We start from the raw sequence: 54,965 nt of genomic DNA on the forward strand, positions 1-54,965 counted from the left end.
AACTGGCTGCCCGGCGGCGTCGCTCAGCGCCGCAGCGAGCACCTGCTGCGCTGAGGTGGAATTCAAATGGCGCTGAGTGGAGCGCAGATGCAGACAAACGCCCTGTTCTGTGCTCTCTTTCCAGGCATTCAGCGCCAGCTGCTGCACCAGCTTGGGCAGCGGCAGCGCGGCGATTTCCGCCGCCCAGGCGTCGCGCTGCTGCGCTTCTTCCATCAGGCGCGCCGCCAGCTCAGGGGTTTTCTCATGCTCAAGCGCCGAACGCAAGGCTTTTGGCGTCGCTACCGGTTCGGGCGCCGCTTCGACCTGGGTTTGCGCTTTCCAGCGGTACGCCTCTTTTTTCGCCGGCGCCGTCTCGCGCGGACGCGCCTGCGCGCGTTCGGTGACGGATGCCAGGCGCTCCAGCGCGGAGTTGGCCGGCCGCGTCAGGGACGCTGCCGGCTCACTCTTTTTTGGTTTGCTGGCCCCCTGGCGCAGCAGCTGTGTGCGCGCCTGCAGGAGCTGGCTGGTGGTATCGGAGAACGAGCCGTCCGGCGCGGCGGCCGGCGGTGCGGAAACCGGCGGCGCAATGGGTTCCGGCGGTGGCGCGGGCGGCGCCATCTGCGGCTGTGCGGCGGCGGCCTGCGGCGACGGCGCGGCGACTGGCTGCGGCTCCGCCTGCGGCGTCATTGCCGGGCGCGCGACCGGCTCGGCAATCGCCGTTTGCGGATGAAAAGCCAGCGCGCGCAGCAGCGTCATCTCGACGCCCATGCGGCGATCGGGCGCCAGCGGCAGATCTTTGCGCCCCATCAGCAGCGTCTGATAATAGAGCTGAACGTCGGCGGGCGGCACGACGCGCGCCAGTTCGCGCAGCCGCGGCGCGTGGCTCTCTTCTTCATCATTGATCGAGCTGGGCAGCAGCTGCACCATGGCGATACGGTGCAGCAGACGCAGCATCTCCACCAGCAGCGCTTCCCACTCCACGCCGCGCGACGCGGCCTGGTTGAGCAGCGTCATAACCTGTTCGCCGCTGCCTTCTACCAGCGCCTCAATCAGACCCAGCGGCTGCTCGTCGTCCAGCGTGCCGAGCATCTGGCTGACAATAGCGCCGCTGACGACGCCCTGCCCCATCGCGATCGCCTGATCGGTCAGGCTGAGCGCGTCGCGCATGCTGCCGTCGGCGGCGCGCGCCAGCAGCTGCAGCGCGCGCGGTTCGCTCTCGATCTGCTCCTGCTGCAGCACGTAATCGAGCTGTTTGCGGATCAGTTCGACATCCAGCGCCTTGAGATGAAACTGCAGGCAGCGGGAGAGGATGGTTACCGGCAGCTTTTGCGGATCGGTGGTGGCAAGCAGAAATTTAACGTGTGAAGGCGGCTCTTCGAGCGTTTTTAGCAGCGCGTTGAAACTGTGGCGCGACAACATATGCACTTCGTCGATCAGATAGACCTTAAAGCGGCCGCGCGCGGGCGCATACTGCACGTTGTCCAGCAGATCGCGCGTATCTTCGACTTTCGTGCGCGACGCGGCATCGATCTCAATCAGATCGACGAAGCGGCCCTGTTCAATCTCGCGACAGTTGTCGCACTGGCCGCATGGCGTGGCGGTGATGCCGGTTTCGCAGTTAAGTCCCTTCGCCAGCAGGCGCGCAATGGTGGTTTTACCTACGCCGCGCGTACCGGAAAAGAGATAAGCATGATGGAGACGTCCCAGTGACAGTCCATTCGCCAGCGCGGTCAGGACATGTTCCTGACCGACAACGTCAGCAAATGCCTGGGGACGCCATTTTCGCGCAAGTACCTGATAGCTCATGTGGATTCGATCACTGGATGTGGTTGGAAAGATGAGCGCAGACGCGCTGCAACCCCTGTATATCGTTGCAGTAGTTTAACAGCGACGGCGGGCATTGCCTATCACTTGCTGGCCTCGCACACGGCGAGGCCATCGTCACTTAGTGACCCGGGAAGTTGACCAGGCTGTAGCAGTTGATGCCCAGCGCTTTCAGGCGGGATTCGCCGGTCAGATCGAAGAGGTTGATCACAAAGGCAGCGTCTTTAACTTCACCGCCCGCGCGGCGGATCAGCTTGACCGTGGCTTCGATGGTACCGCCGGTCGCCAGCAGATCGTCCACCACCAGCACCACGTCGCCAGGCTTAATGGCGTCTTTGTGCAGTTCGAGGGCATCGGTGCCATATTCCAGCTCATAGGATTCGCTGAACGTTTCGCGCGGCAGTTTGCCAGGCTTACGCACCGGCACGAAGCCGACGCCTAACGCCAGGGCGACAGGTGCGCCAAACAAGAAGCCGCGCGCTTCGGTTCCGACGACTTTAGTAATGCCCTGATCGCGGTAGCGCTCAACAAACAGCGCAATAGTTGCGGCGTAGGCTTTAGGATCTTCCAGCAGGCTGGTGACGTCGCGGAAAAGGATCCCCGGTTTCGGGTAATCCGGAATGCTTTTGATGCTCTCTTTAATGAATTCAAGCTGCTGCGCAGTTGCGGTCATAATGTTACGCCTGGTAAAAACTTTATATCGCGCAGCTTCCATAGCGTCAGATTCCAAAATGAATCAGACGCAGAGAGTAAAAAAAGGGAAGCCACGCACGAAGATGCCCAAATCTAAGCAAATGGTCGGCTAAATGCAACCTTATCGCGGTGGCGCGCGATCGTCGGGCGATTCCGCCGTCACAGGAATACGCCACATCATCAGCAGCAAAATGCAGAGCATTACGCCAAGAAAAACGCGCACTCACAGAATTTTCACTATCCAGAGCGACACGCCGAAGGTCACCAGCATTAGTGCAACGGCGCGCCCTTTCGCACCCGGTGGCATAGCGCGGTGCCGCTGCCAGTGGCGCAGATAGCGGCCGAACGGCGAACGCCACAGCAGCCAGTGATGAAAACGCGGCGAGGAGCGAGCGAAACACCAGGCGGCCAGCAGCACAAATGGCGTGGTCGGTAATAATGGTAATACAATGCCCAGCGCGCCGAGTATGATGGCCAGCCAGCCGAGAGTCAGAAGTAAAATACGTTGCATAGCGTTGCCTGGATCTTTTGCCTCCGCGCTACGTTAGCACAGATAAGGAAAAGATGATGACGGACGCCACCACACAACAGCGTCTCACCGCCTGCCTGGCGGCGCTTAAGGCGCAGATCGCCCGTCACCCCGACGGACGCTGCCGCACGCCGCGCTTCGACAGGCAGCTGTTTATCACCACCGGCACGCGGCTGGCTGATTATCTGCAGGAGATCGAACGTAATCTGCAGCTGCTCTGCGCCTCCGCGAATGCGCAAGAGCGCGCCTGGCTGGCGGAAAAGCTGGTGAATCAAATCGCCGCCCTGCAGCGCGAAGCCAGCACGCAGCAGCTGCGCCCGCGCCGTGAAAGGCCCGTCGCGTCGCTGCGCCAGCAGAAGCTGGAAGAGTACCGCGAATATGAAAGGCGACTACAGGCGATGATCGACCAGCGCGAACAGCGACTGGCGCTGGCGGAGAGCCTGGCGACGCAGCAGCAGCTCAAACAGGATCTTGAGGTGCTGGAAGGCCGTATGGCGCGCTGTCGTCAGGCGATTCATGCGGTGAGCTGGGCGCTTTCGCTGCGCGGCGACGCCATCTGACGCCTATACTTAGCGCCACCTGTTCAGGAGCCTGAAATGGGAATCGTAGCCTGGATTATCACTGGCGTGGTCGCGGGCTGGCTAAAGCGGCGGTTTTTCCCCGGTCGGCCCGGCGGTCTCGCCGCCACGCTGGTGCTGGCGGTTATCGGCGCGCTGGTCGGCGGCTATATCGCCAGCTACTTTGGTCTTGGCTCGCTGGCGACGCTTCACCCTGCCGCGCTCGGTATCGCGCTGGCCGGCGCGTTAGCGATGATGCTGGTCGCAGCGAAATTGCGCATATGAGGAGCCACAATGTCACTGGAAAACGCCCCTGACGAAATAAAACTGGCGGTAGATTTGATTCAACTGCTGGAAGAGAACCAGCTGCCAGCCGACACCGTGCTGGCGGCACTGGCGATTGTACAGCGCGACTTTGAGAAGAAGCGCGCCGCAGAGCAGCAGGCCTAATGCGAAGCCGTTAACGTTGGGCTCAGGCGCAGCATATCGATAAACGACTCGACAATTTGCGGCGCGGTCGCAGCCAGGTCGAAACTCTCTGGCGTAAACAGCCAGCTCTCCATCATGCCGTTGACGTAGCCCCGCAGCAGCAGCGCCGCCTGGCGGGTATTGAGTGTGACGGGTAGTTGTCCTGCCTCAATACACTCTTTCAAAACGTCTTCTATTTTGTCATAACATTCCGACAGCAAACTTTGCTGCATGATTTGCAGCGCAGCCATTTCGCCGACGAATTCGCACTTATGGAAAATGATCTCCATCAGCGCGCGGCGTTGCGGATCCTTTGCTGTCGCTTCAAAGATATAGATCAGCATTGCGCGTAAGACGGAAAGTGGATCGCCGGGGTATTTTGTCTGATACTCAAGTTCCACATCATCAAGCCCAGCGTCGGTGCGCAGCCAGATCTCGTGTAACACATCGGCTTTATTTTTAAAGTGCCAGTAGATTGCGCCCCGCGTCACGCCAGCCGCTGCCGCAATATCCGCAAGAGAAGTGGCGGAAACGCCCTGGCAGGAGAAGAGTGCAAGGGCGGCATCAAGAATTTGGTGACGCGTTTCAAGCGCTTGGGCTTTGGTTTTTCGTGCCATAGGGAGCTTTTTTTACAAACTGGCAAGTTTACATACATTTATGAATGTATGTACCATAGCACGACCCGGGTTTTAGCGCAGCAATGGGTTTATCGGTTTGTGATCCATTGATCAATTGATATCGGACACTAGAGGTTTATTTATGAATAAAAACAGAGGATTAGCGCCTCTGGCGGCCGTCCTGATGCTTTCAGGCAGCTTTGTGTTAACAGGATGTGATGATAATAAATCCCAGCAAGCCGCCCAGCAACATCCGCCGGAAGTGGGCGTTGTCACCCTTAAAAGCGAACCCCTGAAGATCACCACCGAGCTGCCGGGTCGTACCTCCGCCTATCGCGTGGCTGAAGTGCGCCCTCAGGTTTCCGGTATCATTCTGAAACGTAACTTTGTGGAAGGCAGCGACATCAAAGCGGGCGAATCGCTTTATCAGATCGATCCTGCAACCTATCAGGCGAGCTACGACAGCGCAAAAGGCGATCTGGCGCAGGCAGAAGCCAACGCGCGCATCGCGCAGTTAACGGTTAACCGTTACAAGCCCCTGCTTGGCACCAAATATATCAGCCAGCAGGATTACGATAACGCCGTTGCTACCGCCGCGCAGAACGCCGCCGCAGTGCAGGTCGCCAAGGCGAATGTCGAAACCGCCCGCATTAACCTTGCCTACACTAAAGTAACCTCGCCTATTAGCGGCCGTATCGGCAAATCGTCCGTGACCGAAGGCGCGCTGGTGCAGAGTGCGCAGACCACCGCGCTGGCCACTGTGCAGCAGCTCGACCCGATGTATGTCGATGTAACCCAGTCCAGCGACGAGTTTATGCGTCTGCGTGCAGAACTGGAGTCTGGCCAGCTGAAGCAGGTAGACGGCAAGGCCAGCGTAACCCTGCTGATGCAGGACGGCAGCGAATCGCCGCAGAAAGGCACGCTGGAGTTCTCTGACGTAACGGTTGACGAGACCACCGGCTCTATCACTCTGCGCGCCATCGTGCCGAACCCGGATCACTGTCTGCTGCCGGGCATGTTCGTCCGCGCGCGTCTGGAAGAAGGCACCAACCCGAATGCGCTGCTGGTTCCACAGCAGGCTGTAGCGCGCACCCCGACCGGTCAGGCGACCGTGATGGTGGTTGGCGCGGACAACAAGGTTGAGGTACGCAATGTCAACGCCGCGCAGGCGATCGGTGACAAATGGCTGGTGACCTCTGGCTTGAAAGAGGGTGAACGCGTCATCAGCGTCGGCACTCAGCGCGCGAAGCCAGGCGCCCAGGTGACGCCGCAGGAAGTCTCTGCCGAGCAAAAATCTGACGCGAATGCGCAATCTCAGACCCAGTCTGAAAAATCTTCGTCTTAACAGGAGCCGTTGATACATGGCTAAGTTCTTTATCGATCGCCCCATCTTTGCGTGGGTAATCGCCATCATCGTGATGCTGGCGGGTGCGCTATCGATTCTCAAACTGCCGATCGAGCAATATCCCAACGTTGCTCCGCCGGCCGTACAGATTCGTGCCGCTTATCCAGGCGCGGATGCGAAAACGCTTCAGGATTCCGTGACGCAGGTTATCGAACAGAATATGAACGGTATTGATGGGCTGATGTACTTCTCATCAAACAGTGATTCTTCCGGTAACCTGCAGCTGACCCTGAGCTTCGAATCCGGCACCGATCCCGATATTGCGCAGGTCCAGGTGCAGAACAAACTGCAGCTGGCGATGCCGCTGCTGCCGCAGGAAGTGCAGCAGCAGGGTATTCAGGTGCAGAAATCCTCCAGCAGCTTCCTGATGGTGGCGGGTTTCGTCAGCGATAACGGCTCCATGACGCAGAACGATATCGCAGACTTCGTCGCATCGAATATCAAGGACCCCATTAGCCGTACCTCCGGCGTGGGCGATACCCAGATCTTCGGTGCGCAGTATGCGATGCGTATCTGGATGGACCCGGCCAAGCTGAATAACTACCAGCTGACGCCAGTTGACGTCATTAGCGCCATCAACACGCAGAACGCCCAGGTAGCGGCGGGTCAGCTGGGCGGCGCGCCTGCCGCGCCAAATCAGCAGCTTAACGCCTCGATCATCGCACAGACGCGTCTGACCTCTACCGACGAATTCGGCAAAATTCTGCTGAAGGTTAATACCGACGGTTCGCAGGTGCGCCTGCGCGACGTGGCGAAAATCGAGCTGGGCGGCGAGAACTACGAGGTCGTTGCGCGCTTTAACGGCAAACCGGCTTCCGGTATCGGTATCAAACTGGCGACCGGCGCCAACGCGCTGGATACCGCTAACGCGGTGAAGGCGGAGCTGGGCAAGCTGCAGTCCACCTTCCCGGCCGGCCTGAAAGTCGTTTACCCTTATGACACCACGCCGTTCGTTAAGATCTCGATCTTCGAAGTCGTTAAGACCCTGTTTGAAGCGATCGTGCTGGTATTCCTGGTCATGTATCTCTTCCTGCAGAACTTCCGCGCGACGCTGATTCCAACTATCGCGGTGCCGGTGGTGCTGCTCGGCACCTTTGCCATCATCAATGCCTTCGGCTACTCGATAAACACGCTGACGATGTTCGGTATGGTGCTCGCCATCGGCCTGCTGGTGGATGACGCCATCGTGGTGGTAGAGAACGTCGAGCGCGTAATGGGCGAAGAGGGCCTGCCGCCGAAAGAGGCGACGCGCCGCTCGATGGAGCAGATTCAGGGCGCGCTGGTCGGTATCGCGCTGGTGCTGTCAGCGGTATTTATCCCGATGGCCTTCTTCGGCGGGTCAACCGGCGTTATCTATCGTCAGTTCTCCATCACCATCGTCTCCGCTATGGCGCTTTCGGTGCTGGTGGCGTTGATCCTGACGCCCGCGCTCTGCGCCACCCTGCTGAAGCCGATCCAGAAAGGCGAGCATGGCAAGACCAAAGGTTTCTTCGGCTGGTTTAACCGCCTGTTCGACAAGAGCACCAACCACTACGTCGACAGCGTAGGTCATATCGTGCGCAGCACCGGCCGTTATCTGGTGATCTATCTGGTGATCGTTGTGGGTATGGCCTATCTGTTCCTGCGCCTCCCCTCTTCGTTCCTGCCGGAAGAAGATCAGGGTCTGCTGCTTGCTCAGGCGCAGCTGCCTGCGGGCGCGACGCAAGAGCGTACGCAGAAAGTGCTGGATCAGGTGACGGATTACTTCCTGAATAAAGAGAAGGACAGCGTGCAGTCGGTGTTTACCGTTAACGGCTTCGGCTTCTCCGGCCGCGGTCAGAACACCGGTATCGCCTTCGTCAGTCTGAAACCCTGGGATGAACGCAGCAGCAGCAATCTGAAGGTACCGGCTATCGCCGGCCGCGCCATGGCGGCGCTGGGCCAGATTAAAGATGCAATGGTGTTCCCGTTCAACCTGCCGGCGATTATCGAACTGGGTAACGCCACCGGCTTCGACTTTGAACTGATCGACCAGAACAACCTCGGCCATGAAAAACTGACCGAAGCGCGTAATCAGCTGCTGGGTATGGTGGCACAGCACGCCGATACGCTGGTCGGCGTGCGTCCTAACGGTCTGGAAGATACGCCGCAGTACAAGCTGACTGTCGATCAGGAAAAAGCGCAGGCGCTGGGCGTGTCGCTCTCTGATATCAATACTACGCTGGGTGCGGCCTGGGGCGGCTCTTACGTTAATGACTTTATCGATCGCGGTCGCGTGAAGAAGGTCTACGTGATGGGTCAGGCCAAAGACCGTATGCTGCCTGACGACATCAGCAAGTGGTACGTGCGCAACAGCAGCGGCAACATGGTTCCCTTCTCCGCCTTCTCGTCGGCGAAGTGGCAGTATGGTTCACCGCGTCTGGAACGCTATAACGGCCTGCCGTCAATGGAGATTCTGGGCCAGGCTGCGCCAGGCAAAAGCTCCGGCGACGCCATGAACCTGATGGAACAGCTGGCGGCGAAACTGCCTGCGGGTATCGGGTATGACTGGACCGGCATGTCCTATCAGGAACGCCTCTCCGGCAACCAGGCACCTGCGCTCTATGCCATCTCGCTGATTGTGGTCTTCCTCTGTCTGGCAGCGCTTTATGAGAGCTGGTCAATTCCGTTCTCGGTAATGCTGGTCGTGCCGCTCGGTGTTATCGGCGCGCTGATCTTTACCACGCTGCGCGGGCTGAGCAACGACGTGTACTTTGTGGTGGGTCTGCTGACTACCGTCGGCCTGTCGGCGAAGAACGCCATTCTTATCGTCGAATTCGCGAAGGATTTGATGGAGAAAGAGGGCAAAGGTCTGGTAGAAGCGACGCTGGAGGCGTGTCGTATGCGTCTGCGTCCTATCCTGATGACCTCGCTGGCCTTTATTCTCGGCGTGTTGCCGCTGGCGATCAGTACCGGCGCGGGTTCCGGCGCACAGAACGCCGTTGGTACCGGCGTAATGGGCGGCATGGTCACAGCGACCGCGCTGGCGATCTTCTTCGTTCCGGTGTTCTTCGTGGTGGTTCGTCGCCGCTTCAGCAAGAATAAATCGGAGCTGGAAAAAGGCCATCCGACCGAACAAAGCCATCAGCACTAATCTTTTGCTGAATCACAAAAGGCCGCGCAAGCGGCCTTTTTTATTGGCTGCCTGCCCGCTTTCCTTTCACTCTTCCCGTTCAGGCATTAATCAGAGTTGCATTCAGGATGGATGAGCGCCATAATAATGTTACTTTATAACATAACATTTGGGGGCGTTATGAAACCGAATATCCATCCTGCTTACCGTCCGGTCGTGTTCCATGACACTACCGTCGATCAATATTTCAAAATCGGCTCCACCATTAAAACGGAGCGCACCATCGAGTTTGAAGGCGAGACCCTGCCCTATGTGACGCTGGATGTCTCTTCCGCTTCCCATGTCTATTACACCGGCAAGCAGAAAGAATTTACAAAAGAAGGCAGCGCTGCGCGCTTCAACCAGCGCTTCGGTCGCTTTCTTAAAAAATAAGGGCGTAACAGATGCAGGTACTAAGCTCGCTGGCGTCGGCAAAGAAGCGCCACAAGGATTGTAAGATCGTTCGTCGTCACGGACGTGTGTTTGTGATTTGCAAATCGAACCCGCGCTTTAAGGCGGTGCAGGGAAGAAAGAAAAAACGTTAGGATGTGTCGTGATAGCTGGCCGGGGTTCTCCCCGGCCTTTTTTTATTTCATGCTGCGGATCATAGCATCTACGTTATGCCGGAACGCCGCGACATAGGTCGGCGCCGGGCCGGAAGGCTGCGAAAGCGCCTCTGGATAGAGTTCGCCGCCCGGCTGCGCCCCCGTTGCGCTGGCGATCTGCTTCACCAGGCGCGGGTCGGTCTGATTCTCAATAAAGTAGCTGTGGATATGCTCGGCCTGTAGCTGCTTTATCAGGCCCCCCACCTCGCTGGCGCTGGCCTCCGCTTCGGTAGAAAAGCCCACCGGCGCAAGAAAGGTTACGCCGTAGCGCTGGCCGAAGTAGCCAAAGGCATCGTGGCTGGTCAGCACCTTGCGCTTCGCCGCAGGTACCGTCGCGAAGGATGTTTTCGCCCAGCTGTCCAGCGCCTGCAGCTTCTGAATATAGTTTTCGCCGCTGCGTCGAATAGCATCAGCATCCTGCGGGTCAGCTTTAATCAAGGCGTTCATTACGTTGGTGGCGTAGATAACGCCGTTATACATGCTGTTCCATGCATGCGGGTCGGTAACGGTTTTGCCCTCTTCCTCCATGCTGCGCGTTGAAACGCCGCGCGAGGCGACCACCGGTTCGCCTTTATAGCCAGAGGCGCTGACCAGACGATCCATCCAGCCTTCAAGGCCAAGGCCGCTGACGAATACGATATCTGCTTTAGCCAGCGCCTGGCTGTCCTGCGGCGTAGGCTCAAAGGTGTGTGGATCGCCATTTGGCCCCACCAGCGATTTCACACTGACATGCTCGCCGCCGACCTGCTTCACAATGTCTGCCAGTACGGTAAAGCTCGCGACGGCATTAACGGTTTTCGCCATGGATAACGGGCTAATCAGCAGCGCGCCAATCGCCAGACTTAATGGTAACTTTTTCATAAATACCCCTGTTTAATGGCGGCGCAAAATGCCGCCGCATGGCCCTGCCAGAATGGAAAGGAAAAAGATCAGCGCGGCGCTCAGCACCACCGCCGGCCCCGCCGGCAGCGAATAGCGCCAGGAGAGAATCAGCCCGATAACGGCTGCGGCTATCGCCAGCGCCATAGCGACGGCCAGCATCCATGCCAGATGCCGGCTCCAGAACCGCGCGCTGGCAGCGGGCAGCATCATCAGCCCGACCGACATCAGCGTGCCGAGTACCTGAAAGCCCGCCACCAGATTCAGCACCACCAGCATCAGAAAAAGCCCGTGAACTAGCGGCGCACTCCATTTGCCCTGAGCGCGCAGAAAATCGGGATCGAAAGCGTCAATCACCAGCGGTCGGTAAATAACCGCAAGCATCAGCAGGGTAAAGGCGGCGATGCCCCCTACCAGCAGCAGCGCCGAGTTATCCACCGCCAGCAGCGAACCGAACAAGACGTGCAGCAGATCGACGCTGGAGCCGCGCAGCGACACCAGCGTGACGCCAAGCGCCAGCGAGCCCAGGTAGAATCCGGCGAAGCTGGCGTCCTCTTTCAGCGGCGTAAAGCGACTGACCGCGCCAGAGAGCAGCGCGACCGCCAGACCGGCGATCAGCCCGCCTACGCCCATCGCCACCAGCGATAAACCGGAAATCAGGTAACCGATAGCCGCGCCGGGCAAAACCGCGTGAGACAGCGCATCGCCAATCAGGCTCATGCGACGCAGCGACAAAAAGACGCCGAGCGGCGTAGCGCTGACGGCCAGCGCCACGCAGGCGATCAGCGCGCGGCGCATAAAGCCGAATTCAATAAAAGGCTGAATCAGCGTCATGACGCCAGGCTCCGTAACGCGACTGACGCCTTAGCGACCGATCGACTTGAATCAACGTCCATTGACAGCACGTCACTAAAATAGCGCTCGACCAGCGGACGATCGTGCAATACCACCAGCAGCGTTGTGCCCGCCTGCTGCTGCCGTTGCAGGATCGACATCAGCAGCGTCACCGTTTTGTTATCAATACCGTTAAAAGGTTCGTCCAGCAGCCACAGCGGACTGCGCTGCATCAGCAGCCGGGCAAAGAGTACGCGCTGCAGCTGGCCGCCTGACAGCGTGGCGGGCTGTGCCTCGGCAAACTCGCGCATCTGCACCGCCTCCAGCGCCTCATCGATCTCGCGCCGCATGGCGCGATTGATGCCGCCGAACCAGCCACAGCGCGGCCAGCAGCCCATCGACACCAGTTCGAAAACCGTTACGGGAAAGCGCGTTTCCAGCTCGCTGCGCTGCGGCATCCAGCCGATGGCTTTTCGGGGAAGCTGCAGTTCGCACCTTCCGGCCACCGGTTTAATGAGTCCGGCAATGGTTTTCAGCAGCGTAGATTTACCGCTGCCGTTGGCGCCGATCAGCGCCGTCATACTTCCAGACGTTAATTCAGCATTAACGATCGGCGTCACCGCTCTGTCCTGATAACCCGCCTGAAGTTGAATAAAACGCATCACGAAGCGATTCCCCACACGATTGCCAGCGCCAGCAGAGCGATAGTCATCAACGCGACGGCTAACCTTTCTCCCAGCGAAAGCAGCATTCCACTCTGATTCATCACATAGCCTATATGTTATAACATAACAATACTCTATCGTATCTCTGTGCCGCTGCGCGTGAGGAATATGTTTCAAAAGGTATCAACGATCTCAGACGTGCTGACGATATGCCCCGCCATTTATCTGATTCAATGAGGAAAAAAGGTTTGCGAATAATAACAATAGGTTTTGTCATTAACAGATGAGTTGCAAAGAGGTTGCACAAGCCTAATGATCGGTTTATCACTCTACTGAACCGGTAAACGTTATGTCACTGCAGCTTGAAAGCAATATCAACCCGGATAACCCAGACGTCCCAGAATTAAAGGCGTTTATCCAACGGAATATTCCCAAAATAGCGCAACCCCTGGCAGGCGATCTGCAATGGTATTCACCACACGCTCAGTTAGTTCCTGAGAGTTTTAAAATAAAGTCTGTTGAAAAGTTAGCCAGCAATCGTTTTAAAATGCTTTATCAATTCGATGGACATATATTTAGTCCTTGTCTGGATTTAAATGAGACATTTACCAGGGAAGAACAGGTTATGTTTCATGTTTTTCCCGGCAGACTTGAGTTTGAGCTGATTGACAACCAGCAACCCTCGCCCGCTGACGAATTGTAATATTTGGTAATTGAGGTGAGCAAAACTAATGATTGTGACTTATATTTAATGTAACCCTAGCTTTGACCGCTATTCATAATCGCTTCCTGGCCGCTTAACCTTAACTCGCCGCATTGCGGTATCCGTGCAAGCTATGGAGGGGAAAAAGATGGACGAGTACTCACCGAAACGGCATGATATTGCCCAGCTTAAATTCCTGTGTGAGAACCTGTTTGATGAAAGTATGGCGACGCTGACCGACAGTCATCACGGCTGGGTTAACGACCCAACTTCCGAGAACAATTTACAGCTTAATGATTTGATTGAGCACATTGCTTCTTTCACGATGAATTACAAAATAAAGCATGCTGAAGATGAAGATCTGATAACGCAAATCGACGACTATCTTGACGATACCTTTATGCTATTCACTAATTACGGTATCAATGCGCAAGATTTGAATCGGTGGCAGCGTTCTGCCCGGCGCTTATTTAATCTTTTTAGCGAAGAGTGCGCTTACCTTCAGCAACCCAGTCACTCCATTTAGGTAAACATGAGACCGGTTTATTTATGAACGATAAAACTCTGACTAAAACTGATTATTTGATGCGGCTGAGACGCTGCCGCTCGATCGATACGCTTGAACGCGTAATTGAAAAGAATAAGTATGAATTATCCGATGACGAACTGGCGGTATTCTACTCTGCCGCCGATCATCGTCTGGCTGAACTTACGATGAATAAACTTTACGACAAAGTGCCTGGCTCAGTATGGAAGTTCGTGCGTTAACACACTGTTTTTCCTTTCCCTTTGCTACAACCAACCCGTTTTGTTCTGAATAAATCTTTAACTGGCCATGGAGTGGCGGTTATAAGAGACGTATGAGGATTTTCCGAGGGGAGAAAGTGGTGGAGGCTCTGCCAGCCACATCCCGGCACACGCGTCGCCTGCTGCGGCTGCTTCCTTCCGGACCTGACCGAGTTCACAAGTTAGCATTGCGGGAGGACCAACAGAGCCTCCATTGATAAGCCCTCTTTCGAAGGCGGGGGCATTATCAGGGAAGCCCCCGGCAATTGCAAGCGCCGTCCGGGTGACCGTTGTTTTCTTGAACAATGGGCGCCGCCTGCGCGCGCGCCGCTATGCTAAAGTAGCGTTTTACGCCTATCGGAACGAGGTTATGGATCCGCAAGAGAGTTTTCAGCAGCGTATATGGCATATTGTCGCCGCTATTCCGCAAGGAAAAGTCGCTACCTATGGCGATATTGCGCGTCTGGCGGGTTCGCCGCGCGCTGCGCGCCAGGTTGGCGGCGTATTGCGTCGTTTGCCGCAAGGCACGCAGCTGCCGTGGCATCGCGTAATTAATCGCCACGGCGCTATTTCACTACAGGGCGACGATCTGCTTCGGCAGCGCGATGCGCTGGCGGCCGAAGGCATTGAGATAAGCGACGATGGGCATATCGCGCTGGAACAGTATCGCTGGCAACCCTGACAGCGGGGCTATACGCCCCGCTCTCATCAGATTACAGGCTGGTCGGTGCAGGTACGGAAGAAGACGGCGTCACCTGCGTGGGAGAGGTTGACGGCACCGTAGTGGCCGCGCCCGGTTGTGTCGGCAGCGCCGTTTGCGGTACCGGCACCAGCAGCAGTTCCGCTTTGGTTCCGCCCTGGTTAATTACCGGCTTAACGGAATCGGTAATAAATGCCAGCTTGCCGTCAATAGTGATGGCCGCACTCAGCAAAATACGCGCGTTGGGCTGGATATCAGCAGGATTAAACGGCAGCACGAAGTTAAACGGCGCCTGCTTGCCCCGCGTGTGTACCGCGCGCTGCGAAAGCACTTTCGACGGCGCATTCGCCATCGTGGCATCAGAGAGCGTAACCGTCAGCACCGCGTCAGGCGGTAGCGCGACGCGCTGACGAATATAGACTGACCCGCTCACATTTGGCTGCGCAATCGCCGCCTGCTGTCCTGCTGCGCTTGCGCCCAGCGTCGGCACCGGTACAGATTTGCTGTGATCGGCACAACCTGCGGCGGCTGCAATTAACGTAATACCACTTACCACTTGCCAGAGTTTCATTGATGTCGTCTCCATCTGATCACTATGATTATCGGCTGCGAATTTATCGACTGGGATTTCATTCGCCTTATAGGGTTAATCCTGGCATAAAATCCAGATATTTCCTGTCGGTGCCTGATGCACTCTTTGATTGACGTTAACTGGTCGGATCTTTCACACTGAGCCGGTTAACTTTGTGAGGATTGCACTATGAGCCAGGCGCTGGAAAATCTGCTGAATTTATTAAATCTGGAAAAGCTGGAAGAGGGCCTCTTTCGCGGCCAGAGCGAAGACTTAGGACTGCGTCAGGTCTTTGGCGGTCAGGTGGTCGGCCAAGCGCTCTACGCGGCGAAACAGACGGTGCCGGAAGAGCGTATTATCCACTCTTTCCATAGTTACTTCTTACGGCCGGGCGACAGCAAGAAAAGCATTATTTACGACGTAGAAACGCTGCGCGATGGCAAAAGCTTCAGCGCGCGGCGCGTCAGTGCGATTCAGAACGGTCAGCCTATTTTCTATATGACCGCCTCTTTTCAGGCGCCGGAGAGCGGTTTCGAGCATCAGAATGAGATGCCCGCGGTACCCGGCCCGGAAACGCTGGTGTCGGAGCAGGATCTGGCGCAAAAGATGGCGCATCTGCTGCCAGAAAAGGTGCGTGAAAAATTTATTGCCGAGCGCCCGCTGGAGATTCGGCCGGTGCAAATCCACAATCCGCTTAAAGGCCGCGTCGATGAGCCGGTGCGTCAGGTCTGGATCCGCGCCAACGGCGGCTTGCCTGCTGATCTGCGCATCCATCAGTATCTGCTGGGCTACGCCTCCGATCTAAACTTCCTGCCGGTGGCGCTTCAGCCGCATGGCAAGGGCTTTCTTGAGCCAGATATGCAGGTCGCCACTATCGATCACTCGATGTGGTTTCATCGCCCGTTTAACTTCAGCGACTGGCTGCTTTATAGCGTGGTAAGCACCTCCGCCTCCGGCGCGCGCGGTTTTGTGCGCGGCGAGTTCTATAACCAACAGGGGGTGCTGGTCGCCTCGACGGTGCAGGAAGGGGTGATGCGCCAGCGCAGCGAATAACTTATTCGGGCGCTGAAAAACGCAGCGGGCTGGCCCGGCGACGGGCAAAAAATAAGGGGCGAATAGTCGCCCCTTGTCGTTTTATAGTATGTTGCGCACTGCTCTTCTTTGCCCCGGCTTACTGGTTGTAAGCGTTTTCGCCGTGGCTGTTCACATCGAGACCTTCGCGCTCCTGCTCTTCCGGCACGCGCAGACCCACGATCATATCCGCCAGCTTAAAGCCGATAAAGGCGACCACCGCAGACCAGACGATAGTAATGGCGACGCTGTAGATCTGCACCCATACCTGATGTCCCATGGTGACCCCTTCCGCATACCCAACGCCGCCCAGCGAAGAGGAGGCGAATACGCCGGTCAGAATACAGCCAATGATGCCACACACGCCGTGTACGCCGAAGACGTCACAGGGATCGTCCACGCGCAGCATTTTCTTCAGCGAGGTTACGCCCCACAGCCCTGCCAGACCGCCCACCAGGCCGATAATCAACGCCCCGCCGACGCCTACATAGCCACAGGCTGGGGTAATGGCGACCAGACCGGCGATAAAGCCTGAACAGGCGCCCAGCAGTGAGGGTTTGCCGCGCACCGCCCATTCGCCGAAGGTCCAGGAGAGCACCGCGCCTGCGGTCGCTACTACGGTGTTCAGGAAAGCCAGCGCGGCGATCTCGTTAGCGGCAGAGGCCGAACCGGCGTTAAAGCCAAACCAGCCCACGTAAAGGATCGCCGTACCGGTAAAGACCATCGGCAGGTTATGCGGTTTAAATGCCTCTTTGCCGAAGCCTGCGCGCTTGCCTACCAGATAGGCGCCCACCAGACCGGCGATAGCGGCGTTAATATGCACGACCGTACCGCCCGCGAAGTCCAGCGCGCCATCCTGCGCCAGGAAGCCACCCGCCCAGACCATATGTGCAATAGGCAGATAAGCCAGAGTGACCCAGACGCCGACAAAAATCAGTACGGCGGAGAAGCGAATACGCTCGGCGATAGCGCCAACGATCAGTCCCACGGTAATGCAGGCGAACGACGCCTGAAATGCGACGTGGATATACTGATAGAAGGTACCCATAACCGCCTTCAGCTCGATGTTTTTTAACATCGCCCACTGGAAGCTGCCGAAAAAGGCGTTGCCTTCGCTGAACGCCAGCGAATAGCCATATACAATCCACAGCACGCAGACTAACGCAAAGGTCACGGCGACCTGCGTCAGCATAGAGAGGACGTTTTTGCCGCGGATCAGGCCGCCGTAAAAGAGTGCGATCCCTGGAACCGTCATAAACAGCACCAGCGCGGTGCAAATCATCATAAACGCGTTGTCGGCCTTATCTGCAACCGCCGGCGCGGGCGCAGCCATCGCCAGCGAGGGCAACAGGGCCAGGCTGATGAGGCCCAACAAGGTGAGTGCTTTATTCATTTTTTTTCCATCCCATCAGATTACGTAGCCGAAATCAGAGCGCAGCTTCGTCGGTTTCACCGGTGCGAATACGAATAACGCGCTGAAGCTCAGCGACAAAAATTTTGCCATCACCGATCTTGCCGGTGTAGGCCGCTTTGCTGATCACATCCACCACTTCGTCGAGCTGGTCGTCGGCAATGGCGACATCAATCTTGACCTTGGGCAGAAAGTTCACGCTGTATTCAGCGCCGCGATAAAGCTCTGCATGGCCCTTCTGACGACCAAATCCTTTAACCTCAGATACGGTCAGCCCCTGAATGCCGATAGAGGAGAGTGCTTCGCGCACATCCTCCAGTTTGAATGGTTTGATGACTACGGTAACCAGCTTCATTACATCCCCTCCGGGTAGTAGACAAGTGAGTCGCCTCAGACGTGCAGAGACAGAAGCAAAGGCTGTGCCAGGAATGAAAAAGCGCGCGCAGTGCGCCCTGAATGCAGCGCAGCATGGCTTAACGCGGCAGGAAAAAAGAACCGGAGAAGAAAAGCGAAGCGGGATAGCGACAGGGTTGCACTTCTTTGGTGCTTCGGGCCTCAAAGAAGTGCAGCGATACGGAACATTCTGATAAATGCGCGCAAAAAAGTTGCAATTTACTCGACGGAGGCGACGGCTGTGCCCGACACCAGTTCATCGCCCGCCTGCTGTAGCTGGTACATTTGCCAGTATCGCCCCTGACGCGCCAGCAGCCCGGCGTGATCGCCCTGCTCCACCACCTGACCGCGATGCAGCACCAGAATGGTATCGGCCTCGGTAATGGTCGACAGACGATGGGCGATGACCACCAGCGTGGTGTGCTGGCGCAGCGCGCTCAGGGTCTGCTGAATCGCCTGCTCGGTGCCGGAGTCGATATTGGCGGTCGCCTCGTCGAGAATAAGGATCTGCGGCATCTCTACCAGCACGCGCGCCAGCGCCAGCAGTTGCTTCTGCCCCACCGACAGATTATTGCCCTGCTCGCCTAAACGCGTATGAATGCCGTCAGGCATATCGCGTGCCAGCGAGGCGAGCTGCACCTGCTCCAGCGCCTGCCAGACCGCCTCTTCGCTGATATCGCGGCCGAGGCGCACGTTAGCCAGCAAGCTGTCTGCCAGCACCACAGGATCCTGCTGCACCATAGCAATGCCGCGACGCAGGGTCCGGTGGCTGAGCTGGCTGACGGGACGATCGTCCAGTCTTATTTCACCGCGTGTCGCCGGGTAATAACCCATTAAAAGGCTGGCGAGAGTGCTTTTTCCGCTGCCGGTATGTCCTACCAGCGCGACGAAGCTGCGCGCCGGCACTTCCAGGTTGATATCGCTCAGCACGTCGCGATCGGCGCGATAGGCGAAGCTCAGATGACGCAGCGAGATACGGCCTGAGCTCAGCAGACGATCGTCATCGCCGTAATGCTGCTGAGTCGCGTCCATCAGCTCGAAAATGCGCTCGCCCGACACCACCGCCTGCTGCAGCATTGACTGCTGCGTCGTCAGTTCGATCAGCGGTTCGTTGAGACGGCCAAGGTAGGTAATAAAGGCATAGAGCACGCCGACCTCAAATATGCCCGGCGAGGAGAAGCTGAACAGTATCAGCAGACCGCAGAGGATCAGCGCGGAAAAGAGGCTAAGCAGCGGGCGCAGCAAAAAACCGTCCAGCCGCAGCGTCTGCATACGCGCCAGATAGTGCGAACGACTGGCTTCGTTCATGCGCTCGCCGAAGCGCGCCTGCTGGCGAAACTGCTGGATCACGCTCATGCCGTTGATCACTTCGTTAAAACCGTTATTGATATCCGCCAGATAGCTGCGTACGCGGCGCGCAATCGGCGTGCTGTAGCGCTGGTAAATTAACATCACCGTCAGCACCAGCGGGAAGATCACCATTGCCACCAGCGCCATGCGCCAGTCAAGGCTGAACATCGCCACCATCATCGCGCCGATCAGCGCTGCGCTGCGCAGTACCGTCGCCACCACGGTAACGTAGAGATCTTTAATCACCTCGGTGTCGTTGGTAACGCGTGAAATAATCTGCCCGACCGGCTGGGTATCGAAGGCGCTGAGCGGCTGACGCAGCGCCGCGTCCATAACGTCGCTGCGCAGCCGCTGTACCACGCCGATCGCCGCGCGGTTGAACAGCAAAGCCTGAAAATAGTGCAGTCCTGCCGCCAGCAGCTGCAGCAGAATAAAACTTACCACCAGCCCGGCAACGATGCCCCAGGGCATTCGGTGTTTCGCCACCAGGTTGTCGATAAAATAGCTGACCAGCACAGGGCCGGTCACCTCGGCCGCGGCGGCGATCCAGAGCATGCCGACCGCGAGGCCCAGCGACCGGCGCCACGGTTTGCCATAGGCGAGCAGCCGCTTCAGCGTCGGCCATAAGCGTTTAGACTTCGCCATCGGGCGCTCCTTTTGCTGATTCATCCTCATCCAGCGCCGCCTCAAGCTGCTGATAGCGATACATATCGCGATACCATCCTGGCTGCGCCGCCAGCGCATCGTGATCCCCGCGCTGGGCAACCGCGCCCTGTTGCAGCACCAGAATTTCACTCGCCTCCGCCAGCGCCGACAGACGATGTGCGCTGATGATCAGGGTGCGGCCCTGCCCCCAGCGGCGCAGGTTATGCAGGATGTCATGTTCGGTACGGCCATCGACCGCCGACAGGGCATCGTCGAGGATGAGGATCTCTGCGTCGAGCAACAGCGCTCGCGCGATAGAGATACGCTGCTTCTGGCCGCCGGAAAGCATTACGCCGCGCTCGCCCACTTCGGTATCGTACCCCTGCGGCAGTCGCAAAATATCCTCGTGCACGCAGGCCAGCTTCGCCGCGCGCTCTATCTCTTCCTGACTGGCTTCGGGCCTGCCCAGCGCGATATTGCTCGCCACGCTGTCGGAGAAGAGGAACGGCGTCTGGCTGACCACCGCCAGGCGGCTGCGCCAGCTGTCGATGCGCAGCTGCGTCAGCGGAATGTTGTGATAGCGGATCTCACCCTGTTCAATATCGAAATGGCGCTGCAACAGGCTGAGCAGCGTGCTTTTGCCGCTGCCGGTCGGGCCGCACAGGCCGAGCATCTGGCCAGGTTTCAGCTCAAAGCTGAGGTTGCGTAGCACCGGCGCGACGCTGGCCGGATAGCGAAACTCGCGGATCGCCGCCTTGAGTACGCCAGGGTTCGCAGGCGGAACCTGCTCGCCATCTTCCACGGCGGGCGCTTCCGCCAGCAGCGCGCCGATGCGGCTCCAGGCGGCGCTGCCGCGCTCGACAATATTAAACATCCACGCCAGCGCCAGCATCGGCCAGATCATCAGGCCAAGATACATAACAAAGCTGGTAAGCTGGCCAAGCGTCAGCCGATCGTGCCATACCATCCAGCTGCCGCCGCCGATCGCCAGCAGGTTCGAGAAGCCGATTGCGATATAGATCGTGGGGTCGAAGCGGGCGTCGACGCGTGCCACGCGCAGGTTTTTCTCGCCGGTATCGCGGGCAATCGCGGAAAACTGCTCGGACTGGTGCGACTCCAGGCCAAAAGCTTTAATCATGCGGATGCTGGTCAGGCTCTCCTGGGTCTGATCGTTAAGGCTGGAAAAAGCCGCCTGCGCCAGCTTAAAGCGGTCGTGCAGCTGGTTGCCGTAGCGATGGATAAACAGCGCCATAATCGGCATCGGCACCAGCGACAGCAGCGTCAGCTGCCAGCTAATCTGCAGGCTCATCACCAGCAGCACTACGCAGCCCATGACCAGCGAATCCACCAGCGTCAGCACCCCTTCTCCGGCGGCAAAAACCACGCGATCCACATCATTAGTGGCGCGCGCGATAAGATCGCCGGTGCGATGGCGCAGATAAAAAGCCGGGTGCTGGCGGCTGAGCTGACGGTAAAAATCTTCGCGCAGTTCCACGGCAAGCTGATAGGAGGCGCCGAACAACAGCACGCGCCAGACATAGCGCAGCAGATAGGTCGCCACGGCGGTAACCAGCATCACGCCGATCCACATCATAATGGTGCGCGCGCTCATGCTGCTATGCGTGACGCCATCGACGATAACGCCTACCAGATGCGGCGGCAGCAGCTGCAGGATAGCGATGATAATCAGAAGAGTGACCGCGCCCAGATAGCGTCGCCACTCGCGAATAAAATACCAACTTAACTGGCTGAATAATCGCACTACGCTCTTCTCTTTCTTTTGCCTCAGGGGGCAACGGGTAACGCCGTGGTGTATTTAATCTCCTCCATGGCGAAGCTGGAGGTGACATCAATCAGGCCCGGCACGCTGTTAACCAGACGCTTGTAGAATTCATCGTAACGTTTCATATCCGCCACCTGAATACGCAGCAGGTAGTCGTATTCGCCCGCCGTACGGTAGAACGCCAGCACCTCAGGCATCTCCTGCACCGCCGTGACGAAGCGCTGATACCATTCGCGACTGTGCTGCTGCGTTTTTACAAACATAAAGGCCGTAAGCGACAGGCCGAGCTTCTCCGCATCCAGCAGCGCGACGCGCGCGCGGATAATACCGTCATCCTCCAGCTTTTTCAGTCGCTTCCAGCACGGCGTGGTGGTGAGGTTAACGGCATCCGCCAGCGCCTGTAGCGACAGCGTGCAGTCCCGCTGTAGCAGATCCAGTAAATGACGGTCAGTTTTATCTAACATTTGTCTCTCCGGGAGAAAATTTTTCTCCATTGACGCCATTATAGCCGGAATAAAGCCAACTCTTTTCCTGCCAGTGCCTTACAATCAGCGCATCTTTTTTGCCGGACTAGCATCATGAGTAACTGGACTCGCCACGCCATTAATGAGATCAACGCGGACTTTCAACGCTCTGCTGAAACTCACCTGATTCGCTTCCGCCTGGCGGATTATCCCGGCATCGCCTTCTATCTGAAAGATGAGAGCACCCATCCCAGCGGCAGCCTGAAACATCGCCTGGCGCGCTCGCTGTTTCTCTACGGGCTGGCGAACGGCTGGATTAAAGAGAACAGGCCGGTGATTGAGGCTTCATCCGGCAGCACGGCGGTGTCGGAAGCCTATTTCGCCCAGCTGCTCGGCCTGCCTTTTATTGCCGTGATGCCGGCGAGCACCGCGAAGCGCAAAATTGAACAGATCGCGTTCTACGGCGGTCAGTGTCATTTTGTCACCGATCCCTGCGAGCTTTACAGCGCGTCGACACAGCTGGCGCGCGAGCTGAACGGCCATTTTATGGATCAGTTCACCTACGCCGAACGCGCCACCGACTGGCGCGGCAATAATAACATCGCCGAGAGTATTTTCCGTCAGATGGCGCTCGAACCCTTTCCGGTGCCGCACACGCTTATTATGGGCGCAGGAACCGGCGGCACCTCGGCGACTTTGGGACGCTATATCCGCTATCAGGGCTTTGCCACTCAACTGCTGGTGGTCGATCCTGAGCATTCGGTATTCTTTGATTACTGGCACAGCCGCGATGCTGCGCTGCGCTGCGCGCGCGGCAGCCAGATTGAAGGCATCGGCCGCCCGCGCGTCGAGCCCTCTTTTATGCCGGACGTGATTGACGAAATGATGAAGGTTCCCGACGGCGCGACGCTGGCGGCAATGCTGAAGCTGGCGCAGATTGTCGGCCGCAAGCCTGGCGCCTCAACCGGCACCAACTTCTGGGGCATGATGCAGGTGGCGAAACGGATGCGCGCCAAAGGCGAACAGGGCGCGCTGGTAACGCTGATGTGTGACAGCGGCGAACGCTATCCCGACAGCTATTACGATGAAAGCTGGGTGGCGCGGCAGTTTGGTGATATCAGTGGCTGGCAGCGCGAGCTGGAATAAAATAGCGGACTCCCTGTCCGCTTCACTGTAATCCTCAGCATTCGGGGGAATACGCGAGGTGCGGCGTGGCCATCCAGTGATTTAAATAGTGAGACACCGCCTGTGTCTCGCAATGGCCGATAACCGGCAAATGGGGCAGCGCGGACTTGAGCTGACTCATGGCGTTGCCCATAACAAAACCTTTGCCCACCAGCGACAGCATTTCGCGGTCGTTCATGGCGTCGCCGAAGGCCATGCACTCCGCCAGCGTCAGCGAGAGATGCTGGCATAACATCGCCAGCGCGCTGCCTTTGTTGCAGTTGAGCGGCAAAACCTCCAGGCAATCCAGCGCCGAAAAACAGATATGCGCGCGGTCGCCGATCGCCGCATCCAGCTGCGTTTTCAGCTGGCAAAGCGCGTCATGATTATCGACAAAGCAAATCTTGGTGACTTCATGGGCGGGAAAGCTTTTCAGGTCGCGCAGCTGATAGCCAAAGCCGCTCATTGAGTGCGCCTGCAGCAGCTGCGGCACAGGCACGTCGGTAAACCAGCCTTCATCATTGAAAACGTGTACCGTCGCAGCGCTCTCCCAGCGGCTGTGCAGCACCTCTTCCGCTACCGAAGGCGAGAGATCGCTGGCAAACAGCACCTTACCCTCCAGATCGTGAACGCGCGTGCCGTTGCCGGTAATCAGCCATGCGGGCAGCGTGATGCGCTGGCGCAGGATCTGCATCTCCAGCAGGTGACGTCCGGTGGCGAACGCCAGATGCACGTCACGCTGATGCAGCGCAAGCAGGCTGGCGAGCGTCTGCTGACCTAGCTGGTGGCTGGGCAGCAGCAGCGTGCCGTCCATATCGAATGCGGCTAGTCGCGCCATGGCTCTCTCCCGTTAATAAGTCAGAAGAGACTATCACCTGGTAATCCCGGAACTAATAGTGAATACTTTTCGAAAACTGTTCCGGGTTTCCTATGCGCCAGCTTAATCGCCTTAACCAGTTCCAGCGCCTGTGGCAGCACAGCCAGGGCTCGCCCCAGCAAACCTGCGTGGCCGAGATGGCCAGCCGCTGCTTTTGCAGCGATCGCCATCTGCGCACCCTGCTGTCGCAGTGGCAGCATGCGGGCTGGCTGTGCTGGCAGGGCGAATCAGGGCGCGGCAAGCTTGGCTTACTGACCTTTCTGCGCACGCCGGAGCAGCTGCGACAGCAGCTGTTGCAGACGCAATTGCAGGCGGGCAACGCCGCAGAAGCGCTGCAGGTGCTGGATATGGCGCCGGAGCGGCTGATGAGCTTGCTGAGTCCGCTGATGGGCGGTCAGTGGCAAAACGACGCGCCGGTGCTGCGCATCCCCTACTACCGCCCGCTGGAGTCGGTCGCGCCGCTGCAAATCAGCGGGCGCGCCGAGCAGCATCTGGCGCGCCAGCTCTTTTCCGGCGTGACGCGTTTTGAAGCGGATGAGCCGGTAGGCGATCTGGCCCACCACTGGCAGCACGCCGATGAGGGACGCGTCTGGCTTTTCTGGCTGCGTCCTCGGCTGTTCTGGCATAACGACGAGCCGCTCCAGGCCGCGCAGCTGGTCGAGCAGTTTCAGTGCATCCTGCATGACGAGCGCGCGCGGCGCCTGCTGGCGGACGTTGAAAGCGTAGACGCGCCGCACCCGCTGGCGCTGCGTTTTCAGCTGAGCAGCAGCGATTACTGGCTGCCCTACCGGCTGGCGCATCAGCTCTGCCTGCTACCGCATCCGCAGCAGCCGCGCCTTGGCAGCGGCCCCTGGAAGCTGGCGCACTTTACGCCGGAACTGGTACGTATTGAGAGTCACGCGCGCTGGCACCTGCAGTTGCCGCTGATGCAGGCGGTGGAGTACTGGATTACGCCAACGCTGTTCGATCGCGCGCTAGGCACCAGCTGTCGTCATCCGGTGCAGATCGCCATCGGCGACGCGGCGGATCTGGCGTCGCTGCGTCCGGTCAGTCGCAGCATTAGCCTGGGCTTTTGTTATCTTGCCTGTCGTCCGCGCGCGGGCTTCAGCCCGGCGCAGGCGCGTCGTCTGTTCCGTCTGCTGCAGCAAAGCGGCATCGTTGCGCAGCTGCCGCTGGAAGAGGGATTGATTACGCCAAGCAAAGAGCTGCTGCCGGGCTGGCCGGTGCCGCCTGTTGAAGATGAAGCGCCGGATCTGCCGCCGCGTCTGACCCTGCACTACCAGCTGCCGGTGGAGCTGCATGAGATGGCGCAGGCGCTGCGTCAGCTGTTGCTGGCGGAAGGCTGTGAGCTGACCATTATCTTTCACGACGTCAAAAGCTGGCGACGCTTTGAGGATCTGGAGCAGGCCGATCTGGTTATGGGCGATCGGCTGATTGGCGACGCGCCGATCTTTACCCTGGCGAGCTGGCTGGAGCTTGACCGATTGTGGCCCGCCGATATCAGCAGCCGCCTTCGTCAGGAACTTTTGTCGATACAGCAGTTGGCCGACGGCGATGCGCGCAGCGACGCGCTGCACCAGCTTTACCATCATCTGATGTGCGACGGCCTGTTGCTGCCGCTGTTCAACTACCGCTATCAAATCTTCGCGCCGCCTGGCGTAGAGGGCATTCAGCTTAATACTCTGGGCTGGTTCGATTTCAGCCGCGCCTGGGTTCCCCCGCCGCTGGCGATGTGAAGTATCGTTTCAGGCTGTTCAGCGGCCCGGAGAGTTATTACCATAGGCGCAAAATTTTCGACCAGGACAATATAATGAAACGAGCCGTAGTCGTGTTTAGCGGTGGACAAGACTCCACTACCTGCCTGATTCAGGCGCTGCAGCAGTATGACGAAGTGCACTGCGTCACGTTCGACTATGGTCAGCGTCACCGCGAAGAGATTGACGTTGCCCGCGCGCTGGCACTGAAGCTGGGCGCGCGCGCCCATAAAGTGCTCGACGTCACTCTGCTGAACGAGCTGGCGGTGAGCAGCCTGACCCGCGACAATATTCCAGTCCCCTCTTACGATCCCGCCGCCAGCGGCCTGCCGAGCACCTTTGTGCCGGGACGCAATATTCTGTTCCTGACCCTCGCCTCGGTTTACGCGTATCAGGTAGAGGCGGAGGCCGTCATTACCGGCGTGTGCGAAACCGATTTCTCCGGCTATCCCGACTGCCGCGATGAGTTCGTCAAAGCGCTGAACCATGCGGTCGCGCTGGGCATGGCGCGCGACGTGCGTTTTGAAACCCCGCTGATGTGGCTTAACAAAGCCGAGACCTGGGCGCTGGCCGATTACTGGCAGAGCCTGACGCTGGTGCGTGAAGAGACGCTGACCTGCTATAACGGCGTGAAGGGCGACGGTTGCGGCGAATGTGCCGCCTGCCATCTGCGCGCTCGCGGTCTGAACGACTATCTCGCCGACCGCGACGGCGTGATGGCGGCGATGAAAAGCAAAAGCGGTTTAGCCTGAGGCTGCGCGCCGCGCGGTTAATCAGGCTGAGAAAGCCTCCAGCCGCGCGCGCAGTTCGCTCTCCAGCGCCACCGCTTTCTGCGTGCGCAGATCGATGCAGACAAAGGTAAGCGCTGCATCCGCCACCAGGGTCTCGCTGCCCTCCAGCATCACGCGCTGGGTGATAATGCCGCTTTTGCCGTTCAGCTGCGTGATTTCACTGTGAATAGCCAGAACGTCGCCCAGCACAGCCGGGCGACGGTAGTTGATATTAATGTTCACCACTACGAACGCCAGCTGCTGCTCTTGCAGCCAGTTAAACGCCCCGGCCTCCTCGAGCCACTGCCAGCGCGCCTCTTCGAGAAACTCCAGATAGCGCGCGTTGTTGACGTGCTGATACACATCAAGGTGGTAGCCGCGAACTTTAATAGTGGTCTGCATGCCTGACATCTCCTGTCGCAAAAGGGCTAAACTGGTATGACCTCTTTAGCGTAGCAAAACTCCTTTTGCAGTGCGGCAAAAGCGTCAGGGTTGCGCCTCAGCTCACAGTTTCAGCCGTTCAGCGTTCCGTTCAAGCAGCGCATTGCCAATGCCCGGCACCTCTTTTAACTGTTCAATAGCGGTAAAGGGGCCGTACTGCTCGCGGTAGCTGACGATCGCCTGCGCCTTTTTCAGCCCCACGCCGTTCATCGCCGCCGACAGCTGTTCGGCTGTCGCCTCATTAATGCTGATTTGCTCGATATGCGGTCCGGCCGCCTGCGCGACCGGCGTTTCGGTTGCGGTTTCCGCCGCCATCAGGCCGGGATGATAAAGGGCGCCGCCGAGCGCTAAGGTTAAGTAAAGTGCTGACAACGTTGATTTAGACATGCTCTGTTTCTCCTTGTGTTTAACAGCAGGGAGAGCGTGACAGAGAGGACGGGAAGCGGCAAAAGGCAAAATCAACCTATGGAAAAGGCCGCACAAGCGGCCTTTTTGATTTTCACTGCAAAACAAATTTTTGCGAGCGTTACTGCATTTGCGCAGCGGCGCCGTATTTGATTTTGGCCTCTTTACGCAGGTTAGCGAGCAGCGCTTCGAATGCCAGCTGCGCGTTGTTCTGCGTCACGCCCCTGACCATTTCGTCAACCTGCTCCTGCGGCAGCGTGCCGCTGCTGACCTTATCCAGCGCCACCAGCACGATATTGCCCTGCATATCTTCGCTGACGCCCCAGGAGGTTTTACCACTAACGGGCTGCGGCAGATTAAAGGCGGTCTGCGCTACCGGATCCTGACTGTTGCGATCGACGGTTTTGCTGGCGCTCAGCGTCAGCCCGGCCGCGCTCAGCGCGTCCTGTTTGCCCGCCTTGAGATCGGCCAGCAGCTTATCCGCCTGGGCTTTCGCCTGCTGTTCGGCTTTATCGTGCTTCAACGTGTCGGCGATCTGCGCTTTGACCTCTTCCAGCGGTTTGATCGCCTCAGGCTTGTGCTCGCTAATGCGCAGCACAAATGCACGATCGCCATCCACGGTGATAACGTCGGAGTTATTGCCGGGCGCGCCATTCTGGCCGAGCAGGCCGCCGTTAAACACGGCGTTTTTCACCGCGTCGAAGTTCAGCTCCTGCGGCACGCTGTCGTGGCTGAACCAGCCGGTTTCAACCACTTTCAAGCCTGAAGCCTGCGCAGCGCCAGCAAGAGACTCATTGTCGTTGCTCGCCGCTTCGCTCACCTTCTGCTGCTGCTGGTAGAAGGCGTCGACCGCTTTCTCCTGCTTCGCTTTACTGGCCACGGCGTCGCGCACTTCAGCCAGCGGCTTGATCTGCTCCGGCTGGATATCGTCCAGGCGCACCACCAGGAAGCCGACCGACGATTTAATCACGCCGGAAAGCTGCCCTTTTTGCGTCAGACCGGCATTTTTCAGCTCATCCGGGGTCGTGGCAGGCTCCAGCCAGCCCATATCGCCGCCTTTGCGCGCGGAGATAGGATCGATCGATTTGCTTTTCGCCAGCGCGGCAAAATCCGCACCGCCCTTCAGCTGTTCCAGCACAGCGCTGGCGTCCGCTTCGGTTTTGGTCTGGATGACGCTGTAGCGATTGCGCTGCGGCTGGGTGTAGTCCGCTTTATGCTGATCGTACCAGCTCTGAATCTCCGCATCGCTGACGTTCGTCTGCATGCTGGCGGCATCCATTTTGATATAGCTGACGCGAAACTGCTCCGGCGCCATAAAGTTGTTTTTATGCTGCTGGTAGTACTGCGAAACTTCGTCGTCGGTCGCGGTTTGCTTTGCCGCCAGCGCATTGACGTCGATTGTCGCCTGACGAATGTCGCGCTTCTGCGATACCAGATCGACCAGCTTGCTGGTTTCATCTTTCAGCATAAAGTCGGTATTCGCGACGGCATTGATCAGCTGCTGGGTCGCCAGCTGCTTGCGCAGCGCTTCCGCATAGCGATCGGCGGTAAAGCCCATGCTGCTGAGCAGGCCATTATATTTGGCGTTATCGAATTTACCGTTGGTCTGAAACGCCTGCTGCGCGAAGATCGCCTGCTTCACCTGATCGTCGCTGATATTGATATGGAGATCGTTGATGTACTGATCGAGCAGCGCCTGGTCTACCAGCTGCGACAGCGCCTGCTGACGCATCTGCTGCATGAAACCGTCGTTGCCAGCAAGCTGAGAGAACTGATCGCCCAGCATTTGCTGCTGGCGGCTGCGCTCGCTTTTGAACGCCTGATCTAACTGCGCGCGGCTGATTTCCTGTCCGTTGACTTTAGCGGCGTAATCGCTGCCGCCGCCGATAAGGTAGTTGCCAACGCCGGTCAGCACGAAGGAGAGAATAATCAACCCCAAAATAACCTTGAGCACGACATGATTCGACGCCGCGCGTAAATTGTCCATCATGGTATGACAACGCTCCGCTGTAGTGTGGATGTAAATCTCGGGCGCAACGCCTGTCGGATAAAGGCCGTTACGCAACTGCCGTTTAGCCTGGCAGCTTTACTCCTGTAGAGACAAGTCTTACAGCGATTTATCCCCGGATCCGAATAAAAAAGGCACATCAAATTTGATGTGCCCGTATGTTACATGAGAACGCATGAACCGTCCTCTAGTCCACGGAAGAAAATGCTTCTGTGGACGGGTGCGTTGTCATGCGTTGACAGCGTCTTTCAGCGCTTTACCGGCGCGGAAGCCCGGCACTTTACCTGCGGCAATGGTGATCTCTTTGCCGGTCTGCGGGTTACGGCCGGTACGTGCGGCACGCTCGCGTACGGAGAAAGTGCCAAAGCCTACCAGAGCTACTTCGTCGCCGCCTTTCAGCGCGTCGGAAACAGAACTGGTGAATGCTTCCAAAACACGTCCCGCTGCTGCTTTAGAAATGTCAGCGTCTGCAGCAATTTTGTCGATCAACTGTGACTTATTCACTCTCTTCATCCCCTCTTTTATTATTTCACTTCACATCCGCGCGTCCTGCCGGATACGAATGCGCAGCACGTTATATCAAGCCTGTTGAGCCGAAACAACGGAATTCATCTTAATCGCTGTTTCCGCAGCCCCCTAAATTAACGGCACTAAAAAAAGCTGGCAAGCGCTCATTGGCCTGCCAGCTTCGCTTTTTAATGCTTTATGTCGCTAATCACTATTTTGCGGTAGCAACCTGCATGCCGTAAGGGGCGTTTTCCAGTGCAAGACCTAATACTTCTTCGATACGCTTCACCGGATGGATCTCCAGATCGGCAATAACGTTGGCCGGAATTTCTTCCAGATCGCGTTTATTATCGTCCGGGATCAGCACCACTTTAATGCCACCGCGATGGGCCGCCAGCAGCTTCTCTTTCAGACCGCCGATCGGCAGCACCTGACCGCGCAGCGTGATCTCGCCGGTCATCGCCACGTCGAAACGCACCGGGTTGCCGGTCAGACAGGAAACCAGCGCGGTACACATCGCGATACCGGCGCTCGGGCCATCCTTCGGCGTCGCGCCTTCCGGCACGTGAACGTGGATGTCGCGCTTCTCGTAAAAGTCGCCGTTGATGCCCAGCTTTTCAGCGCGCGCACGTACTACGGTCAGCGCCGCCTGAATCGACTCCTGCATGACTTCGCCGAGCGAGCCGGTATAGGTCAGCTTGCCTTTACCCGGTACGCAGGCGGTTTCGATGGTCAGCAGATCGCCGCCCACTTCCGTCCAGGCCAGGCCAGTCACCTGACCAACACGGTTTTCGCTGTCGGCGCGGCCATAGTCGAAACGCTGGACGCCCAGGTAATCCTTCAGGTTGTCGCCGTTGATGGTGATGTGCTTCTGCTCTTTATTCAGCAGCAGCGCTTTTACCGCTTTACGGCACAGCTTCGACAGTTCGCGTTCCAGGCTACGCACGCCCGCTTCGCGGGTGTAGTAGCGAATAATGCCGATAATGGCGCTGTCTTCGACCGTGATTTCGCTCTCTTTCAGGGCGTTACGCTCAATCTGCTTCGGCAGCAGATGCTGCTTAGCGATATTGAGCTTCTCATCCTCGGTATAGCCAGAGAGGCGGATCACCTCCATACGATCCAGCAGCGGCGCCGGAATGTTCATGGAGTTAGAGGTCGCGACGAACATCACGTCGGAGAGATCGTAATCCACTTCGAGGTAGTGATCGTTAAACGCGATGTTCTGCTCAGGATCGAGCACTTCCAGCAGCGCAGAAGCGGGATCGCCGCGCATGTCGGATGACATTTTGTCGATCTCATCCAGCAGGAACAGCGGGTTTTTCACGCCGACCTTCGCCATTTTCTGGATCAGTTTGCCCGGCATAGAGCCGATGTAAGTCCGACGGTGTCCGCGAATTTCCGCTTCGTCACGCACGCCGCCCAGCGCCATACGCACATACTTACGGCCGGTCGCCTTAGCGATAGACTGACCCAGTGAGGTTTTACCCACGCCCGGCGGTCCCACCAGACAAAGGATCGGGCCTTTGATTTTGCTGACGCGACTCTGTACGGCGAGATATTCAAGGATGCGGTCTTTAACGCGCTCCAGACCGTAGTGGTCGGTATCCAGCGTCTCCTGGGCTTTGCGCAGGTCTTTCTTGACCTTGCTGCGCGCGTTCCACGGTACCTGAACCATCCAGTCGATATAACCGCGTACCACCGTCGCTTCGGCGGACATCGGCGACATCATTTTTAATTTCTGCAGCTCGGCTTCAGCTTTTTCACGCGCTTCGGCCGGCATTTTCGCCGCGTCGATTTTGCGCTTCAGGGCTTCGTACTCATCCGGCACGTCGTCCATTTCGCCCAGCTCTTTCTGAATCGCCTTCATCTGCTCATTCAGATAATATTCGCGCTGGCTCTTCTCCATCTGCTTTTTCACGCGGTTGCGAATGCGTTTCTCAACCTGCAGCAGATCGATTTCCGACTCCATCATCGCCATCAGATATTCCAGACGCTCGTTCACGTCCGACATCTCAAGCACTGACTGCTTATCGGCTAATTTCAGCGGCATATGCGCAGCAACGGTGTCGGCCAGACGCGCCGCATCGTCGATATTGTTCAGCGAGGTCAGCACTTCCGGCGGGATCTTCTTATTCAGCTTGATATAGCCTTCAAACTGATTGATCGCCGTACGTACCAGCACTTCCTGTTCGCGCTCTTCAATTTCCGGCGAGATCAGGTATTCCGCCTGCGCGGTAAAATGGTCGCCATTATCCGCCAGGGTAGTGATATGCGCGCGCTGCAGGCCTTCTACTAAAACTTTGACGGTGCCGTCAGGCAGTTTCAGCATCTGCAATACAGAGGCTACGGTCCCTACAGAGAAGAGATCGTTAATGCCAGGTTCATCCGTTGACGCCTCTTTCTGGGCAACCAGCATGATCTTCTTGTCATGATCCATCGCCGCTTCGAGGCAACGAATCGATTTTTCCCGACCAACAAACAACGGAATTACCATGTGCGGATAAACCACCACGTCGCGCAATGGCAACACGGGGATTTCAATGCGTTCAGAACGCTCAGGATTCATAGAGCTCTCTCTTAGTTAGTGTCCGCCAGGTGATGGGCACCGCATAATGCAGGGAATGTGCAGTTAAACCCACAGGATTATGAGTATATGGGGATGATCGTTCGACATTCAACGTCATGAGAGCGAGAAAAACAAAAGGGGAAAGAATTTTCCCCTTTTTTAATAATATCAATGCTCTTGCGGTGGCGAATTATTCGCCAGAAGCCTGAGCTTCATGCTTACCGTAGATCAGCATTGGCTCTGACTGACCTTCGATCACCGACTCGTCAATCACCACTTTCTCCACGTCTTCCATGGAAGGCAGGTCATACATGGTTTCCAGCAGCGCGCCTTCAACGATAGAGCGCAGGCCGCGCGCGCCGGTCTTACGCGACATCGCTTTTTTAGCGATGGCGGTCAGCGCTTCGTCGCGGAACTCCAGCTCGACGCCTTCCAGGTTGAACAACGCCTGGTACTGTTTGGTCAGGGCGTTCTTCGGTTCGCGCAGGATCTGAATCAGCGCTTCTTCGCTCAGCTCGTTGAGCGTCGCGACTACCGGCAGACGGCCGATAAACTCTGGGATCAGGCCGAATTTGATCAAATCTTCAGGCTCTACCTGGGAGAGCAGCTCGCCTTCGGTCGCTTTTTGCGACTTGCCTTTAACCGTCGCGCCAAAGCCGATGCCAGAGCCGGTTTCTACGCGCTGGGAAATCACTTTGTCCAGGCCAGCGAATGCGCCGCCGCAGATAAACAGAATTTTCGAGGTATCAACCTGTAAAAACTCCTGCTGCGGATGCTTACGGCCGCCCTGCGGCGGAACCGCTGCCACGGTGCCTTCGATCAGCTTCAGCAGCGCCTGCTGCACACCTTCACCGGAGACGTCGCGCGTAATGGACGGGTTGTCCGATTTACGCGAGATTTTATCGATCTCATCAATATAGACGATGCCGCGCTGCGCTTTCTGCACGTCGTAGTCGCACTTCTGCAGCAGCTTCTGGATGATGTTCTCCACGTCTTCGCCTACATAGCCCGCTTCGGTCAGCGTGGTGGCGTCGGCCATGGTGAAAGGCACATCCAGCAGGCGCGCCAGCGTCTCCGCCAGAAGCGTTTTACCGCTACCGGTAGGACCAATCAGCAGAATGTTGCTTTTGCCCAGCTCAATACCGTTGCTGGTATCGCCGTTGCGCAGGCGTTTGTAGTGGTTGTACACCGCAACCGCCAGCACTTTTTTCGCCTTTTCCTGGCCGATAACATAATCATCGAGGTGATGGCGGATTTCGTGCGGCGTAGGCAGCGCGCTACGTTCGCGATGCGGGGCAACTTCTTTAATCTCTTCGCGAATGATGTCATTGCACAGATCGACACATTCGTCGCAGATATACACTGACGGCCCGGCAATCAGCTTACGCACTTCATGCTGGCTTTTGCCGCAAAAAGAGCAGTACAGCAACTTCCCTGAACCGTCTTTGCGCTTATCTGTCATCAGTTAACCTCTTCTTGTTCTCAGGCCATACTGGCGTACGGCGCAGGCCGTGTGAACACGGCCAATATTCATTCAACTCAAACCCGTTTCCCAGTAACTATAGCGTAAGGAAACGGGCAGATGAGTCTTATTCGCGATGTGTCAGGACGGAGTCGACTAAACCATACTCTACCGCTTCACTCGCCGAGAGGAAACGGTCGCGCTCGGTATCGCGCTCAATTTCTTCCAGCGACTTGCCGGTGTGCTCCGCCATCAGCTCGTTCATGCGCTGTTTCACTTTCAGGATCTCTTTCGCATGAATCTCAATGTCGGTCGCCTGGCCCTGATAGCCGCCCAGCGGCTGGTGGATCATCACGCGCGAGTTCGGCAGGCAGAAGCGTTTGCCTTTCGTGCCCGCGGTCAGCAGGAACGCGCCCATTGAGCAGGCCTGGCCCATACAAATCGTGCTGACGTCAGGCTTGATAAACTTCATGGTGTCGTAGATCGACATGCCCGCGGTGATGACGCCGCCGGGGGAGTTAATATAGAGATAGATATCTTTCTCTGGGTTTTCCGCTTCCAGAAACAGCATTTGCGCCACGATCAGATTGGCCATGTGATCTTCAACCTGACCGGTCAGGAAGATGACGCGCTCTTTCAGCAGGCGGGAATAGATGTCGTAGGAACGCTCGCCGCGCGAAGTCTGTTCAACCACCATGGGCACCAGCGCATTGCGCGGCGCAGTAAATTCACGATCGCCACTGTATGACATTACCGTCTCCTGGATATAGTTCATTGGCAACATTCTGTACCGATTTTATCTGAAGCGAGCCTGCTCTGCGCAGCTCAGCTTCGTTTCCGACACCTTCAAGGACGGTTAATCAGCCAGTCTAACTCTCTTCTGCATACTCCCTCAATCTGGGGATACTGCCCTGCTGTTTCAAGCATAACAACCTTTTCTCTATTCGCTAACCTGGAAAAAGCGCAACGTGAATAATTTGCCGGTTTATTAAGCGACTAGCGGCCGAAGAGAGAAGATAGTGCCGGAAAAACAAAAAAGCCCGCGACTTCACAGCCGCGGGCTCAGCACTTCTGGTTAAATCAGCGATCAGGCAGCAGTAGTCTGATTCATCAGTTCCTGGAAGCTGGTCGCTTTCTCAGTTACTTTCGCTTTTTCCAGAACGGCTTCAACCGCCTGCTCTTCCAGCGCAACGTTGCGCATGTTGTTCATCAGCTCGTTGTTCTTGCTGTAGAACTCGATCACTTCCTGCGGATCTTCGTAAGCAGAAGCCATCTCTTCGATCAGAGCGTTAACGCGTGCTTCGTCAGCTTTCAGCTCGTGGGTGCGGATCACTTCGCCCAGCAGCAGACCAACGATAACGCGGCGTTTCGCCTGCTCTTCGAACAGCTCGCGCGGCAGTTCCAGCGCTTGCTTCTCGTTGCCGCCGAAACGCTGTGCAGCCTGGCGACGCAGTACGTCGATTTCGCTGTCGATCAGCGCAGCCGGCACGTCGATTTCGTTGGCTTTCACCAGACCGTCGATCGCCTGCGTCTTCACGCGGTTGCGGATAGCGCCTTTCAGCTCGCGATCCATGTTCTTACGCACTTCCGCACGCAGACCTTCAACCGAACCATCTTCCACGCCGAAACGCTTGATGAAATCTTCAGTCAGTTCCGGCAGTTCGCGCGTTTCAACTTTCTTCAGCACGATGTCGAACTTCGCGTCTTTACCTTTCAGGTTTTCCGCGTGGTAATCTTCCGGGAATTTCACGTCGATAGTGAAGGTTTCGCCAGCTTTATGACCTACGATGCCCTCTTCGAAGCCCGGGATCATGCGACCCTGACCCATCGCCAGCACGAAGTCAGAGGCTTTGCCGCCTTCGAACTCTTCGCCGTCGACTGAACCGGTGAAGTCGATGGTAGCGCGATCTTCAGCCGTAGCCGCCGCATCGCTCTCTTTCCAGTTAGCCTGCTGCTTGCGCAGCGTGTCCAGCATGGCGTCAACGTCAGCTTCGGTCACTTCCACCAGCGGTTTTTCTACTTCGATGCTGTCCAGACCCTGCAGTTCAACTTCCGGGTAGACTTCGAACTCGACCGCGTAGGTGAAGTCTTCGCCTTCTTTATACTCGCCCGGCACGTAGTTCGGCGCGCCAGCCGGGTTGATTTTTTCTTTGATGATGGCGTCAACGAAGTTGCGCGTCATCAGCTCGCCCAGCACGTCCTGACGAACAGAAGCGCCGTAGCGCTGTGCGATGATATTGGCCGGCACTTTGCCTTTACGGAAACCATCGATACGGACTTTTTTCGCCACTTCCACCAGTTCTTTCTTCACTGCGCTTTCGATGCTGTCAGCGGGGACAGTAATCGTAATGCGACGGCCCAGACCCTGCGTGGTTTCTACTGAAACTGTCATCTTGTTACCTCAAAAAATCGCGTGCTCGGTCAACTTCAGACACCACACATTATGCAATGCGCCGTATCCAACAACCGGGACGGCTTCCATTAAGAGAACCTGATCCCTGTCACCAGAAGCGTCCCGAAGACATTCCGGAAAAATAGACGCAGCATTATAGCGGCATCGCCCTGGTGAGTCGAGGCTGTAAACTCACCACTTTTTAGCGGCTTTGCTGCTTTTTTGCGCCGGAGATCGCGTTTATCGCTTAATAATGAAAAAAAACGGCCCGCAGGCCGTTTTTTCAGACAGAGAAGATTTCAGGCGAGCGTGCCGGCGCCGCGGCAGTTTGGCGAGGCGAGCACAGTATCCTGCAGCCCTTCCCATTCCTTTAAGGTGTAAGTGTGCAGCGCCAGCGCGTGCACGCTGCCTGCCAGCTCGGCGGCAAGCTCGCCATAGATAGCCCGGTGGCGCGCGAGAAAGCGCTGGCCAGCAAAAAGATCGCTGACGATAACGACCTTAAAATGGCTTTCCGAACCCGCCGGCACGTTATGACGATAGCTTTCGTCATGTACTTCCAGATGTGCCGGCTGGAAAGCCAGGCGCAGCTTCTCTTCGATTTGTTCGCGGATCATTGTCTCTTTCCTCAATGGCGAGCGCTGTGCCCCATCTGGTTAAATATTAGTAGCTTTTCAGACGCATCCGCACAGATGTGTGAAAATATTTCTGCCGTCCTCTAAGCCGACCGGCATGATAACGCAGCGAGAGCGGCGGTCAACGGTGCGTTTTCCTGAGCGTATAAAAAAGGCGCTTGCCCTTAATTTCCCTCTTTCGAGGGCTTTTTTCACTGCCGCGCAATGCTATGATGGCCGCAGTTTTTGCAAACCAACCCACAACATTAATGAGAATAAGTATGTTGAAAAAACTGTTATTTCCCCTGCTGGCCGCGTTCATTTTGGCCGGCTGTGCCAGCAACAGCAATACGCTGACCATTCAGCCTAAAATCGAGCTGCCACAGCAGGATCCAAGTCTGATGGGCGTGACTGTCAGCATCACCGGCGCCGACCAGCGCAGCGATCAGGCGCTGGCGAAAGTGAATCGCGACGGCCAGCTGGTCACCCTCACCCCATCGCGTGATTTACGCTTCCTGCTACAGGAAGTGCTGGAGAAACAGATGACGGCGCGTGGCTATATGATCGGCCCGGATGGCGCTGTCGATCTGCAAATCGTGGTGAATAACCTTTATGCGGACGTTACCCAGGGCAATGTACGCTACAGCATCACCACCAAAGCGGACATCTCGATTATCGCTACCGCGAAGAACGGCAATAAACAGGTGAAAAACTATCGCCAGACCTACAGCGTAGAAGGCGCGTTCAGCGCGACTAACGACAAGATCACCAAGGCGGTGAACTCGACGCTGGGTGATGTCATCTCCGATATGGCACAGGACACCAGCATCAACAACTTTATCAAGCAAAACGCGCACTAATCCGCCGTACTCTATGCCCGGCGCGCTGCCGGGCATCGCTTCAGGGTCATAATGAATCACTACCTCCGCATCTTCACCCAACGAAACGCCGCTGTTTTACTCCTGCTTGGCTTTGCTTCCGGCCTGCCGCTGGCGCTGACCGCCGGCACGCTGCAGGCGTGGATGACGGTGGAAAATGTCGATTTAAAGACCATCGGTTTTTTTTCGCTGGTCGGCCAGGCATACGTATTTAAATTTCTCTGGTCGCCGGTGATGGATCGCTTTACGCCGCCGTTTCTCGGACGCCGCCGCGGCTGGCTGATCGTGACGCAGCTGGCGCTGATCGCCGGTATCGTCGCCATGGGCTTTATGCAGCCCGGCCGCGACCTGACGCTGCTCGCCGCGCTGGCGGTACTGGTCGCCTTCTGCTCCGCCTCGCAGGATATTGTTTTCGACGCCTGGAAAACGGACGTGCTGCCGCCGGAAGAGCGCGGCAGCGGCGCTGCTATTACCGTGTTGGGCTACCGGCTGGCGATGCTGGTCTCCGGCGGGCTTGCGCTCTGGCTGGCGGATCGCTATCTCGGCTGGCAGGCAACTTACTGGCTAATGGCATTGCTGATGATTCCCGCGCTAATCGCCACGCTGATGGCGAAAGAGCCCGATACGCGCGCCACGACGCCGCACTCGCTGCGTGAGGCGGTATCGCTGCCGCTGCGGGATTTTTTCCAGCGCAACAACGCCTGGCTGCTGATCACCTTAATCGTTCTTTATAAGCTCGGCGACGCCTTTGCCGCCTCACTGACCACTACCTTTTTGATTCGCGGCGTCGGGTTCAACGCTGGCGACGTGGGGCTGGTAAACAAAACGCTCGGCCTGCTGGCGACTATTATCGGCGCGCTCTACGGCGGCGCGCTGATGCAGCGCCTGAGCCTGTTCCGCGCCCTGATGATTTTCGGCATCTTACAGGCGGTTTCTAACTTCGCGTACTGGCTGCTGGCGGTGACGCCCCACCATTTATGGAGTATGGCCAGCGCGGTCTTTGTAGAGAATCTGTGCGGCGGTATGGGGACGGCGGCGTTTGTCGCCCTGCTGATGACCTTATGTAATAAGTCGTTCTCCGCGACGCAGTTCGCCCTGCTTTCGGCGCTCTCTGCGGTAGGCCGCGTTTATGTCGGCCCTGCTGCCGGCTGGCTGGTCGAACTCTGGGGATGGCCCACTTTTTACGCCTTTACCGTTGTGGCAGCGCTGCCGGGTCTGCTGCTGCTGCTGCTCTGTCGCGACACGCTGAATGTCGCGCAGCGTAGCGAGCAATTTTTACCGCGTACGCGTTTTGCCGCTGGCTACCGCTGGACGACGCGCTTGTTCTGCGCCGGATGCGCTGTTATTGCGCTCTGGCTGGCGGCGCTGGCGTTTCAGGCACTGGGTTTCTGGCGGCTGGAAAACCTGCCCGGCGGCCTGTTCGAACTCGGCATGGCGCTGCTGGTACTGGCGGTGTGCGGTGGCGTGACGCTTGATTATATGGCGCAGCGGAAAAGCGCTGCGGCGATCGCGCCTGTTGATTAATAACGGGTATTATTTCAGTATGAAACTGAAATGGCCGACCTTCGCGGATAACGAAAGTTAAACTTTGCCAACGCGAGTTATTTTCCAGAAAATATTAAGATTAAAATTCTTCGCTTAACAAATATATTAAAAACCGGTGCGTAATTATGTTGTATAAATTTCATCACACAAATGATGCAGATTTGTTAACGAATTGAGCACCAAAAGTAAGGTTTATTCTTTCCCTGATTTCTTTAGGGATACTTTCATCGGTTTTTGTTATAATTAGTGCCAACTGCTTGTCGCAGTTAATAATTTGTCACCCCAGGCAACATCTGTGACACCCTTAGCAAAAGGTGTCAACACGCTGCTGACATATCCTTATGCTGGTTTACACTGCATAAACCTTCCCGTAAAATGCGCGCACACTTAAACGACAATAAGCCCTTTGTCATTGAGGTCGTTAAATGAGACTCAGGAAATACAATAAAAGTTTGGGGATTTTGTCATTAATTGCAGGCACTTTGTTAATGAGTGGCTGCGATAATGCGTTGTTAAATCCCAAGGGACAGATTGCACTTGAGCAACGTTCGTTGATTCTGACAGCCTTCGGCTTGATGTTGATCGTCGTTATTCCCGCAATCTTGATGGCGGTGGTGTTTGCATGGAAATATCGTGCATCCAACACTGAAGCGAAGTACAGCCCTAACTGGTCACACTCTAATAAAGTGGAAGCCGTGGTCTGGACCATTCCGATCCTGATCATTCTCTTCCTCGGCGTGCTGACATGGAAATCAACTCACGCGCTGGAGCCGAGCAAACCGCTGGCCTCCGACGTTAAACCGGTTGAGATCCAGGTTGTGGCGCTGGACTGGAAATGGTTGTTTATCTACCCGCAACAGGGTATTGCTACCGTTAACCAGATCGCTTTCCCGGCTAATACGCCGGTGAGCTTCAAAATTACCTCCAACTCCGTCATGAACTCTTTCTTCATTCCGACGCTCGGCAGCCAGATCTACGCCATGGCGGGCATGCAGACTCAGCTGCACCTGATCGCCAATGAGCCAGGAACGTTCGACGGTATTTCCTCGAACTTCAGTGGTCGAGGTTTCTCTGGTATGAAGTTCAAAGCCATTGCAACCAAGGACGATGCGGAATTCCAGCAGTGGGTCGCCAAAGTTAAAGCGGCGCCTAACACGCTGACCACGATGGAAGATTTCGAGAAAGTGGCTGTGCCAAGCGAAAATCATCCGGTGGAATATTTCTCTTCAGCGAATCCTGAACTGTTCAAGCAAGTCATTGCTAAGTTCATGACGAGCCACGGGAAGATGGACATGCCGCAGCACGAAGGCATGGACATGAGTCACACCGCTTCCGCGGGAGCCGAGGAATAATACGATGTTCGGAAAATTAACACTGGATGCAGTGCCGTACCATGAGCCCATTATCATGGTTACGGTTGCCGGGATCATCATTGGTGGTCTGGCAGTCATCGCTGCCCTAACCTACTTTGGTAAATGGCAGTACCTGTGGTCAGAATGGCTCACCTCCGTCGACCACAAAAAACTGGGTATCATGTACATCATCATGGCGTTCGTCATGCTGCTGCGCGGCTTTGCCGATGCGATTATGATGCGTACCCAACAGGTGATGGCTTCCGCTGGGGAAGCTGGCATACTCCCGCCGCACCACTACGACCAGATCTTTACCGCGCATGGCGTGATTATGATCTTCTTCGTGGCGATGCCTTTCGTTGTTGGTCTGATGAACATCGCGGTTCCGCTGCAAATCGGCGCGCGCGACGTTGCATTCCCGTTCCTGAACAACCTGAGCTTCTGGTTTACCGCGATCGGTGTGATCCTGGTTAACCTGTCGCTGGGTGTGGGCGAGTTTGCACAGACTGGCTGGCTGGCCTATCCGCCGCTGTCAGGCGCGGAGTACAATCCTGGCGTCGGGGTCGATTACTGGATCTGGAGTCTCCAGCTTTCCGGTATCGGGACCACGCTGACCGGTATCAACTTCTTCGTTACCATTCTGAAGATGCGTGCGCCGGGCATGGACCTGTTCAAAATGCCGGTGTTTACCTGGGCTTCCCTGTGCACCAACGTCCTGATCATCGCTGCGTTCCCGGTTCTGACCGTGACCCTGGCGCTGTTGACGCTCGATCGTTACCTTGGCTTCCATTTCTTTACCAATGATATGGGCGGTAACATGATGATGTACGTCAACCTGATCTGGGTCTGGGGTCACCCGGAGGTGTACATCCTGGTTCTGCCGGTGTTTGGCGTCTTCTCTGAAGTCACTGCGACCTTCTCGAAAAAGCGTCTGTTTGGCTACACCTCACTGGTGTGGGCGACCATCGCCATTACCGTACTGTCGTTTATCGTTTGGCTGCACCACTTCTTCACCATGGGTGCGGGCGCGAACGTTAACGCCTTCTTCGGCATCATGACGATGATCATCGCGATTCCGACCGGCGTGAAAATCTTTAACTGGCTGTTCACCATGTACCAGGGCCGCATCGTGATGCACTCTGCCATGCTGTGGACCGTTGGCTTCCTGGTCACCTTCTCTGTAGGTGGTATGACCGGTGTTCTGCTGGCGGTGCCGGGTGCGGACTTCGTGCTGCACAACAGTCTGTTCCTGATTGCGCACTTCCATAACGTCATCATCGGCGGCGTGGTATTCGGTTGTATGGCTGGCGTGACCTACTGGTTCCCGAAAGCCTTCGGCTTCACCCTGAACGAAACCTGGGGCAAACGCGCTTTCTGGTTCTGGATTATCGGCTTCTTTGTCGCCTTTATGCCGCTGTATATTCTGGGCTTCATGGGTATGACCCGTCGTCTGAGCCAGGATATCGATCCGCAGTTCCACTCTCTGCTGGTGGTTGCGGCTGTCGGTGTGGCGCTGATTGCCTGTGGTATTCTTTGCCAGCTGATCATGTTCTACGTTTCGGTCCGCGACCGTCACCAGAACCGCGATCTGACCGGTGACCCGTGGGGCGGACGTACCCTGGAGTGGGCAACCTCTTCACCACCGCCGTTCTACAACTTTGCCACTATCCCGCATATCCACGAGCGCGATCCGTTCTGGGAAATGAAAGAGAAAGGCGAAGCGCACAAGCAACCGGCTCACTATGAAGAGATTCATATGCCGAAAAACAGCGGCGCGGCTATCGTTATCGCTGCATTCGCTACGGTGTTCGGCTTTGCCATGATCTGGCATATCTGGTGGCTGGCTGGCCTCACCTTCCTGGGCATGATTGTGACCTGGATTGTGAAGAGCTTCGATCAAGACGTGGACTACTACGTTCCGGTTGCCGAGATTGAGAAGATCGAAAAGCAGCACTTTGACGATATCAGCAAAGCGAGTCTCAAATAATGTCAACTGAAACTCTGACAAAACACCACCACGACGCCCATGCGGAGCATGGGCATCACGATGCGGGAGCCAATAAAGTCTTTGGCTTCTGGATCTACCTGATGAGCGACTGCATTATCTTCGCAACGCTGTTTGCGACCTATGCAGTAATGGTCAACAGCACTGCTGGCGGCCCGGCAGGTAAAGACATCTTCGAACTGCCGTTCGTTCTGGTTGAAACAGCGCTTCTGCTGTTGAGCTCCATTACCTACGGCATGGCGGTTATCGCCATGAACAAGGAAAACAAAGGCGCCGTTATCGGCTGGCTGGCGTTAACCTTCCTGTTCGGTGCTGGCTTTATCGGCATGGAGCTTTATGAGTTCCATCACCTGATCGAAGAGGGCTTTGGTCCGAACCGCAGCGGTTTCCTGTCTGGCTTCTTTACGCTGGTCGGTACCCATGGTCTGCACGTGACCTCTGGCCTGATCTGGATGGCGGTACTGATGTTCCAGATCGCGAAGAACGGTCTGTCGGCAACTAACCGTACCCGTATCATGTGCCTGAGCCTGTTCTGGCACTTCCTGGACGTAGTGTGGATCTGCGTGTTTACCGTTGTTTATCTGATGGGAGCCATGTAATGAGTCATTCTGTAACTGAACATGGTGCATCGCACGGTAGCGTTAAGTCCTACATGATCGGCTTTATCCTCTCTATCATCCTGACGGCAATCCCGTTCTGGATGGTAATGGATGGAAGTGCGTCGCACGCTACCATTCTGGGCGTAGTGCTTGTCTGTGCAGTGGTGCAGGTGCTGGTTCACCTGGTTTACTTCCTGCATCTCGACAGCAAGTCCGAAGGCGGCTGGAACATGGTGGCCATCGTCTTCTCGGCGGTCATTATCCTGATCGTCGTGGTTGGCTCGCTGTGGATTATGTGGAACCTCAACTACAACATGATGGTTCGCTAAAGAGTCGCTCGTAATGATTAAGCAATACCTGCAAGTAACAAAACCAGGAATTATTTTCGGGAATTTAATTTCTGTGATTGGCGGATTTCTGCTGGCTTCTAAAGGCAGCATTGATTACGCCCTGTTTCTCACCTCTCTGGTCGGCGTATCGCTGGTTGTTGCATCGGGTTGTGTTTTTAACAACGTGATCGACCGTGATATTGACGTGAAGATGGAGAGAACCAGGAATCGGGTGCTGGTAAAAGGCCTCATCTCCGCGAAAGTAAGCCTGATTTATGCTACCGCGCTAGGTATTGCTGGCTTTGCGTTGCTCTACTTTGGTGCCAATCCGCTGGCCATGTGGCTGGCGGTCATGGGCTTCGTGGTTTACGTCGGTATTTACAGCCTCTACATGAAGCGTCACTCGGTATACGGGACGCTGATTGGCAGCCTGTCTGGCGCGGCGCCGCCGGTGATCGGCTACTGCGCCGTCACCAACGAGTTTGATGCGGGCGCGCTGATCCTGCTGGCGATCTTTAGCCTGTGGCAGATGCCGCACTCCTATGCGATTGCCATCTTCCGCTTTAAAGATTACCAGGCGGCAAACATTCCGGTTCTGCCGGTGGTGAAAGGCATCTCCGTCGCGAAGAATCATATTACGCTCTACATTCTGGCGTTTATGATTGCCACGCTGATGCTGTCGCTGGGCGGTTACGCGGGTTATAAATATCTGGTGGTCGCGGCGGCCGTTAGCGTGTGGTGGCTGGGAATGGCGTTATCAGGTTACAAGACCTCAAACGATCGCGTCTGGGCACGTAAGCTGTTCGTCTTCTCTATCGTGGCTATCACCGCGTTGAGCGTGATGATGTCGGTGGACTTTATGGGGCCGGCGTCAAAAGATCTGCTGACCTATGTGTGGTAAACCCACACTGCTATAGCATGCTAAGGGCGCGATTTCGCGCCCTTTCTTTTTGTTACCACTTCTTAAACACTATCATTTTACCCGCCCTGCCCTGCTCCCTAAAATAGATACGGCAAACTTACAGAGGTTGGAATGAACGATAATAAAATGACGCCGGTGGAGCTTCGCGCCACATGGGGTTTGGGCACAGTTTTTTCCCTGCGAATGCTGGGCATGTTTATGGTCCTGCCGGTATTAACTACCTACGGCATGGCCCTTCAGGGTGCAAGTGAAACGCTTATTGGCCTGGCGATCGGTATCTACGGTCTGGCGCAGGCGATCTTTCAGATTCCTTTCGGCCTGATGTCTGACCGCATCGGCCGTAAGCCGCTGATCGTCGGCGGCCTGCTGCTGTTTGTGTTGGGCAGCCTTATCGCGGCGACCACCACCTCTATCTGGGGCATTATTCTCGGCCGCGCCTTACAGGGTTCCGGCGCGATTGCCGCGGCCGTCATGGCGCTGCTGTCTGATTTGACCCGTGAACAGAACCGCACCAAGGCGATGGCCTTTATCGGCATTAGTTTTGGCGTCACCTTCGCCATTGCGATGGTGATCGGCCCGATTGTCACCCACGCGCTTGGGCTGCACGCGCTGTTCTGGATGATCGCTATCCTCGCCTCGCTGGGCATTGTGATCACCCTGCTGGTGGTGCCCAACGCGCCGGGGCATGTGCTGAACCGCGAATCGGGCATGGTGAAAGGCAGCTTCCGTAAGGTGCTCGGCAATTCGCGTCTCATCAAGCTCAACGTCGGCATTCTCTGCCTGCATATCTTGCTGATGTCCAGCTTCGTCGCCCTGCCCGGTCAGTTCGAGCAGGCTGGTCTGCCTGCCGCCGAGCACTGGAAAATTTACCTGGTGACGATGCTGATCGCCTTTGTCGGCGTGGTGCCTTTTATTATCTATGCGGAAGTGAAGCGCCGCATGAAGCGCGTATTTGTCGGCTGCGTAGGATTGATTGTTATCGCGGAGATCGTGCTGTGGGGCGCGGAAGGTCACTTCTGGACGCTGGTGATCGGCGTGCAGCTTTTCTTCTTTGCCTTTAACCTGATGGAGGCGATTCTGCCTTCGCTGGTCAGCAAAGAGTCGCCGGCTGGCTACAAAGGCACCGCGATGGGGCTCTATTCCACCAGCCAGTTTATCGGCGTGGCGATCGGCGGTAGCCTCGGCGGCTGGGTATTTGGGCATTTCGATGCGCAGACCGTATTCCTGGTCGGCGCGATTGTCGCAGCGATCTGGCTGTTCGTCGCCATGACCATGCAGGAGCCGCCCTATGTCAGCAGCCTGCGTATTGTCCTGAGCGATAGCGCACTGGCGGTGCCGAATCTGGAACAGCGCCTGAAAGCGCAACCGGGCGTGTCGGCCGTAATGATCGTGCCGGAAGAGAAAAGCGCCTATATCAAAATTGACAGTAAGGTGACCAGCCGTCCCGAACTGGAAGCGCTGCTGGCAAGCAGCTGAGCGCCTTGCGAAGCGCAGGGTTTATACTAAAGAACCGGCCTGGCGCCGGTTCTTTGCTTTTTACGTCTGGTTCAGAGCGACATATCGACGACAATACGCCCCTCGATGTTTCCGGCACGCATACGTGCGAAAATATCGTTGATATTGCTCAGCGGCTCGACTGCGATAGTGGCTTTGACTTTATGCCTTCCAGCGAAATCGAGCGCCTCCTGTAGATCTTTCCGCGTGCCGACAATGGAGCCGCGTACGGTAATGCCGTCCAGCACCATATCGAAAATAGAGAGATCGAATTTACCCGGCGGCAAGCCGTTAAGCACCATTGTGCCGCCACGCCGCAGCGTCCCGATAGCCTGCTCGAACGCCTTAGGCGATACCGCGGTTACCAGCACGCCGTGGGCGCCGCCAAACGCGTTACGGAAAACCTGAGCCGGATCCTCATTACGGGCGTTTACCACCACGCTGGCGCCAAGACGCTGCGCAAACGCCAGTTTTTCATCATCAATATCTACCGCCGCGACATTTAATCCCATCGCCACGGCATACTGCACCGCCATATGCCCCAGCCCGCCAATACCGGAAATCACCACCCACTGGCCAGGCCGGGTATCGGTCATTTTTAGCCCTTTGTAGACGGTAACCCCTGCGCAAAGGATAGGGGCGATTTCTGCATATCCGACGTTATCCGGCAATATGCCGACGTAATTCGCATCGGCGAGGCAATATTCAGCAAAGCTGCCGTTAACCGAGTAGCCTGCATTTTTCTGGCTCAGACAAAGCGTTTCCCAGCTGTCGAGGCAGTGTTCGCAATGGCCGCACGCCGAATAGAGCCAGGGTATCCCGACGCGGTCGCCCAGCTTGAGATGCGTAACATCCGGCCCTTTCGCCACTACTTCCCCGACGCCTTCATGGCCTGGAATAAAGGGCAGCGTAGGTTTCACCGGCCAGTCGCCTTCCGCCGCATGCAGATCGGTATGGCACACGCCGGTCGCGGCGATTTTGACCAGAACCTGGCCCGGCCCTACTTCCGGCACCGGCACCTGCTCAATAATTAACGGCTCGCCAAAGGCTTTCACTACCGCAGCTTTCATCGTTTTCATGATTTATCTCCAGTTAGTCAGGCTCATAAACCAATGTGCACGACTTTGTTATGCACAGCGTTGATATAAAGCAGGGTAAAATGGAAACAGGTCGTGTGACAATATTGAAAAGCGTAACGTGCGGACAGCAATGTAGCCGTGTCCGCACGCTATGAGAGGATTAATCGCGGAAGTTTTTAAACTGGAAAGGTTGACCGAGGTTGCCGCCGCGCACCAGCGCCATCGCGCCCTGCAGATCGTCACGCGACTTGCCGGTTACGCGCAGTGAATCACCCTGAATCTGCGTCTGCACCTTCAGCTTGCTGTCTTTAATCAGCTTGACGATTTTTTTTGCGACTTCGGTCTCAATGCCTTTTTTCATTTTGGCATCGACGCTCCAGTTTTTGCCGCTGTGCTCGATCTCCTCAGGAATATCGAGCGCGGCGCCCTCGATGCCGCGCTTGAGCAGTTTCTCACGCAGCATATCCACCAGCTGTTTCACCTGAAAATCGGACTCGCTGGTCACTTTGATGGTTTCATTCTTTTCGTTGAGCTCGAAACTGGCGCTCACGTTGCGAAAATCGAAGCGGGTTGTTAATTCACGGTTGGCGTTTTCGACCGCGTTGCGAACTTCCTGCATGTCGATTTCTGAAACGATATCGAAAGATGGCATCTCTTCTTCTCCTGACGCTAAAGTGACATGCATAATACGCGTCTTACCGCACTAAACAAAATCAGGCTGCGCACAACGCTATACTTATTATCGCTGTGTATTAAAGAATAAACGACAAACCCGGATACGGGAGGCAGTATGAAAATTACCGTGTTGGGTTGCGGGGCTATTGGCCAGGTCTGGCTTACGGCCCTTGCACGCCAGGGCCATGACGTTCAGGGATGGCTGCGCGTACCGCAGCCCTACTGCTCCGTCAACGTGATTGATTACCAGGGCAGGGTGAGCAATAACACCTTTATCGCCAACGATCCGCTGTTTCTGGCTGACAGCCAGCTGCTGCTGGTGACACTAAAGGCACCGCAGGTTTCGCCCGCGGTACGTAACCTGCAGAGCGTGCTGTCAAAAGATTGTCCCATCCTGCTGCTACACAACGGTATGGGTACGCTGGAGGAGCTGAAAGGCCTCAGCCAGCCGCTGCTGCGCGGCATCACTACGCATGCGGCGATGCGCGACGGCACCGTGATAAAACACGTCGCCAGCGGCATCACTCACATCGGCCCCGCTAACCGCAAAAGTGCGGCCTACAGCGACCTCGCCGATATTCTGCACGCGGCGCTGCCGGACGTCGCCTGGCATGACAATATCGGCGCCGCCTGCTGGCGCAAGCTGGCGGTAAACTGCGTTATCAATCCGCTCACCGTTGAGCACGACTGCCAGAACGGCGCGCTGCGCGCCTGGCCGGAGCAGATCGATATGCTCTGTCAGGAGCTGAGCTGGGTCATGGAGCGCGAAGGCCAGCATATCACCGCCGATAGCCTGCGAGACCTCGTTTACAACGTGATTGAAACCACAGCGGCTAACACCTCCTCGATGCTGCAGGATGTGCGGGCGCAGCGTCTGACTGAAATAGATTACATTACCGGGTTCCTGCTGCGCCGCGCGCGCGCGCAGGGCATCGCCGTACCGGAAAACACCCGCTTATATGAGCTTGTAAAACGCAAGGAGTCCCATTATGACCGCGAACACGCCAGTTCTGGTATGCCTCGCACATGGCAGTGAAGAGACCGAGGCGGTTACCACCATCGATTTGCTGGTGCGCGGCGGTCTGAAGGTCGTTACCGCCAGCGTAGAGAGCGACGGCGCGCGTGAAATCGTCTGCTCGCGCGGCGTACGCCTGCTGGCCGATGCGCCGCTGGTGGAGGTTGCCGACGACGACTACGCGGCGATTGTGCTGCCGGGCGGTCTGAAAGGCGCGGAGACCTTCCGCGACAGCCCGCTGCTGGTGGAAACGGTGCGCCAGTTCCATCTTTCCGGCCGCATCGTTGCGGCGATCTGCGCAGCGGCCGGCACCGTGCTGGTACCGCACGATCTCTTCCCGGTCGGCAATATGACCGGATTTCCGGGTTTAAAAGAGACGATTCCAGCGGAGAAATGGATGGAGAAACGCGTGGTGTGGGATCCACGCGTTAATCTGCTGACCAGCCAGGGGCCGGGTACGGCGATGGATTTCGCGTTAAAGCTGATCGATCTGCTGGCAGGAAAAGAGAAAGCGGCGGAAGTTGCGTCCCAGCTGGTGCTGGCGGCGGGTATCTACGATTACAGCGAATAACGATCTTCTGTCCGTCGGCGGCTAAAACAGGTCGCCGACGGACAGCGTCTTCTACGGACGATAAACCTTCACGTTTTTAAAGCCCTGCTCATGCAGATAGAGCGCCTGCAGCTTGCTCATCACGCCGCGATCGCAGTAAAGCAGCCAGGTTTTGCTCTGGTCGAGATCGGCGAACTGGCTGCTGAGCTTGTAGAACGGCAGCGATTTCACCTCGGTGCCCTGTAGCGCCAGCGGTTTGTCTTCCTGCTCGTCGATGGCGCGGATATCCAGCACCACATCGTCGCTGCCGAACGAATCCACGGTTTCGACTTCTACCACTTCCTCTTCGGCCTGCTCGGCGATATCGCGAATATCGACGTTGCTCGCCTCTTCCACCACGCGCTGCAGGATGCTGAAGTCGAAATGCTGCTCTTCCGCTTCAATCTTCGCCTTCACCGCTTTTACCGTCGGGCTTTTAGAAATCACGCCGCAATATTCCGGCATGGTGCGGGCAAAATCTTCGGTGCCGATGTCGCGCGCCACTTTGATGATGTGCTCTTTATCGTGCGAGATCAGCGGACGCAGGATCAGGGTATCGGAGGCGTTATCGATCAGGCGCAGGTTGGTCAGCGTCTGGCTGGATACCTGGCCCAGCGCTTCGCCGGTCACCAGCGCCTGAACGCCATAGCGCTCTGCGACCATTGACGCGGCGCGCACCATCATGCGCTTCAGCACCACGCCCATCTGGCCGTCATCCACTTTTTCCAGAATCTCGCCGACTACCGGCTCGAAGTTAATCGCCACAAAGCGTACGCGATGCGAGCGGCCGAAGCGGTTCCAGATATAGTGCGCAACCTGACGTACGCCGATCTCATGCGCTGCCCCGCCGAGATTAAAGAAGCAGTAGTGTACGCGACAGCCGCGGCGCAGCAGCATATAGCTGGAGACGCCGGAGTCGAATCCGCCGGAGATCAGCGACAGCACATCTTCCTGCGTGCCGATCGGGAAGCCGCCCAGCCCCTCATAGCGTCCGGTGATCAGCAGCAGGCGATCGTTCTCGATTTCGAGATGTACGGTAACGTCCGGCTTGTTAAGCTGCACCTTCGCGCTGGCGATATGCTGATTCAGACCGCCGCCGACGTAGCGCTCTACGTCCTGCGAGCTAAACTCATGTTTACCGCGGCGCTTAACGCGCACGCAGAAAGTTTTGTTTTGCAGGCTGTCGCCATAGAGCGCCAGCGTTTGCTCAAAAATATCGTGCACGTCGGTATAGGCACGATCTTCGACCGACAGCACATGGTGAATGCCGGGAATGCGGGTGAGCTCATCCACAATCACGCCGCGCAGCCCTTCGTCTTTCGAACGGACTTCGATGTGATCCCAGTGACGCACCACGGCGATATCCTCGCCGACGGTTTTCAGCACGTTGCGAATATTGCTGGTGAGGATTTTAATAAAGCGCAATCGCACCGACTGACTTTTGATGGTGATTTCGGGAAATAACTTGATGATAAACTTCATGGCGACACGAATTCGTTGGGCAAATAAGTGCGAGCACGCGGCACTTAGCTGGTAAAATCACAAAAATTGCGGGCTAAAGGGCGCATCCGCATCCGAGGCGCGAGAGTATATCACCTTTGTCAGATGACTGCTTCTGCAACCGCAGTCACATTGATTATTTTGCTAATCAAACGCTCTCCGCTACCATGACCGATTACGAGATAAAGTCTTACACGTGAGTCGACACTGAATATGCCGAAAAAAGCCGAACCGCCCGCTAGTTTTGAAACCTCCCTACAGCAGCTGGAGCAGATCGTCAGCCGGCTGGAGAGCGGCGAGCTGCCGCTTGAAGAGGCGCTGAATGAGTTTGAGCGCGGCGTACAGCTGGCGCGCAACGGTCAGCAAACGCTGCAACAGGCCGAGCAGCGCGTACGCATTCTGCTCAGCGACGATAAAGAGGCCGATCTCAGCCCCTTCACACCGGAAAAAGAGTAATGGATTTTATTCACCTGCTGAGCGTTTATCCGGAACGCGCAAACGCTGCGCTGTCGCGCTTGTTAGAGCCGCTTCCCTTTCAGAGTTCTCCTCTGGTTAATGCCATGCGTTATGGGGCATTATTGGGCGGTAAACGCCTGCGTCCTTTTCTGGTCTACGCCACCGGCGAAATGTTTAACGCGGACCCGACGAGCCTCGATGCGCCTGCCGCCGCCGTGGAATGCATTCACGCCTACTCCCTGATCCATGACGACCTGCCAGCGATGGATGATGACGCGTTACGCCGCGGTCAGCCGACCTGCCATATTAAGTATGGCGAAGATACGGCGATACTCGCAGGCGATGCGCTGCAAACCCTGGCGTTCTCTATTCTGGCCGAAGAGCCGATGCCGGGCGTCAGCGACGCAAGCCGCATCGCAATGATTGCCGAACTGGCGCGCGCCAGCGGCGTAGCGGGCATGTGCGGCGGCCAGGCGCTCGATTTAGCGGCGGAAGGCCAGCGCGTCGGGCTGGCGCAGCTGGAGCAGATCCATCGCCATAAAACCGGTGCGCTGATCCGTGCCGCCGTACGCCTTGGCGCGCTCGCGGCAGGCGAACGCGGACGCGACGCGCTACCCGCGCTGGATCGCTACGCTGACGCTATTGGTCTCGCGTTTCAGGTGCAGGACGATATTCTTGATGTGGTAGGCGACAGCGCGGTTACCGGTAAAAAACAGGGTGCCGATCAGGATCTGGATAAAAGCACCTACCCGTCGCTGCTGGGGCTTGATAACGCCCGAGCGAAAGCCAGGGAGCTTCACCAGCAAGCGCTGAGCGCGCTGGATATTCTTGCGGCGCAATCGTTAGACACCACAGCATTGCAGGCGCTGGCAAGCTTCATAATTGAACGCGACAAATAACTTCCATAATGAGTCTCTGATGAGTTTTGATATTGCAAAATACCCGACACTGGCGCAGGCAAGCACCGTTGAGGAGCTGCGTTCTCTCCCGAAAGAGACGCTTCCGGCGCTGTGCGATGAACTCCGTCAATACCTGCTGGACAGCGTGAGCCGCTCAAGCGGCCATTTCGCTTCGGGTCTGGGCGTCGTCGAGCTGACCGTCGCGCTGCATTACGTCTATAACACCCCGTTCGATCATCTGGTGTGGGACGTCGGACATCAGGCCTACCCGCATAAAATTCTGACCGGCCGTCGCGATCGCATCGGTACCATTCGCCAGAAAAACGGCCTGCACCCTTTCCCGTGGCGCGGCGAGAGCGAATATGACGTGCTGAGCGTCGGCCACTCTTCGACTTCGATCAGCGCCGGGCTGGGCATGGCGGCGGCGGCGGAGCGCGAAGGCCTGGGCCGCCGCACCGCCTGTATCATCGGCGACGGCGCTATCACCGCCGGTATGGCGTTTGAGGCAATGAACCACGCGGGCGATATTAAGCCCGATATGCTGGTGATCCTTAACGACAACGAGATGTCGATCTCCGAGAATGTCGGCGCGCTGAACAACCGTCTGGCGCAGATCCTCTCCGGCAAAACCTACTCGCGCCTGCGCGAAGGCGGCAAACGCGTGCTGGGCGGACTGCCGCCGATCAAAGAGCTGGTGAAGCGCACCGAAGAGCACCTGAAAGGCATGGTGGTGCCAGGCACGCTGTTTGAAGAGCTGGGTTTTAACTATATCGGCCCGGTCGACGGTCACGACGTCCTGACGCTGGTCACCACGCTGAAGAACATGCGCAGCCTGAAAGGGCCGCAGTTCCTGCATATCATGACCAAAAAGGGCAAAGGCTACGCGCCGGCAGAAGAAGATCCCATCGCCTGGCACGCAGTGCCGAAGTTCGATCCCGCCAGCGGCGCGCTGCCTAAAAGCGCCGAAGGGCTGCCGAGCTATTCCAAAATTTTCGGCAACTGGCTGTGCGAAATGGCGCAGGACGATCCGAAGCTGATGGCGGTTACGCCCGCGATGCGTGAAGGCTCCGGCATGGTGGAGTTTTCACGACGCTATCCGTCCCAGTACTTCGACGTGGCGATTGCTGAACAGCACGCGGTCACCTTCGCCGCTGGTATGGCGATTGGCGGCTATAAGCCGATTGTGGCGATCTACTCGACTTTCCTGCAGCGCGCCTACGATCAGGTGATCCACGACGTGGCGATCCAGAAGCTGCCGGTGCTGTTCGCTATCGATCGCGGCGGCATCGTCGGCGCCGACGGCCAGACTCACCAGGGCGCATTCGACCTCGCGTTCCTGCGCTGCGTGCCGGAGATGGTGATTATGACGCCAAGCGACGAGAACGAATGTCGTCAGATGCTCTATACCGGCTATCACTATCAGGACGGCCCAAGCGCGGTACGCTATCCGCGCGGCAATGCGGTCGGCGTCGAGCTGACGCCGCTGCAGAGCCTGCCGCTCGGCAAAGGCGTGGTGAAGCGCAAGGGTGAGAAACTGGCGATCCTCAACTTCGGCACGCTGCTGCCTGCGGCGGCGGAAGCGGCGGACGCGCTCAACGCCACGCTGGTGGATATGCGCTTCGTTAAGCCGCTGGATGAGGCGCTGATCGCCGAACTGGCGCAGAGCCATGAGTCGCTGGTTACGCTGGAAGAAGGCGCGATCAAAGGCGGCGCGGGCAGCGGCGTCAATGAAACTGTGATGGCGAAGCGTCTGCGCGTGTCGGTGCTCAACCTGGGTCTGCCGGACGAATTTATCCCGCAGGGCACTCAGGATGAAGTGCGTCGCGATTACCAGCTGGACGCGCAAGGCATTCAGCAGCAAATTCGCGACTGGCTCGTTCAGTAAAAACCCCTGCCCTCCTCTCCTGCTATGCTTAGCTGATTGTTTAATGCATAGCAGGAGTCTTCATGAAAACCACGCAGTTAGGCAACACCGACCTTCAGGTTTCCCGTCTCTGCCTCGGCTGTATGACGTTTGGCGAACCGGATCGCGGTCGTCACGCCTGGACGCTGCCGGAAGAGAGCAGCCGTCCGCTGATCCGTCAGGCGCTGGAAGCGGGCATCAACTTTTTCGATACCGCGAACAGCTATTCCGACGGCAGCAGTGAAGAGATTGTCGGCCGCGCGCTGAAAGAGTTTGCGCGGCGCGAGGATGTTGTGGTTGCCACCAAGGTTTACTTCCCGCTCAGCAACCTGTCGCAGGGTCTGTCGCGTAAAAATATTATGCAGTCGATCGACGACAGCCTGCAGCGTCTGGATATGGAGTATGTCGACCTGCTGCAAATTCACCGCTGGGATTATGAGACGCCGCTGGAAGAGACGCTGGAAGCGCTGAGCGACGTGGTAAAAGCGGGTAAAGCGCGTTATATCGGCGCCTCTTCCATGTACGCCTGGCAGTTCGCTAAAGCGGTATACACGCAGCGCCAGCATGGCTGGGCGCAGTTCGTCAGCATGCAGGATCAGTACAACCTGATTCAGCGTGAAGAGGAGCGTGAGATGCATCCCCTTTGTCTGGCGGAGAATATCGCCGTGTTGCCCTGGAGCCCGCTGGCGCGCGGCAGGCTGACGCG

At 57.0% G+C, this 54,965-nt stretch carries 54 protein-coding genes, 1 other RNA gene, 1 pseudogene and 1 other annotated feature (2 of these 57 running past the window's edge); of the genes and pseudogenes, 29 read left to right on the forward strand and 27 right to left on the reverse strand.

Annotated features, from left to right (window positions below):
• The 3 genes and pseudogenes from dnaX to MHZ89_RS04965 form a co-directional block, all read right to left on the reverse strand.
• A protein-coding gene (gene dnaX / locus MHZ89_RS04955; RefSeq protein WP_311782065.1) for a DNA polymerase III subunit gamma/tau crosses the window boundary here: on the reverse strand, nt 1-1,785 show its 5' portion. The gene continues 180 nt to the left of window position 1, outside the view; only the first 1,785 of its 1,965 coding nucleotides appear in the window; the start codon lies at nt 1,783-1,785; its stop codon lies off the left edge, out of view.
• Nucleotides 409-470: a sequence feature (DnaX frameshifting element), on the reverse strand. It overlaps the preceding gene by 62 nt.
• Nucleotides 1,786-1,924: 139 nt before the next feature.
• Nucleotides 1,925-2,476 (reverse strand): adenine phosphoribosyltransferase, encoded by a 552-nt coding sequence (apt, locus tag MHZ89_RS04960; protein WP_120451319.1) that lies wholly within the window; start codon nt 2,474-2,476, stop codon nt 1,925-1,927.
• Nucleotides 2,477-2,617: 141 nt separating this feature from the next.
• A pseudogene (locus MHZ89_RS04965) lies at nt 2,618-3,007 on the reverse strand (DUF454 family protein).
• A 56-nt stretch (nt 3,008-3,063) separates the two neighbouring features.
• Between MHZ89_RS04965 and MHZ89_RS04970 the strand changes: the two are divergent.
• From MHZ89_RS04970 to rsmS, 3 genes are read left to right on the forward strand one after another with little or no spacing between them, the layout of a single operon-like run.
• On the forward strand, nt 3,064-3,585 hold the full coding sequence (locus MHZ89_RS04970) for a primosomal replication protein (RefSeq protein WP_311782066.1): 522 nt from the start codon (nt 3,064-3,066) through the stop codon (nt 3,583-3,585).
• A gap of 36 nt (nt 3,586-3,621) precedes the next feature.
• A complete protein-coding gene (locus MHZ89_RS04975) occupies nt 3,622-3,867 on the forward strand; it encodes a hypothetical protein (RefSeq protein WP_311782067.1) in 246 nt (81 codons plus the stop codon).
• A gap of 9 nt (nt 3,868-3,876) precedes the next feature.
• Nucleotides 3,877-4,032 (forward strand): pleiotropic regulatory protein RsmS, encoded by a 156-nt coding sequence (gene rsmS, locus MHZ89_RS04980; RefSeq protein ID WP_311782068.1) that lies wholly within the window; start codon nt 3,877-3,879, stop codon nt 4,030-4,032.
• On the opposite strand, the gene acrR is transcribed toward rsmS, so the two are convergent.
• Nucleotides 4,029-4,667, reverse strand: a complete 639-nt coding sequence (acrR, locus tag MHZ89_RS04985) for a multidrug efflux transporter transcriptional repressor AcrR (RefSeq protein WP_311782069.1) — start codon at nt 4,665-4,667, stop codon at nt 4,029-4,031. The two genes, rsmS and acrR, sit on opposite strands and share 4 nt — an antisense overlap.
• A gap of 142 nt (nt 4,668-4,809) precedes the next feature.
• On the opposite strand from acrR, the gene MHZ89_RS04990 reads away from it, so the two are divergent.
• The 4 genes from MHZ89_RS04990 to ykgO all read left to right on the forward strand — a co-directional run bounded on the left by MHZ89_RS04990 (nt 4,810) and on the right by ykgO (nt 9,747).
• Nucleotides 4,810-6,012 (forward strand): efflux RND transporter periplasmic adaptor subunit, encoded by a 1,203-nt coding sequence (locus MHZ89_RS04990; protein ID WP_311782070.1) that lies wholly within the window; start codon nt 4,810-4,812, stop codon nt 6,010-6,012.
• Between the two features lie 16 nt (nt 6,013-6,028).
• Nucleotides 6,029-9,184: an efflux RND transporter permease subunit gene (locus MHZ89_RS04995; protein WP_311782071.1), complete on the forward strand. Its 3,156-nt coding sequence runs from the start codon at nt 6,029-6,031 to the stop codon at nt 9,182-9,184.
• Between the two features lie 159 nt (nt 9,185-9,343).
• Nucleotides 9,344-9,595 (forward strand): type B 50S ribosomal protein L31, encoded by a 252-nt coding sequence (locus tag MHZ89_RS05000; RefSeq protein ID WP_311782072.1) that lies wholly within the window; start codon nt 9,344-9,346, stop codon nt 9,593-9,595.
• A gap of 11 nt (nt 9,596-9,606) precedes the next feature.
• Entirely contained in the window at nt 9,607-9,747 is a 141-nt protein-coding gene (gene ykgO, locus MHZ89_RS05005) for a type B 50S ribosomal protein L36 (protein WP_071997379.1), read from the forward strand.
• Between the two features lie 42 nt (nt 9,748-9,789).
• Here the strand turns inward: ykgO and MHZ89_RS05010 are convergent, their stop codons facing one another.
• From MHZ89_RS05010 to MHZ89_RS05020, 3 genes are read right to left on the reverse strand one after another with little or no spacing between them, the layout of a single operon-like run.
• Entirely contained in the window at nt 9,790-10,668 is an 879-nt protein-coding gene (locus MHZ89_RS05010) for a metal ABC transporter substrate-binding protein (protein ID WP_311782073.1), read from the reverse strand.
• A 12-nt stretch (nt 10,669-10,680) separates the two neighbouring features.
• Nucleotides 10,681-11,520: a metal ABC transporter permease gene (locus MHZ89_RS05015; RefSeq protein WP_311782074.1), complete on the reverse strand. Its 840-nt coding sequence runs from the start codon at nt 11,518-11,520 to the stop codon at nt 10,681-10,683.
• Nucleotides 11,517-12,185, reverse strand: a complete 669-nt coding sequence (locus tag MHZ89_RS05020) for an ABC transporter ATP-binding protein (RefSeq protein ID WP_311782075.1) — start codon at nt 12,183-12,185, stop codon at nt 11,517-11,519. Before MHZ89_RS05020 ends, MHZ89_RS05015 begins: the two co-directional genes overlap by 4 nt.
• Before the next feature lie 349 nt (nt 12,186-12,534).
• Between MHZ89_RS05020 and MHZ89_RS05025 the strand changes: the two genes are divergently transcribed.
• From MHZ89_RS05025 to MHZ89_RS05035, 3 genes are all read left to right on the forward strand, one after another.
• Nucleotides 12,535-12,888: a hypothetical protein gene (locus tag MHZ89_RS05025; protein ID WP_311782076.1), complete on the forward strand. Its 354-nt coding sequence runs from the start codon at nt 12,535-12,537 to the stop codon at nt 12,886-12,888.
• A gap of 148 nt (nt 12,889-13,036) precedes the next feature.
• A complete protein-coding gene (tomB, locus tag MHZ89_RS05030) occupies nt 13,037-13,414 on the forward strand; it encodes an Hha toxicity modulator TomB (RefSeq protein ID WP_120451306.1) in 378 nt (125 codons plus the stop codon).
• A 23-nt stretch (nt 13,415-13,437) separates the two neighbouring features.
• Nucleotides 13,438-13,656 (forward strand): HHA domain-containing protein, encoded by a 219-nt coding sequence (locus MHZ89_RS05035; RefSeq protein WP_120451305.1) that lies wholly within the window; start codon nt 13,438-13,440, stop codon nt 13,654-13,656.
• A gap of 126 nt (nt 13,657-13,782) precedes the next feature.
• Here the strand turns inward: MHZ89_RS05035 and ffs are convergent.
• Nucleotides 13,783-13,879: signal recognition particle sRNA small type (ffs, locus tag MHZ89_RS05040), an RNA gene on the reverse strand.
• A gap of 165 nt (nt 13,880-14,044) precedes the next feature.
• Here ffs and MHZ89_RS05045 point away from each other — a divergent pair.
• Complete coding sequence (locus MHZ89_RS05045; RefSeq protein ID WP_311782077.1) at nt 14,045-14,356, forward strand: MGMT family protein; 312 nt, start codon at nt 14,045-14,047, stop codon at nt 14,354-14,356.
• Between the two features lie 31 nt (nt 14,357-14,387).
• On the opposite strand, the gene MHZ89_RS05050 is transcribed toward MHZ89_RS05045, so the two are convergent.
• Nucleotides 14,388-14,945, reverse strand: a complete 558-nt coding sequence (locus tag MHZ89_RS05050) for a YbaY family lipoprotein (protein ID WP_311782078.1) — start codon at nt 14,943-14,945, stop codon at nt 14,388-14,390.
• 189 nt (nt 14,946-15,134) lie between these two features.
• Between MHZ89_RS05050 and tesB the strand changes: the two genes are divergently transcribed.
• Nucleotides 15,135-15,998 carry an acyl-CoA thioesterase II gene (gene tesB / locus MHZ89_RS05055; RefSeq protein ID WP_311782079.1) on the forward strand — a complete coding sequence of 288 codons (864 nt, stop codon included), beginning with the start codon at nt 15,135-15,137 and terminating at the stop codon, nt 15,996-15,998.
• Nucleotides 15,999-16,116: 118 nt separating this feature from the next.
• Here the strand turns inward: tesB and amtB are convergent, their stop codons facing one another.
• From amtB to MHZ89_RS05080, 5 genes are all read right to left on the reverse strand, one after another.
• Nucleotides 16,117-17,409 (reverse strand): ammonium transporter AmtB, encoded by a 1,293-nt coding sequence (amtB, locus tag MHZ89_RS05060; RefSeq protein WP_311782080.1) that lies wholly within the window; start codon nt 17,407-17,409, stop codon nt 16,117-16,119.
• A gap of 34 nt (nt 17,410-17,443) precedes the next feature.
• The gene (gene glnK / locus MHZ89_RS05065; RefSeq protein WP_033752690.1) at nt 17,444-17,782 is read right to left on the reverse strand and encodes a P-II family nitrogen regulator; all 339 of its coding nucleotides are present in this window, start codon (nt 17,780-17,782) and stop codon (nt 17,444-17,446) included.
• A 257-nt stretch (nt 17,783-18,039) separates the two neighbouring features.
• Nucleotides 18,040-19,815: a SmdB family multidrug efflux ABC transporter permease/ATP-binding protein gene (locus tag MHZ89_RS05070; RefSeq protein WP_311782081.1), complete on the reverse strand. Its 1,776-nt coding sequence runs from the start codon at nt 19,813-19,815 to the stop codon at nt 18,040-18,042.
• On the reverse strand, nt 19,802-21,577 hold the full coding sequence (locus MHZ89_RS05075) for a SmdA family multidrug ABC transporter permease/ATP-binding protein (protein WP_311782082.1): 1,776 nt from the start codon (nt 21,575-21,577) through the stop codon (nt 19,802-19,804). Before MHZ89_RS05075 ends, MHZ89_RS05070 begins: the two co-directional genes overlap by 14 nt.
• A gap of 23 nt (nt 21,578-21,600) precedes the next feature.
• Nucleotides 21,601-22,062 carry an Lrp/AsnC family transcriptional regulator gene (locus MHZ89_RS05080; protein ID WP_120451298.1) on the reverse strand — a complete coding sequence of 154 codons (462 nt, stop codon included), beginning with the start codon at nt 22,060-22,062 and terminating at the stop codon, nt 21,601-21,603.
• Nucleotides 22,063-22,176: 114 nt separating this feature from the next.
• Here MHZ89_RS05080 and MHZ89_RS05085 point away from each other — a divergent pair, with 114 nt between their 5' ends.
• Nucleotides 22,177-23,208 (forward strand): PLP-dependent cysteine synthase family protein, encoded by a 1,032-nt coding sequence (locus MHZ89_RS05085; protein ID WP_409373216.1) that lies wholly within the window; start codon nt 22,177-22,179, stop codon nt 23,206-23,208.
• A gap of 34 nt (nt 23,209-23,242) precedes the next feature.
• Here MHZ89_RS05085 and cof read toward each other — a convergent pair whose 3' ends face one another.
• On the reverse strand, nt 23,243-24,064 hold the full coding sequence (gene cof, locus MHZ89_RS05090; RefSeq protein ID WP_311782083.1) for an HMP-PP phosphatase: 822 nt from the start codon (nt 24,062-24,064) through the stop codon (nt 23,243-23,245).
• Between the two features lie 92 nt (nt 24,065-24,156).
• On the opposite strand from cof, the gene MHZ89_RS05095 reads away from it, so the two are divergent.
• Both MHZ89_RS05095 and queC read left to right on the forward strand, forming a co-directional pair.
• Nucleotides 24,157-25,839 (forward strand): SgrR family transcriptional regulator, encoded by a 1,683-nt coding sequence (locus MHZ89_RS05095; protein ID WP_311782084.1) that lies wholly within the window; start codon nt 24,157-24,159, stop codon nt 25,837-25,839.
• Between the two features lie 74 nt (nt 25,840-25,913).
• Nucleotides 25,914-26,609: a 7-cyano-7-deazaguanine synthase QueC gene (gene queC / locus MHZ89_RS05100; protein ID WP_311782085.1), complete on the forward strand. Its 696-nt coding sequence runs from the start codon at nt 25,914-25,916 to the stop codon at nt 26,607-26,609.
• Between the two features lie 21 nt (nt 26,610-26,630).
• Here queC and MHZ89_RS05105 read toward each other — a convergent pair whose 3' ends face one another.
• The 9 genes from MHZ89_RS05105 to bolA form a co-directional block, all read right to left on the reverse strand.
• The gene (locus MHZ89_RS05105) at nt 26,631-27,029 is read right to left on the reverse strand and encodes a YbgC/FadM family acyl-CoA thioesterase (RefSeq protein ID WP_311782086.1); all 399 of its coding nucleotides are present in this window, start codon (nt 27,027-27,029) and stop codon (nt 26,631-26,633) included.
• 102 nt (nt 27,030-27,131) lie between these two features.
• Nucleotides 27,132-27,455 carry a helix-hairpin-helix domain-containing protein gene (locus MHZ89_RS05110; RefSeq protein WP_311782087.1) on the reverse strand — a complete coding sequence of 108 codons (324 nt, stop codon included), beginning with the start codon at nt 27,453-27,455 and terminating at the stop codon, nt 27,132-27,134.
• A gap of 139 nt (nt 27,456-27,594) precedes the next feature.
• Nucleotides 27,595-29,463, reverse strand: coding sequence for a peptidylprolyl isomerase (ppiD, locus tag MHZ89_RS05115; RefSeq protein ID WP_311782088.1), 1,869 nt, complete (start codon nt 29,461-29,463; stop codon nt 27,595-27,597).
• Nucleotides 29,464-29,709: 246 nt separating this feature from the next.
• On the reverse strand, nt 29,710-29,985 hold the full coding sequence (hupB, locus tag MHZ89_RS05120; RefSeq protein ID WP_120451291.1) for a nucleoid-associated protein HU-beta: 276 nt from the start codon (nt 29,983-29,985) through the stop codon (nt 29,710-29,712).
• A 214-nt stretch (nt 29,986-30,199) separates the two neighbouring features.
• Nucleotides 30,200-32,554, reverse strand: coding sequence for an endopeptidase La (gene lon, locus MHZ89_RS05125; RefSeq protein WP_311782089.1), 2,355 nt, complete (start codon nt 32,552-32,554; stop codon nt 30,200-30,202).
• A gap of 190 nt (nt 32,555-32,744) precedes the next feature.
• Nucleotides 32,745-34,016: an ATP-dependent protease ATP-binding subunit ClpX gene (clpX, locus tag MHZ89_RS05130; protein ID WP_120451289.1), complete on the reverse strand. Its 1,272-nt coding sequence runs from the start codon at nt 34,014-34,016 to the stop codon at nt 32,745-32,747.
• A gap of 127 nt (nt 34,017-34,143) precedes the next feature.
• Nucleotides 34,144-34,767, reverse strand: a complete 624-nt coding sequence (gene clpP, locus MHZ89_RS05135; RefSeq protein ID WP_033752709.1) for an ATP-dependent Clp endopeptidase proteolytic subunit ClpP — start codon at nt 34,765-34,767, stop codon at nt 34,144-34,146.
• Between the two features lie 336 nt (nt 34,768-35,103).
• Nucleotides 35,104-36,408: a trigger factor gene (gene tig / locus MHZ89_RS05140; protein ID WP_120451288.1), complete on the reverse strand. Its 1,305-nt coding sequence runs from the start codon at nt 36,406-36,408 to the stop codon at nt 35,104-35,106.
• Nucleotides 36,409-36,707: 299 nt separating this feature from the next.
• Entirely contained in the window at nt 36,708-37,022 is a 315-nt protein-coding gene (bolA, locus tag MHZ89_RS05145) for a transcriptional regulator BolA (RefSeq protein WP_120451287.1), read from the reverse strand.
• A gap of 278 nt (nt 37,023-37,300) precedes the next feature.
• On the opposite strand from bolA, the gene MHZ89_RS05150 reads away from it, so the two are divergent.
• The 8 genes from MHZ89_RS05150 to MHZ89_RS05185 all read left to right on the forward strand — a co-directional run bounded on the left by MHZ89_RS05150 (nt 37,301) and on the right by MHZ89_RS05185 (nt 46,125).
• Complete coding sequence (locus tag MHZ89_RS05150; RefSeq protein ID WP_311782090.1) at nt 37,301-37,879, forward strand: lipoprotein; 579 nt, start codon at nt 37,301-37,303, stop codon at nt 37,877-37,879.
• 51 nt (nt 37,880-37,930) lie between these two features.
• Complete coding sequence (gene ampG, locus MHZ89_RS05155; protein WP_311782091.1) at nt 37,931-39,421, forward strand: muropeptide MFS transporter AmpG; 1,491 nt, start codon at nt 37,931-37,933, stop codon at nt 39,419-39,421.
• A gap of 446 nt (nt 39,422-39,867) precedes the next feature.
• Entirely contained in the window at nt 39,868-40,794 is a 927-nt protein-coding gene (cyoA, locus tag MHZ89_RS05160; protein WP_120451284.1) for a cytochrome o ubiquinol oxidase subunit II, read from the forward strand.
• Nucleotides 40,795-40,798: 4 nt separating this feature from the next.
• Nucleotides 40,799-42,781 (forward strand): cytochrome o ubiquinol oxidase subunit I, encoded by a 1,983-nt coding sequence (gene cyoB, locus MHZ89_RS05165; RefSeq protein WP_311782092.1) that lies wholly within the window; start codon nt 40,799-40,801, stop codon nt 42,779-42,781.
• Entirely contained in the window at nt 42,781-43,398 is a 618-nt protein-coding gene (locus MHZ89_RS05170) for a cytochrome o ubiquinol oxidase subunit III (RefSeq protein ID WP_311782093.1), read from the forward strand. The genes cyoB and MHZ89_RS05170 overlap by 1 nt, the downstream gene beginning before the upstream one ends.
• Nucleotides 43,398-43,727, forward strand: a complete 330-nt coding sequence (locus tag MHZ89_RS05175; protein ID WP_120451281.1) for a cytochrome o ubiquinol oxidase subunit IV — start codon at nt 43,398-43,400, stop codon at nt 43,725-43,727. Before MHZ89_RS05170 ends, MHZ89_RS05175 begins: the two co-directional genes overlap by 1 nt.
• A 13-nt stretch (nt 43,728-43,740) precedes the next feature.
• Nucleotides 43,741-44,628, forward strand: a complete 888-nt coding sequence (gene cyoE, locus MHZ89_RS05180; RefSeq protein WP_311782094.1) for a heme o synthase — start codon at nt 43,741-43,743, stop codon at nt 44,626-44,628.
• A 132-nt stretch (nt 44,629-44,760) separates the two neighbouring features.
• Nucleotides 44,761-46,125: an MFS transporter gene (locus MHZ89_RS05185; RefSeq protein WP_311782095.1), complete on the forward strand. Its 1,365-nt coding sequence runs from the start codon at nt 44,761-44,763 to the stop codon at nt 46,123-46,125.
• Between the two features lie 71 nt (nt 46,126-46,196).
• Here the strand turns inward: MHZ89_RS05185 and adhP are convergent, their stop codons facing one another.
• Together adhP and MHZ89_RS05195 are read right to left on the reverse strand one after the other, a co-directional pair.
• Complete coding sequence (adhP, locus tag MHZ89_RS05190; protein ID WP_311782096.1) at nt 46,197-47,222, reverse strand: alcohol dehydrogenase AdhP; 1,026 nt, start codon at nt 47,220-47,222, stop codon at nt 46,197-46,199.
• Between the two features lie 160 nt (nt 47,223-47,382).
• Nucleotides 47,383-47,874 (reverse strand): YajQ family cyclic di-GMP-binding protein, encoded by a 492-nt coding sequence (locus MHZ89_RS05195; RefSeq protein ID WP_120451277.1) that lies wholly within the window; start codon nt 47,872-47,874, stop codon nt 47,383-47,385.
• A gap of 138 nt (nt 47,875-48,012) precedes the next feature.
• Here MHZ89_RS05195 and panE point away from each other — a divergent pair, with 138 nt between their 5' ends.
• Nucleotides 48,013-48,933, forward strand: a complete 921-nt coding sequence (gene panE, locus MHZ89_RS05200) for a 2-dehydropantoate 2-reductase (RefSeq protein WP_311782097.1) — start codon at nt 48,013-48,015, stop codon at nt 48,931-48,933.
• Nucleotides 48,887-49,483 (forward strand): protein deglycase YajL, encoded by a 597-nt coding sequence (gene yajL / locus MHZ89_RS05205; RefSeq protein WP_126689259.1) that lies wholly within the window; start codon nt 48,887-48,889, stop codon nt 49,481-49,483. Before panE ends, yajL begins: the two co-directional genes overlap by 47 nt.
• A gap of 51 nt (nt 49,484-49,534) precedes the next feature.
• Here yajL and thiI read toward each other — a convergent pair whose 3' ends face one another.
• On the reverse strand, nt 49,535-50,983 hold the full coding sequence (thiI, locus tag MHZ89_RS05210; protein ID WP_311782098.1) for a tRNA uracil 4-sulfurtransferase ThiI: 1,449 nt from the start codon (nt 50,981-50,983) through the stop codon (nt 49,535-49,537).
• A gap of 231 nt (nt 50,984-51,214) precedes the next feature.
• On the opposite strand from thiI, the gene xseB reads away from it, so the two are divergent.
• The 4 genes from xseB to MHZ89_RS05230 all read left to right on the forward strand — a co-directional run.
• On the forward strand, nt 51,215-51,457 hold the full coding sequence (gene xseB, locus MHZ89_RS05215; RefSeq protein ID WP_311782099.1) for an exodeoxyribonuclease VII small subunit: 243 nt from the start codon (nt 51,215-51,217) through the stop codon (nt 51,455-51,457).
• Nucleotides 51,457-52,356, forward strand: coding sequence for a (2E,6E)-farnesyl diphosphate synthase (ispA, locus tag MHZ89_RS05220; RefSeq protein ID WP_311782100.1), 900 nt, complete (start codon nt 51,457-51,459; stop codon nt 52,354-52,356). The genes xseB and ispA overlap by 1 nt, the downstream gene beginning before the upstream one ends.
• 19 nt (nt 52,357-52,375) lie before the next feature.
• The gene (gene dxs / locus MHZ89_RS05225) at nt 52,376-54,241 is read left to right on the forward strand and encodes a 1-deoxy-D-xylulose-5-phosphate synthase (RefSeq protein WP_311782101.1); all 1,866 of its coding nucleotides are present in this window, start codon (nt 52,376-52,378) and stop codon (nt 54,239-54,241) included.
• Nucleotides 54,242-54,303: 62 nt separating this feature from the next.
• A protein-coding gene (locus tag MHZ89_RS05230; RefSeq protein WP_311782102.1) for an aldo/keto reductase crosses the window boundary here: on the forward strand, nt 54,304-54,965 show its 5' portion. It continues 313 nt past the right edge of the window; the window shows 662 of its 975 coding nt (coding positions 1-662); it begins with the start codon at nt 54,304-54,306; the stop codon falls past the right edge of the window.

Origin of the sequence: Pantoea sp. ACRSB, assembly GCF_022346905.1 — a bacterium.
In the GTDB taxonomy this organism is placed as follows: Bacteria; Pseudomonadota; Gammaproteobacteria; order Enterobacterales; family Enterobacteriaceae; genus Pantoea; species Pantoea piersonii.

What these genes read in the sequence shown, in the direction of transcription:
- apt (WP_120451319.1), bottom strand. Translation starts at nt 2,476, where the DNA reads ATGACCGCAACTGCGCAGCAGCTTGAATTCATTAAAGAGAGCATCAAA.
- MHZ89_RS04970 (WP_311782066.1), top strand. Translation starts at nt 3,064, where the DNA reads ATGACGGACGCCACCACACAACAGCGTCTCACCGCCTGCCTGGCGGCG.
- MHZ89_RS04975 (WP_311782067.1), top strand. Translation starts at nt 3,622, where the DNA reads ATGGGAATCGTAGCCTGGATTATCACTGGCGTGGTCGCGGGCTGGCTA.
- rsmS (WP_311782068.1), top strand. Translation starts at nt 3,877, where the DNA reads ATGTCACTGGAAAACGCCCCTGACGAAATAAAACTGGCGGTAGATTTG.
- acrR (WP_311782069.1), bottom strand. Translation starts at nt 4,667, where the DNA reads ATGGCACGAAAAACCAAAGCCCAAGCGCTTGAAACGCGTCACCAAATT.
- MHZ89_RS04990 (WP_311782070.1), top strand. Translation starts at nt 4,810, where the DNA reads ATGAATAAAAACAGAGGATTAGCGCCTCTGGCGGCCGTCCTGATGCTT.
- MHZ89_RS04995 (WP_311782071.1), top strand. Translation starts at nt 6,029, where the DNA reads ATGGCTAAGTTCTTTATCGATCGCCCCATCTTTGCGTGGGTAATCGCC.
- MHZ89_RS05000 (WP_311782072.1), top strand. Translation starts at nt 9,344, where the DNA reads ATGAAACCGAATATCCATCCTGCTTACCGTCCGGTCGTGTTCCATGAC.
- ykgO (WP_071997379.1), top strand. Translation starts at nt 9,607, where the DNA reads ATGCAGGTACTAAGCTCGCTGGCGTCGGCAAAGAAGCGCCACAAGGAT.
- MHZ89_RS05010 (WP_311782073.1), bottom strand. Translation starts at nt 10,668, where the DNA reads ATGAAAAAGTTACCATTAAGTCTGGCGATTGGCGCGCTGCTGATTAGC.
- MHZ89_RS05015 (WP_311782074.1), bottom strand. Translation starts at nt 11,520, where the DNA reads ATGACGCTGATTCAGCCTTTTATTGAATTCGGCTTTATGCGCCGCGCG.
- MHZ89_RS05025 (WP_311782076.1), top strand. Translation starts at nt 12,535, where the DNA reads ATGTCACTGCAGCTTGAAAGCAATATCAACCCGGATAACCCAGACGTC.
- tomB (WP_120451306.1), top strand. Translation starts at nt 13,037, where the DNA reads ATGGACGAGTACTCACCGAAACGGCATGATATTGCCCAGCTTAAATTC.
- MHZ89_RS05035 (WP_120451305.1), top strand. Translation starts at nt 13,438, where the DNA reads ATGAACGATAAAACTCTGACTAAAACTGATTATTTGATGCGGCTGAGA.
- MHZ89_RS05045 (WP_311782077.1), top strand. Translation starts at nt 14,045, where the DNA reads ATGGATCCGCAAGAGAGTTTTCAGCAGCGTATATGGCATATTGTCGCC.
- MHZ89_RS05050 (WP_311782078.1), bottom strand. Translation starts at nt 14,945, where the DNA reads ATGAAACTCTGGCAAGTGGTAAGTGGTATTACGTTAATTGCAGCCGCC.
- tesB (WP_311782079.1), top strand. Translation starts at nt 15,135, where the DNA reads ATGAGCCAGGCGCTGGAAAATCTGCTGAATTTATTAAATCTGGAAAAG.
- amtB (WP_311782080.1), bottom strand. Translation starts at nt 17,409, where the DNA reads ATGAATAAAGCACTCACCTTGTTGGGCCTCATCAGCCTGGCCCTGTTG.
- glnK (WP_033752690.1), bottom strand. Translation starts at nt 17,782, where the DNA reads ATGAAGCTGGTTACCGTAGTCATCAAACCATTCAAACTGGAGGATGTG.
- MHZ89_RS05070 (WP_311782081.1), bottom strand. Translation starts at nt 19,815, where the DNA reads ATGGCGAAGTCTAAACGCTTATGGCCGACGCTGAAGCGGCTGCTCGCC.
- MHZ89_RS05080 (WP_120451298.1), bottom strand. Translation starts at nt 22,062, where the DNA reads ATGTTAGATAAAACTGACCGTCATTTACTGGATCTGCTACAGCGGGAC.
- MHZ89_RS05085 (WP_409373216.1), top strand. Translation starts at nt 22,177, where the DNA reads ATGAGTAACTGGACTCGCCACGCCATTAATGAGATCAACGCGGACTTT.
- cof (WP_311782083.1), bottom strand. Translation starts at nt 24,064, where the DNA reads ATGGCGCGACTAGCCGCATTCGATATGGACGGCACGCTGCTGCTGCCC.
- MHZ89_RS05095 (WP_311782084.1), top strand. Translation starts at nt 24,157, where the DNA reads ATGCGCCAGCTTAATCGCCTTAACCAGTTCCAGCGCCTGTGGCAGCAC.
- queC (WP_311782085.1), top strand. Translation starts at nt 25,914, where the DNA reads ATGAAACGAGCCGTAGTCGTGTTTAGCGGTGGACAAGACTCCACTACC.
- MHZ89_RS05105 (WP_311782086.1), bottom strand. Translation starts at nt 27,029, where the DNA reads ATGCAGACCACTATTAAAGTTCGCGGCTACCACCTTGATGTGTATCAG.
- MHZ89_RS05110 (WP_311782087.1), bottom strand. Translation starts at nt 27,455, where the DNA reads ATGTCTAAATCAACGTTGTCAGCACTTTACTTAACCTTAGCGCTCGGC.
- ppiD (WP_311782088.1), bottom strand. Translation starts at nt 29,463, where the DNA reads ATGATGGACAATTTACGCGCGGCGTCGAATCATGTCGTGCTCAAGGTT.
- lon (WP_311782089.1), bottom strand. Translation starts at nt 32,554, where the DNA reads ATGAATCCTGAGCGTTCTGAACGCATTGAAATCCCCGTGTTGCCATTG.
- clpX (WP_120451289.1), bottom strand. Translation starts at nt 34,016, where the DNA reads ATGACAGATAAGCGCAAAGACGGTTCAGGGAAGTTGCTGTACTGCTCT.
- clpP (WP_033752709.1), bottom strand. Translation starts at nt 34,767, where the DNA reads ATGTCATACAGTGGCGATCGTGAATTTACTGCGCCGCGCAATGCGCTG.
- tig (WP_120451288.1), bottom strand. Translation starts at nt 36,408, where the DNA reads ATGACAGTTTCAGTAGAAACCACGCAGGGTCTGGGCCGTCGCATTACG.
- bolA (WP_120451287.1), bottom strand. Translation starts at nt 37,022, where the DNA reads ATGATCCGCGAACAAATCGAAGAGAAGCTGCGCCTGGCTTTCCAGCCG.
- MHZ89_RS05150 (WP_311782090.1), top strand. Translation starts at nt 37,301, where the DNA reads ATGTTGAAAAAACTGTTATTTCCCCTGCTGGCCGCGTTCATTTTGGCC.
- ampG (WP_311782091.1), top strand. Translation starts at nt 37,931, where the DNA reads ATGAATCACTACCTCCGCATCTTCACCCAACGAAACGCCGCTGTTTTA.
- cyoA (WP_120451284.1), top strand. Translation starts at nt 39,868, where the DNA reads ATGAGACTCAGGAAATACAATAAAAGTTTGGGGATTTTGTCATTAATT.
- cyoB (WP_311782092.1), top strand. Translation starts at nt 40,799, where the DNA reads ATGTTCGGAAAATTAACACTGGATGCAGTGCCGTACCATGAGCCCATT.
- MHZ89_RS05170 (WP_311782093.1), top strand. Translation starts at nt 42,781, where the DNA reads ATGTCAACTGAAACTCTGACAAAACACCACCACGACGCCCATGCGGAG.
- MHZ89_RS05175 (WP_120451281.1), top strand. Translation starts at nt 43,398, where the DNA reads ATGAGTCATTCTGTAACTGAACATGGTGCATCGCACGGTAGCGTTAAG.
- cyoE (WP_311782094.1), top strand. Translation starts at nt 43,741, where the DNA reads ATGATTAAGCAATACCTGCAAGTAACAAAACCAGGAATTATTTTCGGG.
- MHZ89_RS05185 (WP_311782095.1), top strand. Translation starts at nt 44,761, where the DNA reads ATGAACGATAATAAAATGACGCCGGTGGAGCTTCGCGCCACATGGGGT.
- adhP (WP_311782096.1), bottom strand. Translation starts at nt 47,222, where the DNA reads ATGAAAACGATGAAAGCTGCGGTAGTGAAAGCCTTTGGCGAGCCGTTA.
- MHZ89_RS05195 (WP_120451277.1), bottom strand. Translation starts at nt 47,874, where the DNA reads ATGCCATCTTTCGATATCGTTTCAGAAATCGACATGCAGGAAGTTCGC.
- panE (WP_311782097.1), top strand. Translation starts at nt 48,013, where the DNA reads ATGAAAATTACCGTGTTGGGTTGCGGGGCTATTGGCCAGGTCTGGCTT.
- yajL (WP_126689259.1), top strand. Translation starts at nt 48,887, where the DNA reads ATGACCGCGAACACGCCAGTTCTGGTATGCCTCGCACATGGCAGTGAA.
- thiI (WP_311782098.1), bottom strand. Translation starts at nt 50,983, where the DNA reads ATGAAGTTTATCATCAAGTTATTTCCCGAAATCACCATCAAAAGTCAG.
- xseB (WP_311782099.1), top strand. Translation starts at nt 51,215, where the DNA reads ATGCCGAAAAAAGCCGAACCGCCCGCTAGTTTTGAAACCTCCCTACAG.
- ispA (WP_311782100.1), top strand. Translation starts at nt 51,457, where the DNA reads ATGGATTTTATTCACCTGCTGAGCGTTTATCCGGAACGCGCAAACGCT.
- dxs (WP_311782101.1), top strand. Translation starts at nt 52,376, where the DNA reads ATGAGTTTTGATATTGCAAAATACCCGACACTGGCGCAGGCAAGCACC.